The sequence below is a fragment of the Streptomyces agglomeratus genome (genome assembly GCF_001746415.1).
In the GTDB taxonomy this organism is placed as follows: domain Bacteria; phylum Actinomycetota; class Actinomycetes; order Streptomycetales; family Streptomycetaceae; genus Streptomyces; species Streptomyces agglomeratus.
In genome coordinates this window covers 2,543,781-2,601,451 of the sequence record NZ_MEHJ01000001.1, presented here as the reverse complement: position 1 = coordinate 2,601,451, position 57,671 = coordinate 2,543,781, and the positions used below count along the sequence as shown (strand labels likewise).

The 57,671-nt window shown below is 70.6% G+C and carries 48 protein-coding genes (2 of these 48 cut by a window edge); 38 read left to right on the top strand and 10 right to left on the bottom strand.

Annotation, left to right across the window (positions count from 1 at the left end):
* On the top strand, positions 1-476 hold the 3' portion of the coding sequence (locus tag AS594_RS10880; RefSeq protein WP_069926822.1) for an enhanced serine sensitivity protein SseB C-terminal domain-containing protein. It extends 325 nt beyond the left edge of the window; the window shows 476 of its 801 coding nt (coding positions 326-801); the start codon falls outside the window, past its left edge; the stop codon is at positions 474-476.
* Positions 477-665: 189 nt separating this feature from the next.
* Here AS594_RS10880 and AS594_RS10875 read toward each other — a convergent pair whose 3' ends face one another.
* Entirely contained in the window at positions 666-1,154 is a 489-nt protein-coding gene (locus AS594_RS10875; protein WP_069933080.1) for a hypothetical protein, read from the bottom strand.
* An 842-nt stretch (positions 1,155-1,996) separates the two neighbouring features.
* Between AS594_RS10875 and AS594_RS10870 the strand changes: the two genes are divergently transcribed.
* The 7 genes from AS594_RS10870 to AS594_RS10840 all read left to right on the top strand — a co-directional run bounded on the left by AS594_RS10870 (position 1,997) and on the right by AS594_RS10840 (position 9,788).
* On the top strand, positions 1,997-2,995 hold the full coding sequence (locus AS594_RS10870) for an ABC transporter permease (protein ID WP_069926820.1): 999 nt from the start codon (positions 1,997-1,999) through the stop codon (positions 2,993-2,995).
* Positions 2,996-3,049: 54 nt separating this feature from the next.
* Entirely contained in the window at positions 3,050-4,801 is a 1,752-nt protein-coding gene (locus AS594_RS10865) for an ABC transporter substrate-binding protein (protein WP_176741046.1), read from the top strand.
* A gap of 72 nt (positions 4,802-4,873) precedes the next feature.
* Positions 4,874-5,881 (top strand): ABC transporter permease, encoded by a 1,008-nt coding sequence (locus AS594_RS10860; protein ID WP_069933082.1) that lies wholly within the window; start codon positions 4,874-4,876, stop codon positions 5,879-5,881.
* Positions 5,878-6,978: an ABC transporter ATP-binding protein gene (locus AS594_RS10855; protein WP_069933083.1), complete on the top strand. Its 1,101-nt coding sequence runs from the start codon at positions 5,878-5,880 to the stop codon at positions 6,976-6,978. Before AS594_RS10860 ends, AS594_RS10855 begins: the two co-directional genes overlap by 4 nt.
* Complete coding sequence (locus tag AS594_RS10850) at positions 6,975-8,186, top strand: ABC transporter ATP-binding protein (RefSeq protein ID WP_069933084.1); 1,212 nt, start codon at positions 6,975-6,977, stop codon at positions 8,184-8,186. The genes AS594_RS10855 and AS594_RS10850 overlap by 4 nt, the downstream gene beginning before the upstream one ends.
* Positions 8,187-8,204: 18 nt before the next feature.
* Positions 8,205-8,879 (top strand): trimeric intracellular cation channel family protein, encoded by a 675-nt coding sequence (locus AS594_RS10845; protein WP_069933085.1) that lies wholly within the window; start codon positions 8,205-8,207, stop codon positions 8,877-8,879.
* 72 nt (positions 8,880-8,951) lie between these two features.
* Entirely contained in the window at positions 8,952-9,788 is an 837-nt protein-coding gene (locus AS594_RS10840) for a thioesterase family protein (RefSeq protein WP_069933086.1), read from the top strand.
* A 34-nt stretch (positions 9,789-9,822) separates the two neighbouring features.
* On the opposite strand, the gene AS594_RS10835 is transcribed toward AS594_RS10840, so the two are convergent.
* Positions 9,823-10,449 (bottom strand): TetR family transcriptional regulator, encoded by a 627-nt coding sequence (locus tag AS594_RS10835; protein ID WP_069933087.1) that lies wholly within the window; start codon positions 10,447-10,449, stop codon positions 9,823-9,825.
* Between the two features lie 97 nt (positions 10,450-10,546).
* Between AS594_RS10835 and AS594_RS44630 the strand changes: the two genes are divergently transcribed.
* From AS594_RS44630 to AS594_RS10825, 3 genes are all read left to right on the top strand, one after another.
* The gene (locus AS594_RS44630) at positions 10,547-10,711 is read left to right on the top strand and encodes a hypothetical protein (protein WP_167368014.1); all 165 of its coding nucleotides are present in this window, start codon (positions 10,547-10,549) and stop codon (positions 10,709-10,711) included.
* A gap of 7 nt (positions 10,712-10,718) precedes the next feature.
* Positions 10,719-10,991, top strand: coding sequence for a DUF4190 domain-containing protein (locus tag AS594_RS10830; RefSeq protein WP_069926812.1), 273 nt, complete (start codon positions 10,719-10,721; stop codon positions 10,989-10,991).
* Between the two features lie 65 nt (positions 10,992-11,056).
* Positions 11,057-12,226: a cysteine desulfurase family protein gene (locus tag AS594_RS10825; protein WP_069926811.1), complete on the top strand. Its 1,170-nt coding sequence runs from the start codon at positions 11,057-11,059 to the stop codon at positions 12,224-12,226.
* Between the two features lie 9 nt (positions 12,227-12,235).
* Here AS594_RS10825 and AS594_RS10820 read toward each other — a convergent pair whose 3' ends face one another.
* On the bottom strand, positions 12,236-12,904 hold the full coding sequence (locus tag AS594_RS10820; RefSeq protein ID WP_069926810.1) for an N-acetylmuramoyl-L-alanine amidase: 669 nt from the start codon (positions 12,902-12,904) through the stop codon (positions 12,236-12,238).
* Between the two features lie 54 nt (positions 12,905-12,958).
* Between AS594_RS10820 and mnmA the strand changes: the two genes are divergently transcribed.
* Positions 12,959-14,083: a tRNA 2-thiouridine(34) synthase MnmA gene (gene mnmA, locus AS594_RS10815; protein WP_069933088.1), complete on the top strand. Its 1,125-nt coding sequence runs from the start codon at positions 12,959-12,961 to the stop codon at positions 14,081-14,083.
* A gap of 130 nt (positions 14,084-14,213) precedes the next feature.
* Here mnmA and AS594_RS10810 read toward each other — a convergent pair whose 3' ends face one another.
* Positions 14,214-14,546 carry a DUF427 domain-containing protein gene (locus tag AS594_RS10810; RefSeq protein ID WP_069933089.1) on the bottom strand — a complete coding sequence of 111 codons (333 nt, stop codon included), beginning with the start codon at positions 14,544-14,546 and terminating at the stop codon, positions 14,214-14,216.
* A gap of 79 nt (positions 14,547-14,625) precedes the next feature.
* On the opposite strand from AS594_RS10810, the gene AS594_RS10805 reads away from it, so the two are divergent.
* The 14 genes from AS594_RS10805 to AS594_RS10740 all read left to right on the top strand — a co-directional run bounded on the left by AS594_RS10805 (position 14,626) and on the right by AS594_RS10740 (position 34,332).
* Positions 14,626-15,165: an LOG family protein gene (locus AS594_RS10805; protein ID WP_069930429.1), complete on the top strand. Its 540-nt coding sequence runs from the start codon at positions 14,626-14,628 to the stop codon at positions 15,163-15,165.
* Between the two features lie 16 nt (positions 15,166-15,181).
* Entirely contained in the window at positions 15,182-15,871 is a 690-nt protein-coding gene (locus AS594_RS10800; protein WP_069933090.1) for an SDR family oxidoreductase, read from the top strand.
* Complete coding sequence (locus tag AS594_RS10795) at positions 15,868-16,875, top strand: methionine synthase (protein ID WP_069933091.1); 1,008 nt, start codon at positions 15,868-15,870, stop codon at positions 16,873-16,875. Before AS594_RS10800 ends, AS594_RS10795 begins: the two co-directional genes overlap by 4 nt.
* A 27-nt stretch (positions 16,876-16,902) precedes the next feature.
* Positions 16,903-19,089: an NAD-dependent DNA ligase LigA gene (gene ligA, locus AS594_RS10790; RefSeq protein WP_069933092.1), complete on the top strand. Its 2,187-nt coding sequence runs from the start codon at positions 16,903-16,905 to the stop codon at positions 19,087-19,089.
* Positions 19,090-19,328: 239 nt separating this feature from the next.
* Positions 19,329-21,518: a putative bifunctional diguanylate cyclase/phosphodiesterase gene (locus AS594_RS10785; RefSeq protein WP_420877895.1), complete on the top strand. Its 2,190-nt coding sequence runs from the start codon at positions 19,329-19,331 to the stop codon at positions 21,516-21,518.
* Between the two features lie 119 nt (positions 21,519-21,637).
* Complete coding sequence (gatC, locus tag AS594_RS10780; RefSeq protein ID WP_015036350.1) at positions 21,638-21,934, top strand: Asp-tRNA(Asn)/Glu-tRNA(Gln) amidotransferase subunit GatC; 297 nt, start codon at positions 21,638-21,640, stop codon at positions 21,932-21,934.
* A gap of 5 nt (positions 21,935-21,939) precedes the next feature.
* Positions 21,940-23,439, top strand: a complete 1,500-nt coding sequence (gatA, locus tag AS594_RS10775; protein WP_069933093.1) for an Asp-tRNA(Asn)/Glu-tRNA(Gln) amidotransferase subunit GatA — start codon at positions 21,940-21,942, stop codon at positions 23,437-23,439.
* A gap of 5 nt (positions 23,440-23,444) precedes the next feature.
* A complete protein-coding gene (locus tag AS594_RS10770) occupies positions 23,445-23,678 on the top strand; it encodes a hypothetical protein (protein WP_069926802.1) in 234 nt (77 codons plus the stop codon).
* Between the two features lie 16 nt (positions 23,679-23,694).
* A complete protein-coding gene (gene gatB, locus AS594_RS10765) occupies positions 23,695-25,206 on the top strand; it encodes an Asp-tRNA(Asn)/Glu-tRNA(Gln) amidotransferase subunit GatB (protein WP_069926801.1) in 1,512 nt (503 codons plus the stop codon).
* A gap of 270 nt (positions 25,207-25,476) precedes the next feature.
* Complete coding sequence (locus AS594_RS10760; protein WP_420877894.1) at positions 25,477-27,549, top strand: phosphocholine-specific phospholipase C; 2,073 nt, start codon at positions 25,477-25,479, stop codon at positions 27,547-27,549.
* Positions 27,550-27,730: 181 nt separating this feature from the next.
* Positions 27,731-29,950, top strand: coding sequence for an MMPL family transporter (locus tag AS594_RS10755; protein ID WP_069926799.1), 2,220 nt, complete (start codon positions 27,731-27,733; stop codon positions 29,948-29,950).
* Positions 29,951-30,059: 109 nt separating this feature from the next.
* On the top strand, positions 30,060-30,731 hold the full coding sequence (locus AS594_RS10750; RefSeq protein WP_069933095.1) for a hypothetical protein: 672 nt from the start codon (positions 30,060-30,062) through the stop codon (positions 30,729-30,731).
* Positions 30,732-30,891: 160 nt separating this feature from the next.
* Positions 30,892-31,131 carry a hypothetical protein gene (locus AS594_RS10745; protein WP_338120155.1) on the top strand — a complete coding sequence of 80 codons (240 nt, stop codon included), beginning with the start codon at positions 30,892-30,894 and terminating at the stop codon, positions 31,129-31,131.
* 87 nt (positions 31,132-31,218) lie between these two features.
* Positions 31,219-34,332 (top strand): helix-turn-helix transcriptional regulator, encoded by a 3,114-nt coding sequence (locus AS594_RS10740; protein WP_069935081.1) that lies wholly within the window; start codon positions 31,219-31,221, stop codon positions 34,330-34,332.
* A 193-nt stretch (positions 34,333-34,525) separates the two neighbouring features.
* Here the strand turns inward: AS594_RS10740 and AS594_RS10735 are convergent, their stop codons facing one another.
* Positions 34,526-35,704: a PQQ-dependent sugar dehydrogenase gene (locus tag AS594_RS10735; protein WP_069933097.1), complete on the bottom strand. Its 1,179-nt coding sequence runs from the start codon at positions 35,702-35,704 to the stop codon at positions 34,526-34,528.
* Between the two features lie 140 nt (positions 35,705-35,844).
* Complete coding sequence (locus AS594_RS10730) at positions 35,845-36,837, bottom strand: aldo/keto reductase (protein WP_069926794.1); 993 nt, start codon at positions 36,835-36,837, stop codon at positions 35,845-35,847.
* 75 nt (positions 36,838-36,912) lie between these two features.
* Here AS594_RS10730 and AS594_RS10725 point away from each other — a divergent pair, with 75 nt between their 5' ends.
* The 6 genes from AS594_RS10725 (at position 36,913) to serA (ending at position 46,742) form a co-directional block, all read left to right on the top strand.
* On the top strand, positions 36,913-37,851 hold the full coding sequence (locus tag AS594_RS10725) for a 2-hydroxyacid dehydrogenase (protein ID WP_069933098.1): 939 nt from the start codon (positions 36,913-36,915) through the stop codon (positions 37,849-37,851).
* Between the two features lie 337 nt (positions 37,852-38,188).
* Entirely contained in the window at positions 38,189-41,155 is a 2,967-nt protein-coding gene (locus AS594_RS10720; protein ID WP_069933099.1) for a putative bifunctional diguanylate cyclase/phosphodiesterase, read from the top strand.
* Between the two features lie 208 nt (positions 41,156-41,363).
* Entirely contained in the window at positions 41,364-43,223 is a 1,860-nt protein-coding gene (locus tag AS594_RS10715; protein ID WP_069926791.1) for an acetolactate synthase large subunit, read from the top strand.
* Positions 43,224-43,249: 26 nt separating this feature from the next.
* Entirely contained in the window at positions 43,250-43,777 is a 528-nt protein-coding gene (gene ilvN / locus AS594_RS10710; RefSeq protein ID WP_069933100.1) for an acetolactate synthase small subunit, read from the top strand.
* A 132-nt stretch (positions 43,778-43,909) separates the two neighbouring features.
* Positions 43,910-44,911: a ketol-acid reductoisomerase gene (ilvC, locus tag AS594_RS10705; RefSeq protein WP_069926789.1), complete on the top strand. Its 1,002-nt coding sequence runs from the start codon at positions 43,910-43,912 to the stop codon at positions 44,909-44,911.
* A 238-nt stretch (positions 44,912-45,149) separates the two neighbouring features.
* A complete protein-coding gene (serA, locus tag AS594_RS10700) occupies positions 45,150-46,742 on the top strand; it encodes a phosphoglycerate dehydrogenase (protein ID WP_069926788.1) in 1,593 nt (530 codons plus the stop codon).
* Between the two features lie 304 nt (positions 46,743-47,046).
* Here serA and AS594_RS10695 read toward each other — a convergent pair whose 3' ends face one another.
* Both AS594_RS10695 and AS594_RS10690 read right to left on the bottom strand, forming a co-directional pair.
* Entirely contained in the window at positions 47,047-47,640 is a 594-nt protein-coding gene (locus tag AS594_RS10695; protein WP_069933101.1) for a peptidase inhibitor family I36 protein, read from the bottom strand.
* 172 nt (positions 47,641-47,812) lie between these two features.
* Positions 47,813-48,967, bottom strand: coding sequence for a PucR family transcriptional regulator (locus tag AS594_RS10690; protein WP_167368013.1), 1,155 nt, complete (start codon positions 48,965-48,967; stop codon positions 47,813-47,815).
* A 166-nt stretch (positions 48,968-49,133) separates the two neighbouring features.
* Between AS594_RS10690 and AS594_RS10685 the strand changes: the two genes are divergently transcribed.
* Complete coding sequence (locus AS594_RS10685; RefSeq protein ID WP_069933102.1) at positions 49,134-50,060, top strand: proline dehydrogenase family protein; 927 nt, start codon at positions 49,134-49,136, stop codon at positions 50,058-50,060.
* Positions 50,061-50,117: 57 nt separating this feature from the next.
* Positions 50,118-51,749, top strand: coding sequence for an L-glutamate gamma-semialdehyde dehydrogenase (gene pruA, locus AS594_RS10680; protein WP_069933103.1), 1,632 nt, complete (start codon positions 50,118-50,120; stop codon positions 51,747-51,749).
* 99 nt (positions 51,750-51,848) lie between these two features.
* Here pruA and AS594_RS10675 read toward each other — a convergent pair whose 3' ends face one another.
* The gene (locus tag AS594_RS10675; RefSeq protein WP_069933104.1) at positions 51,849-52,688 is read right to left on the bottom strand and encodes a DUF1206 domain-containing protein; all 840 of its coding nucleotides are present in this window, start codon (positions 52,686-52,688) and stop codon (positions 51,849-51,851) included.
* Between the two features lie 164 nt (positions 52,689-52,852).
* On the opposite strand from AS594_RS10675, the gene AS594_RS10670 reads away from it, so the two are divergent.
* Complete coding sequence (locus tag AS594_RS10670) at positions 52,853-53,911, top strand: S1 family peptidase (protein ID WP_069933105.1); 1,059 nt, start codon at positions 52,853-52,855, stop codon at positions 53,909-53,911.
* A 55-nt stretch (positions 53,912-53,966) separates the two neighbouring features.
* Positions 53,967-54,500, top strand: coding sequence for a GNAT family N-acetyltransferase (locus AS594_RS10665; RefSeq protein ID WP_069933944.1), 534 nt, complete (start codon positions 53,967-53,969; stop codon positions 54,498-54,500).
* A gap of 88 nt (positions 54,501-54,588) precedes the next feature.
* Here the strand turns inward: AS594_RS10665 and AS594_RS10660 are convergent, their stop codons facing one another.
* Positions 54,589-55,815 carry a phospholipase D-like domain-containing protein gene (locus tag AS594_RS10660; protein WP_069933106.1) on the bottom strand — a complete coding sequence of 409 codons (1,227 nt, stop codon included), beginning with the start codon at positions 55,813-55,815 and terminating at the stop codon, positions 54,589-54,591.
* A 296-nt stretch (positions 55,816-56,111) separates the two neighbouring features.
* Between AS594_RS10660 and AS594_RS10655 the strand changes: the two genes are divergently transcribed.
* Together AS594_RS10655 and AS594_RS47230 are read left to right on the top strand one after the other, a co-directional pair.
* A complete protein-coding gene (locus AS594_RS10655) occupies positions 56,112-57,332 on the top strand; it encodes a GDSL-type esterase/lipase family protein (RefSeq protein ID WP_338120154.1) in 1,221 nt (406 codons plus the stop codon).
* Positions 57,333-57,583: 251 nt separating this feature from the next.
* On the top strand, positions 57,584-57,671 hold the 5' portion of the coding sequence (locus AS594_RS47230) for a hypothetical protein (RefSeq protein ID WP_256096938.1). Its footprint extends 38 nt past the window's final position; the window shows 88 of its 126 coding nt (coding positions 1-88); it begins with the start codon at positions 57,584-57,586; its stop codon lies beyond the right edge, outside the window.

Sequence of the window (57,671 nt, the reverse complement as noted above, 5' to 3'; positions counted from 1 at the left end):
ACCCGCACGCCCCCGGTGGCGGCGTCGGAATCCCCTGGCTGGACCTGCGGCGGATCGCTACCGGACTCGACCGGATGCCGGCCGGACCGCTGCGGCTGTCCGAACCCGCGATCGAGATCCCGCAGTTCTACGCCCTGCTCACGCAGAACGCCCACCGCACGTCCGCGGTCCGCGCGCTGCGCCGCGCCTGGGTGCAGCCGGCGCTGGGAGCGCCGTATCTGGCCATCGGGCTCGACCTGTACGACACGAGCCAGCAGTCCGTCGACGCCGTGCGCGCGATGATGCAGCAGTCGATCGGTGTGGTCCCCGAGGGGCTGCCCGTGTCCACCGTCGCGATGTCGGACGAGTACGACCCCGTCTCCATGTGGCTGCGCGCCAACGCCCGCCCGTTCTACGACCGCGAGGCGCACGCGCCGCCCGCTCCCTCGTCCACCGGACAGGGCGGCTATGGCTACCCGGCCCCGCGCGCCTACTGAAAGCCGGCGCGTCCGGTCGACCGGTCGGCGAACCGCGCTTGAAGGCCGTTTCGCACGCGTGCCGACGAATGCTGTGCAAAAGCCGAGCCCGACGGGATGATGGCCGTTTGCATTCCGTCGGGCTCAGCTCGGTAAAGGCCCTCATTTCAGTAAGGGCCCTCTTGCTTCAGTGCTCCCCCCGCTCAAACACTAGGGCTTGGGCCGGCACCCGTCGCTGCTCCGCGTCTGGCACTCCGCGAAATGCAGGTGGGACGTGATGGCCTTGAGCCTTCCCACGGTGCCTATGCGGTCCTGCCGGCAGTTCCCCAGTTCACGCCACTTGTCGATCGAGAACTTCCGGTACTCGACCATCGGCTGGGTGTATCCGCGCTTACGGGAGTCCACCGACATCCGGTTGGTCACGGTGACGCCCCTGCTCACCTTCTTGGTCACGTCGTACGAGGTCTTGGCCTCCACCTGGCCGATCCCCCAGGAGACGCTGCCCCCCAGCTCGGCGGCCCACGTGGTCTCGCGGGCCTGAGTGGTCTCGATGGCGTAGGTGAGCGTGGACTTGTGCGAACTGCTGTTGTACTTGCTGACGATGGGGCCCCTCGGCTTGTACGAGGCGCTTCCGTACTTCGTCACCTTGTAATAGGTGAACGGCTGGCACTGCGGCGGCGGCGCGGACTCGCTCGCCACGGCGCTGGGAATCGCGGAAACACTTCCCGCGAGGAGCGCTGTCGCTGCCGCTATTGAATAGAGCCCACGCTTGCTTGTTGCTTTCAACTTCTTCCCCGTTTTCTGTTGTCGACGCAGCGGAACTGCGCTGGCGTGGACTGAAGTTAGTGAGCGGCCGAAGGCTGAACAAGCCTTTCGCTGAAGCTGGGGAGACGGACCCTCAAGCGAACCTCAGATACGTCATGCGGGCTAATTGGGGAAGGCCGGCGTTTGGGCGATTGAGTCCCTATGTCGGAGGGATGAAACGGCTTCCGGGGGCGAAACGGGACTCCGCGCGGCATGCATGTGACCTGCCTCACACCACATCCCTCCTTGTCGTTCAATTGACCGCAGGGGCAAGCCAGTTGCTCAGTCGGCCACGGCTCACACCTGCTGACGCGCGGTCAGGCCGACCGCCGATGCCACCCGGGGCTCCGGCCTGCCCGGTGCCCGTAGTGATCGGCCGGGGACAATGTGCCCGGTTCGGTCAATTCCTGTTCATATAGCGCGCGTTGAATTCACGTGCGATCCGGGCATTGCGGTCACTCCCGCTTCGCTGAGGCGATCACCGCGTCCGGATAACGGAAGGCGCCTGGTCACATCACGGTTGCGCATCCATTCACCGACAGGTCTGGCGGGTGATCGCCACAGCGTTGAAGACTCCCGGCAAGCAAGAGGCTTCGGACGTGTGTGCAGCCGAGATCAAGCGACAACACGTCGTGCGTCAGCACCACCTGAATCACCCGGAAAGCCGACCACCGTCGACCCGGGGAGGGTCGCAAAGCACCGTCGGCAAACGCCGGCACGGGCAAGCACGAGGGATGATGACCGCACCCATTGAGACCACTGGATCGCAGACCGACGCTCAGCCCGAGGCTGTCCTGGTGGGCGTCAAGTCCCAGCAGATCGAGGGCCGTTCGCTCGGGCAGATCGCCTGGACGCGCTTCAAGCGCGACAAGGTGGCCGTCGGCGGCGGCATCGTCGTGGTGCTGCTCGTCCTGGCCGCCGCCCTCTCCAGACCGCTCCAGGCGCTGCTCGGGCTCGACCCGAACCAGTTCCACCAGGACCTCATCGACCCGAACACGACCCTGCCCAAGGGTGATTTCGGCGGGATGAGCTGGGACCACCCGCTGGGTGTGGAACCGAAATTCGGGCGGGACATCCTGGCCCGCATCCTGGAGGGCTCCTGGGTCTCCCTCGTCGTGGCCTTCGGCGCGACGCTGCTCTCCAACGCGATCGGCACCATCCTCGGTGTGGTCGCCGGGTACTACGGGGGACGGGTCGACACGGTCATCAGCCGCATGATGGACACGTTCCTCGCCTTCCCCCTGCTTCTCTTCGCGATCGCCATCTCCGCCACGCTGCAAGGCGGGGCCTTCGGCCTCGAAGGTCTCCCGCTGCACATCCTCGTCCTGATCTTCGTCATCGGATTCTTCAACTGGCCCTACATGGGACGGATCGTCCGCGGTCAGGCACTGGCGCTACGTGAGCGGGAGTTCGTGGACGCGGCGCGCGGGATGGGGGCCCGCGGGCCGTACATCCTCTTCAAGGAACTGCTGCCGAACCTTGTCGCGCCGATCATCGTCTACTCGACGCTGCTCATCCCGACCAACATCATCTTCGAGGCGTCGCTCAGCTTCCTCGGTGTCGGGATCCAGCCGCCCCAGGCTTCCTGGGGCGGAATGCTCGACCAGGCCAAGGACTTCTTCGAGGTCGACCCCCAGTACATGGTCGTGCCCGGCCTTGCCATCTTCGTCACCGTGCTGGCGTTCAACCTGCTCGGTGACGGCCTCCGGGACGCGCTCGACCCGCGCAGTCGCTGACGTCTGCCGGCTGTGTCCCAACAAGTTTCCGACAACGAAGGGGTATCGACCATCATGCGAAGGTCAGCAGTGGCCGCAATCGCGGTCATCAGCAGTGCGAGCCTCCTGCTCGCCGGCTGCAGTAAGGCCGAGGACAAGAACGGCGGCGACGCCAAGAGCGCCGGCGCCAATGCCGCCACCAAGAAGATGGTCAACGCCTCCGACAAGAAGGGCGGAACGGTCACCTATGCCATGGCCGACGCCCCGGAGTCGTTCGACCCCGGCAACACGTACTACGCCTTCATCTACAACTTCAGCCGGCTGTACGCCCGACCGCTGATGACGTTCAAGCCCGCTCCGGGCGAGGCGGGCAACGAGCTCGTCCCCGACCTGGCCGCGAGCAAGGGCGTGCCGACCGACGGTGGCAAGACGTGGACGTACAAGATCCGCGAGGGTGTGAAGTACGACGACGGCACCGTCGTGACCTCGAAGGACGTCAAGTACGCCGTCGAGCGGTCCAACTTCGCGCGTGACGTGCTGTCGCTCGGCCCGAACTACTTCCAGCAGATGCTGGCGGACCCGGACAAGTACAAGGGCCCGTACAAGGACAAGGGCGACAAGGGTCTCGCGTCCATCCAGACCCCGGACGACACCACCATCGTCTTCAAGCTGAAGAAGGCGTTCGCGGACTTCGACTACCTGGTCAGCGCCCCGCAGACCGCTCCGGTGCCGAAGGCCAAGGACAAGGGCGTGGACTACACGAAGTCCATCCTGTCCTCGGGCTCGTACAAGTTCGAGACCTATCAGGAGGGCAAGCAGGTCACCCTGGTCAGGAACCCGAACTGGGACGCCAAGACCGACCCGCTGCGCAAGCAGTACCCGGACAAGATCGTCCTGAACCTGAAGGTCAACCAGGCGACCATCGACAAGGACCTGCTCTCGGGTGCCACGCACGTCGACCTGGCCGGCCGGGGTGTCGACACCCAGACCCAGGCCCAGCTGATGAGCGACCCGAAGAAGAAGGCGAACACCGACAACACCGCCGGTGGCCGTCTCGTCTACACGGCGATCAACACGAAGGTCGCCCCGTTCAACAACGTCGAGTGCCGCAAGGCCGTGCAGTACGCCGTCGACAAGGTCTCCGTGCAGACCGCGATGGGCGGCTCGATCCGTGGTGACATCGCCAGCACCGTGATGCCGACGGACATCAAGGGCTACGTGAAGGACGACATGTACGCCACCCCCGGTGGCAAGGGTGACGCCGCGAAGGCCAAGGAGCACCTGAAGGCCTGTGGCCAGGAGAAGGGCTTCAAGACCGTCATCTCCGCCCGCAGCGACCGCCAGAGTGAGGTCGACTCGGCCACCGCGATCGTCGAGGCCCTCAAGAAGGTCGGCATCGAGGCGAGCATCAAGCAGTACCCCTCCAGCAAGTACTTCTCGGACTACGCGGGCGTCCCGAAGTTCACGAAGAAGGAGGGTATCGGCCTCATGATGATGCAGTGGGGCTCCGACTGGCCCACGGGCTACGGCTTCCTCCAGCAGATCGCGCACGGCGAGGCCATCGGCCAGTCCGGTAACACGAACCTCTCCGAGCTGAACGACCCGGCGATCAACAAGCTCCTCGACGACGCCATCGCGAACACCGACGAGGCGGCCCGCAACGCGGCCTACACCGAGGTGGACAAGAAGCTCATGGAGCAGGCCGTCATCGTCCCCCTGTCCTACTTCAAGGTCCTGCTGTACCGCTCGCCCAACGCCACCAACCTGGTGTCCACGGCTGCCTTCAGCGGTCAGTACGACTACCTCAACATCGGTACCACGAAGTAGTAGCCCCGGAAGGCAGGTGAAGGCATTGGTGCCCGCGGGCTTCGCCGCCCGCGGGCACCAGCGCCGGTCCCCGTGATCTCGTACATCCTCCGCCGGACAATCGCGGCAGTGATCCTGCTGCTGGTTGTCACCGCGGTCACCTTCGGCATCTTCTTCCTGCTGCCGAGGCTGGCCGGCCAGAGCGTCGATCAGCTGGCCCAGCAGTACATCGGAAAGAACCCCACGCCCGAGGACATCGCGGCTGTCAAGCGGAACCTCGGCCTGGATCAGCCCGTCTACACCCAATACTGGGAGTTCATCAAGGGGATCCTGGTAGGCGCCGACTACGACCTCGGCCCGACCACCGTTCACTGCAACGCGCCCTGCTTCGGCTACTCCTTCAAGGACCACCTCGAAGTCTGGCCCCAGCTCATGGACCGGCTGCCGGTCACCATCTCGCTGGCCAGCGGCGCGGCCGTGATCTGGCTGCTCTCGGGTGTCACCGCGGGCGTGATCTCCGCGCTCAGGCCGGGTTCCGTCTTCGACCGGGCCGCGATGGGCGTCTCGCTCGCCGGCGTCTCGCTTCCCATGTTCTTCACCGGCCAGCTGGCGCTGCTGCTCTTCAGCTACAAGCTGGAGATCTTCGGCAGAACCTACGTGCCACTGACCGAGAATCCCGCGCAGTGGGCCAACACCATGTTCCTGCCCTGGTGTTCGCTCGCCCTGCTCTACTCCGCGATCTACGCCCGGCTCACCCGGTCCGGCATGCTGGAGACGATGAACGAGGACTTCATCCGCACCGCGCGCGCCAAGGGCCTGCGTGAGCGGAAGGTCGTCGTCCGCCACGGCCTGCGCGCCGCGCTCACCCCGATCATCACCGTCTTCGGCATGGACCTCGGTCTGCTGCTCGGCGGTGCGCTGATCACCGAGTCGGTGTTCTCGCTGCACGGAATCGGCGAATACGCGGTCCAGGGCATCACAGCCAACGACCTGCCGCCCATCCTCGGCGTGACACTGGTCGCCGCCTTCTTCGTCGTGATCTGCAATCTCCTGGTGGACCTGCTGTACGCCGCCGTCGACCCGCGCGTGAGGCTCTCGTGACCGAACTGTCCAAGACCGGTGCCGCCGTGGGCGAGCCGGTGACGTCCGGGGAGCCGACCACCCCGGAGGCGTTCCTGGAGGTGCGCGACCTCAAGGTGCACTTCCCGACCGACGACGGCCTGGTCAAGTCCGTCGACGGGCTCACCTTCCAGCTGGAGAAGGGCAAGACCCTCGGCATCGTCGGCGAGTCCGGCTCGGGCAAGTCCGTCACGTCACTCGCCGTGATGGGCCTGCACCGTCAGGGCGCGCGCGGCAAGAACGTCAGGATGTCCGGCGAGATCTGGCTCGGCGGCAAGGAACTCGTCGGCGCCGAACCGGACGAGGTGCGCCGGATGCGCGGCCGCGAGATGGCCATGATCTTCCAGGATCCGCTGTCGGCCATGCACCCGTACTACACGGTCGGCAGCCAGATCGTGGAGGCATACCGCGTCCACAACGACGTGAACAAGAAGATCGCCCGCAATCGCGCGATCGAGCTGCTCGACCGGGTCGGCATCCCCGAGCCCGACAAGCGGGTGGACAGCTACCCGCACGAGTTCTCCGGCGGTATGCGCCAGCGCGCGATGATCGCGATGGCGCTGGTCAACAACCCCGAACTGCTCATCGCGGACGAGCCGACCACCGCCCTGGACGTCACGGTCCAGGCGCAGATCCTGGACCTGATCCGGGACCTCCAGAAGGAGTTCGGCTCCGCGGTCATCATCATCACCCACGACCTCGGCGTGGTCGCGGAGATCGCCGACGACATCCTCGTGATGTACGGCGGCCGTTGCGTCGAGCGCGGTCCGGTCGAGGACATCTTCTACGCCCCCCAGCACCCGTACACCTGGGGCCTGCTGGGCTCGATGCCGCGCATCGACCGCGACCAGACCGAACGCCTCATCCCGGTCAAGGGCTCGCCGCCCAGCCTCATCAACGTCCCCTCCGGGTGCGCCTTCAACCCGCGCTGCCCGTACGCGGACGTACCGAAGGGCGGGATCACCCGCACCGACCGCCCCCAGCTGCGCGAGGTCGGCAGCCGGCACTACTCCGCCTGCCACATGTCGCACGAGGACCGCACGCGGATCTGGACCGAAGAGATTGCGCCGAAGCTGTGAGCGAAACGAAGAAGACGGCCGGGGCCGACGCCGTCGAGGTGCCCGAGCAGGCCACCGCATCTCCCGAACCGCTGCTCAAGGTTCAGGGGCTGGTCAAGCACTTCCCCATCAAAAAGGGGATCTTGCAGCGCCAGGTCGGAGCCGTGAAGGCGGTCGACGGCATCGACTTCGATGTACGCCGCGGTGAGACCCTCGGTGTCGTCGGCGAGTCGGGGTGCGGCAAGTCGACCATGGGCCGGCTGATCACGCGGCTCCTCGAACCGACCTCGGGCAAGATCGAGTTCGACGGTCACGACATCACGCACCTCGGCACCGGCGGCATGCGGCCGCTGCGCCGCGACGTGCAGATGATCTTCCAGGACCCCTACGGCTCGCTGAACCCGCGCCACACGGTCGGATCGATCGTCAGCACGCCGTTCCGGCTCCAGGGCGTCGAGCCCGAGGGCGGCATCAAGAAGGAGGTCCAGCACCTCCTGGAGCTGGTGGGCCTGAGCCCCGAGCACTACAACCGCTATCCGCACGAGTTCTCCGGCGGCCAGCGCCAGCGCATCGGCATCGCCCGCGCGCTCGCGCTCAAGCCCAAGCTGGTCGTGGCGGACGAGCCGGTCTCCGCGCTGGACGTCTCGATCCAGGCGCAGGTCGTCAACCTGCTCGACGACCTCCAGGACGAGCTCGGTCTGACGTACGTGATCATCGCGCACGACCTCTCGGTCATCCGGCACGTCTCGGACCGCATCGCCGTGATGTACCTCGGCAAGATCGTGGAGCTGGCGGACCGCAAGTCCCTGTACGAGGCGCCGATGCACCCGTACACGAAGGCGCTCCTGTCCGCCGTCCCGGTGCCCGACCCCCGGCGGCGCGGTGCCAAGAGCGAGCGCATCCTGCTCAAGGGCGACGTGCCCTCGCCGATCTCGCCGCCTTCGGGCTGCCGCTTCCACACGCGGTGCTGGAAGGCGACGGACATCTGCACGACGCGGGAGCCGGCGCTGACCGCTCTGAAGACCGGCCACCAGGTGGCCTGCCACCACCCGGAGAACGGGCCCGACCAGGCGCCGGAGTCCACGGCCGTCCTGGAGACGGCCCGCGAGGCGATCGCGATCGTCGACGTCACACCGCCGGCCGCCGCGAAGGCGGCGGTGGCCGGGGACGGGCCCGACACCGGGGCCGCGACCCCGCCGGCGGGTGCGGAGGGCACCGGCAAGGAATAGAACCGGCACAATTGCCCGGTGTTCCAGGAACTCTTCACGCCCTCCGTCCAGCATTCGCTCGACCTCGTCGGGATCTTCGTCTTCGCGATCTCCGGCGCCCTGCTCGCCGTGCGCAAGAACTTCGACGTCTTCGGCATCGCGGTGCTCGCAGAGGTCACCGCGCTGGGCGGAGGGCTGTTCCGCGACCTCATCATCGGCGCCGTGCCGCCGGCCGCCTTCACCGATCTCGGGTACTTCACCACCCCGCTGATCGCGGCGGCCCTCGTCTTCTTCCTGCACCCCGAGGTCGAGCGCATCCAGGGCGCGGTCAACGCCTTCGACGCGGCCGGGCTCGGGCTGTTCTGCGTCACCGGCACCACCAAGGCGTACGACTACGGGCTCGGCCTGACCGCTTCGGCGGCCCTCGGCCTCGCCACCGCGGTCGGCGGCGGCGTGCTGCGCGACGTCCTCGCCAACGAGGTGCCCTCGCTGCTGCGCTGGGACCGCGACCTGTACGCCGTGCCCGCGATCGTCGGCGCCGCGATGGTCGCGCTGTGCCTGCGCTTCGACGCCCTGAACGCGCTGACCAGCGGCATCGCCGTCGTCACGGCCTTCACGCTGCGGCTGCTCGCGATGCACTTCCACTGGCGCGCGCCGCGCGCCTGGCACCGGAGCTCGGCGAAGGCGGAGGAGAAGTCCGAGGCCGCCGCGTGAGCCCGGCCTCCTCCCCAACCGAGACCTTTTCTTAGCTACCGCTTAGTAACGTAGCGGTGTACGGTGCATGCCATGGCACAGGCATCCATCGGGGACAGCGAGTTCGACCGCGACACCGCCCTCACGGCGCGCGCACCGGGCGTCTACGACGCGGAGCTCTCCGCGGGCTGGACGATCATCCAGGCCGTCAACGGCGGCTACCTCCTCGCCCTGCTCGGCCGGGCCCTCGGCGATGCCCTGCCGCACCCCGACCCGTTCACGATCTCGGCGCACTACCTGACGCCGTCCGTGCCCGGCAAGGCGGTGGTGCGTACCGAGACCGTACGCACCGGACGCACCCTCTCCACCGGCCAGGCGTCCCTCTACCAGTACGCCGAGGACGGCACCGAGGTCGAGCGGATCCGGGTCCTCGCCTCCTACGGCGACCTCGACGCCCTGCCCGACGACGTCCGCACCACCGCCAAGCCGCCGGCCATGCCGCCGTACGAGCACTGCCTCGGCGCCGACGCCGGGCCCGCCGTCATCCCCGGCAGCTCGGCCATCACGGAGCGGCTCGACATCCGGCTCGACCCCGCCACCGTCGGCTGGGCAATCGGCGCGCCCTCCGGCAAGGGGGAGATGCGCGGCTGGTTCGGCCTGGCCGACGGCCGGGACGCCGACCCGCTCTCGCTGCTGCTGACGGTCGACGCGCTGCCGCCGACCTCATTCGAGCTGGGCCTCAAGGGCTGGACGCCGACCGTCGAACTCACCACCCACATACGCTGCCGTCCCGCCCCGGGGCCGCTGCGCGTCTCGATCACCACCCGCAACCTGGCGGGCGGCTTCCTGGAGGAGGACGCCGAGGTCTGGGACAGCGCGGACCGGCTCGTCGCCCAGTCCCGGCAGCTCGCGCGGGCGCCGCGCCTCTGAGTCCCGCCGCCGGGCCCGCGAGGGCCCGTGCGGGTCAGTCCAGCCAGTGCCGGCGGCCGAGACCGACCAGGCGCAGCTGGCGGCGCGCCAGGGCGGCGGCCGCCTCGACGTGCTCCTCGCCGTGCGGCCACGCCTCCAGGAACGCGGACGCGGTCATCACCATGTGGTCGACGTACACGTGCGCGAGCATCCGCCGGTCGTCCTCGCTCCAGCCCGACATGTCGGGCTGGGTGGCGAGCCAGTCCGCCACCTCGTCGGCGAACAGGCCCAGTTGCTCACCTGTCGCGGCGCGCACCCGCTCGACGCCGCCGTGCCGTTCGCGGGTGACGAAGCGGACGTGGGCGGGGTACGCGCGGACATGACGCGCGATGAGCCCGACCGTACGGTCGATGCGCTCCGCGCTGCCGCCGGTCGTCGCGAGGGTCGAGCGGATCATCGTGTGCAGACTGCCGAGCGCCTCGTCCACGAGCGCGACGCCGAGATCGGCCGTGTCCCGGAAGTGCCGGTAGAAGGCGGTCGGGGCGACTCCGGCCGCGCGCGTGACCTCGCGCAGACCCAGGCTGCTCAGGCTCTGGTGTTCGAGCAGGCCCAGGGCCGCCTCCATGAGTGCCTGGCGGGTCTTCTGCTTCTGGGCCTGGCGGACGCCGACGGTGTGACTCATGACATCCAGTAAACAACTGTTCTCCGATTGCGGGGAACCCGCGGGGGCACACTAGACTGAGAAGTCAGTGAACAGTCGTACTCTCAGGAGGGGTTCAGTGTTCTTCCTCGTAGCGGCTCTGTTGTTGCTGGGGGTGCTGATGGGCACCGTGGCCCATGTGCCGGCCCAGGTCTCCCTCGTCGCCGCCGCGCTCATCGGCGTCTGGCTGCTCGTCTTCGCTGCCCGTGAACGTCATTCGCGACGGTCCACCCGAAGGAGCTGAACGCGCCATGGAGTTCACCGCATCCGCCCGTCGGCTCACCGGCACGCGGGACGCCGACGGCATGGCCGTCGCCTCGTTCGTCCTCGGCCTTCTCGGGCTCCTCGTGCTCAACATCTTCCTCGGCCCCATCGCAATCGTGCTGGCCTCCCTTGCCCTTTGGCGTGGCACCGAACGCCGGGGCAGGGCACTGCTCGGCCTCGGCCTCGGCGTGGCCGACCTGGTGGTCCTCGCCGTCCTGGCCTCCGCCGACAACACCGTCTCCTGGACCTTCGGCGGCTGACCGGACGCGGCGGGCCAAGGGCGGGACGGGGGAGCGTCCGGCGGACTCGTAGAATCGAGTGCACCATGGCTTACCTCGACCACGCCGCGACCACCCCGATGCTTCCGGAAGCGGTCGGGGCAATGACCGACCAGCTCGCCGTCACCGGCAACGCGTCGTCCCTGCACGCCGCCGGCCGTAGGGCCAGGCGCACCGTCGAGGAGGCCCGTGAGACACTCGCGGAGTCACTCGGCGCCCGTCCGAGCGAGGTGGTGTTCACCGCCGGCGGCACCGAGGCCGACAACCTCGCCGTCAAGGGCCTGTACTGGGCCAGGCGCGACGCCGACCCGCGCAGAACCCGCGTCCTGGCCAGCCCCGTCGAGCACCACGCGGTGCTGGACGCCGTCCACTGGCTGGGCGAGCACGAGGGCGCGACCGTCGAGTACCTGCCGGTCGACGCCTACGGCAGGGTGCACCCGGCGGCGCTGCGCGAAGCCATCGGGCGCGACCCCTCGGATGTCGCCCTTGCCACCGTGATGTGGGCCAACAACGAGATCGGCACCGTCATGCCGGTCCGCGAACTGGCGGACGCGGCAGCCGAGTTCGGCGTGCCGCTGCACGCCGACGCGGTGCAGGCGTACGGTCAGCTCGACGTGGACTTCGCGGCCTCCGGACTCGCCGCGATGACCGTCTCCGGGCACAAGATCGGCGGCCCGTACGGCATCGGCGCGCTGCTGCTCGGCCGCGAGTACACGCCCGTTCCCGTGCTGCACGGCGGCGGTCAGGAGCGGCACGTGCGCTCCGGCACCCTCGACGCCCCGGCCATCGCCGCCTTCGCGGTGGCGGGCCGGATCGCCGCCGAGCGGCGCGAGTGGTTCGCGCGCGAGATCGGCGGCCTGCGCGACGACCTGGTCGCGGCCGTACGCACGGCCGTCCCCACGGCGATCCTCGGCGGCGACCCCTCCCCGGGCGGCCGGCTGCCGGCCAACGCCCACTTCACCTTCCCGGGCTGCGAGGGCGACTCGCTGCTCCTGCTGCTCGACGCGCAGGGCATCGAATGCTCCACCGGGTCCGCCTGCACGGCGGGTGTCGCCCAGCCGAGCCACGTGCTGCTGGCCACCGGGACCGACCCCGACCTCGCGCGCGGCACGCTGCGCTTCTCGCTGGGGCACACCTCGACCGCCGAGGACGTGGCGGCGGTGGCCGGGGCGATCGGTCCGGCGGTGGAGCGGGCGCGTACGGCCGGACTCGTCTGACGCCGCCGGTCAGGTCCTGACCGGCGGCCCGCCCGCCAGCTCCTGTCGTACGAGCCGGAGGTAGCGGGCCCAGTCCCAGTGCGGGCCCGGGTCCGTGTGGTCGGTGCCCGGGACCTCGACGTGGCCGATGATGTGCTCCCGGTCGGCGGGAATCCCGTACCGGCGGCAGATCCCGGCGGCCAGACGGGCCGACGAGCGGTACATGACGTCCGTGAAGTCCTCGGGACGGTCGACGAAGCCCTCGTGCTCGATGCCCACGCTGCGTTCGTTGTACGAGCGGTTCCCCGCGTGATAGGCGACGTCCAGCTCCCGGGCCATCTGCGTGATGTGGCCGTCCTTCGCGCGCACTATGTAGTGCGCGGCGGCCGCGTGCAGCGGGTTCTTGAAGACGCGCACGGCCGAGGCGAAGCTGCCCTGCGTCACGTGGATCACGATCCGGTCGATCGTGTAGTCGGCGGGACGGTCGGCGGTCCGCAGGTTCGCCGCCGACGCCGCCACCCACCGGGCGCCCTTGTGATCCACCTCTCCCTCCGTGCGCTGCTTGTCGATACCCGGCACGAGCCACCACATCCGGGCCAGCTCCTCGCCGTACACAGCGGCCGTACCGCCCACCAGGGCCGCGCCACCCCCGATGAACAGCGCGCGTCTGCTCACCCTTGCCGCCTTCTTCTGCTCCATGAGCCCTTTAACGCTTTCGGCCCTGTCGGTGGTTCCGTCTACCCTGGTGGAGCTATGACTGAGACCCCGCGCCGCCTCCGTGTCCTCGCCGCCATGTCCGGCGGGGTCGACTCCGCCGTTGCCGCTGCCCGAGCCGCCGAGGCCGGGCACGACGTGACCGGCGTACACCTCGCCCTGTCCGCCAACCCGCAGTCGTTCCGCACGGGCGCCCGCGGCTGCTGCACGATCGAGGACTCGCGCGACGCGCGCCGGGCGGCCGACGTCATCGGCATCCCCTTCTACGTCTGGGACCTCGCCGAGCGCTTCCGCGAGGACGTCGTCGAGGACTTCGTCGCGGAGTACGAGGCCGGACGGACCCCGAACCCCTGCCTGCGCTGCAACGAGAAGATCAAGTTCGCCGCGCTGCTCGACAAGGCGCTGGCCCTCGGCTTCGACGCGGTGGCCACCGGCCACTACGCGACGGTCGTGCTCCGCGAGGACGGCTCGCGCGAACTGCACCGCGCCTCCGACATGGCCAAGGACCAGTCGTACGTCCTCGGCGTCCTCGACGAGCGGCAGCTCGCGCACGCGATGTTCCCGCTCGGCGACACGCTCACCACGAAGGAAGAGATCCGCGCCGAGGCCGAGCGCCGCGGCCTCGCGGTCGCCAAGAAGCCCGACAGCCACGACATCTGCTTCATCGCGGACGGCGACACCCAGGGCTTCCTGGCCGACCGTCTCGGCGGCAAGGCGGAGGGCGACATCCTCGACGAGTCGGGTACGAAGATCGGCAGCCACGAGGGCGCCTTCGGCTTCACCATCGGCCAGCGCAAGGGCCTGCGCATCGGCCACCCGGCCCCCGACGGCAAGCCGCGCTACGTCCTGGACATCTCCCCGGTGAACAACACGGTGACGGTGGGCCCGGTCGAGGCCCTCGACGTCACCTCCCTGACGGCGATCAAGCCCCGCTGGTGCGGAACGGCCCCGACGGGCAGCGGCACGTACACCGCCCAGCTGCGCGCGCACGGCGGCGAGACGCCGGTGACGGCGGAGCTGGTCGACGGCGAGCTGCGCGTCACCTTCGACGAGCCGGTGCGCGGCGTCGCGCCCGGCCAGGCGATCGTGCTGTACGACGGCACGCGCGTCGTCGGCTCGGCGACGATCGCGACGACGACGCGGGCGGCCGCGGCCACCGTCTGAGCCACCGGGGCCAGTGCGTGATCTCCGCGTTCGAGGAGCGGAGTCGCGGACGGCGTCCCGGTCGACGACGCGCTCCAACGGCTCGGTCCACGACGCGAAGCCCCGGAACGTCGCTCCCGGCGGAAAGGATTCACCCCGCCGCGACGACCTCCGTGTCGTAGAAGCAGAAGTGGCCCTTCACGGCGGCCACTTCCGGCTTCGGGTCGAGATAGGCCCACACCAGATCGGCGGCCTCCGGCACCGACCAGTACGACGCGTACCCCTTGAAAGGACAGTGCGTACGCCGGTCCGACGGAGTCAGCAGGTCGGTCCTGACGTCCTCGGGCGGCAGGTAGTAGCGCACCGGCAGGCCGGTCTCGCGCAGGAGCAGCGGGCGGCGGCTCTCCGCCAGTACCACTCCGCCGTGCGTGACGCGCACGTGCTCGGTGCCCTGCTCGACGGTGATGCGGTGTCCTGCGGTCACGGGCGACCCTCTCTCGGTCCGGGTAAGACGGGCGTTTCCCACTCCAGCGTCCGCGCGGCGTAGGTTCTTCCCCATGGCACTGAACATCTGCGTCTTCCTCTCCGCCGCCGACCTCGACGAGCGCTACACGCGCCCCGCCCGCGAATTCGGCGAACTGATCGGCAAGGGCGGCCACACGCTGGTGTGGGGAGGGTCGGAGGCCGGGCTGATGAAGGTCGTCGCCGACGGCGTGCAGGAGGCCGGCGGGCGGCTCGTCGGCGTATCGGTGGAGTTCCTGCACACCGTGGCGCGGGAGAACGCCGACGAGATGGTGATCGCCAAGGACCTCGCCGAACGCAAGGCGCTGCTGCTCGCCAGGTCCGACGCGATCGTCGTCATGGTCGGCGGCACCGGCACGCTGGACGAGGCCACCGAGATACTGGAGCTGAAGAAGCACGGCCTGCACGACAAGCCGGTGGTGCTGCTCAACACGGCGGGCTTCTACGACGGCCTCAAGCTCCAGTTCCAGCGGATGGAAGCGGAGGGCTTCCTGCCGGTCCCCCTCGCCGACCTGGTGTTCTTCGCGGAGGACGGCGTCGCGGCACTCGCCTACCTTGAGGAGTCGACCGGCGTGCAGTGATGCGAGCATGGGCCCTATGGCTACACATGTGATCACCGGAGCCGGCTCGGGCATCGGCGCGGCCGTCGCCCGCCGCCTGCACGAGCGCGGCGACGACATCGTCCTGATGGCCCGCGACGCGGGCCGCGCCAAGCAGCTCGCGGGAGCGTTCCCCGGCGCCCGTACGCTCGTCGGCGACCTCGCCAACCCCGACCGGCTCTCCTGGGCGTTCTCGCACCAGCCGATGCCGGAGCGGGTGGACTCGCTGCTGCACATCGCGGGCGTCGTCGACCTCGGCCGCGTCGGCGACCTCGGCACCAAGACCTGGCACAGCCAGCTCAACGTGAACCTGATCGCCCCGGCCGAGCTGACCCGGCTGTTCCTGCCCCAACTCCGCCACGACAAGGGCCACGTGGTCTTCGTCAACTCCGGCGCGGGCCTGACCGCGCACGCCGAGTGGGGCCCGTACGCCGCCAGCAAGCACGGCCTGAAGGCACTGGCCGACGCGCTGCGCCAGGAGGAGCACGGCAACGGCGTACGCGTCACGTCCGTCTATCCGGGGCGTACCGCAAGCGCCATGCAGGAGAAGGTGCACCACCAGGAGGGCAAGGAGTACGACCCGTCGCGCTGGATCGACCCGGAGTCGGTCGCGACGACGATCCTCATGTCCCTCGACCTCCCGCGCGACGCCGAGGTCAACGACCTCACCGTGCGGCCGGGCCGATGAGCGCGCACGAGGGCGGGTACGTGTGGGGCCCGGCGACCGGCGTCGGTTCCATGCCGGGCGGGGACGCCCGCGAGACCGCCAGGACCGTCACCGGATCGTTCGAGGACTTCCCGTACCTCGCGGAGCTGCCCGCGCGCGGCCCCGGCGCCGACATGATCGGCCGGACCGCCGGGATGCTCGTCGAGATGTACGTCCACCTCGAACCCAGCGGCTGGCGCTTCAGCGACCGGCCGGGGCGCGACACCCGGCGGGCCCGCTCCTGGCTGGGCGAGGACCTGGACGCGCTGGAGGAGTTCACCCAGGGGTACACCGGCCCGCTGAAGGTGCAGGCCGTCGGGCCGTGGACGCTGGCCGCCTCGCTGGAACTGCGCGGCGGCGAGGCGGCGGTCGGCGACCCGGGCGCGGCCCGCGACCTCGCCGGCTCGCTGGCGGAGGGCCTGCGCGCGCATCTCGCGGAGGTGCGGCGGCGGGTGCCCGGCGCGCAGGTGGTGCTCCAGCTCGACGAGCCGTCGCTGACGGCCGTACTGCGCGGACACGTCAGGACCGCGAGCGGCTACCGGACGTACCGGGCGGTGGACCGCCAGGTCGTCGAGGGCGCGCTGCGGGACGTGATGGGCGTGAACGACGGGCCGGTGGTCGTGCACTCCTGCGCACCCGACGTGCCGTTCGCCCTGCTGCGCCGGGCCGGTGCCGCGGGCGTCTCGTTCGACTTCTCGCTGCTCACCGAGCGTGACGAGGAGTCGATCGGTGAGGCCGTGGAGGGCGGTACGCAGCTGTTCGCCGGAATCGTGCCGGGCACCGACACGGCATTGTCCGACCCGGCCGGTAGCGTCATGGGTGTCAGGACGCTGTGGCGCAGGCTGGGGCTGAATCCGGGGACTCTGGCGGAGTCCCTGGTGATCACTCCGTCGTGCGGGCTCGCGGGGGCTTCCCCCGCGTACGCGCGCGCCGCGCTCGCGCACTGCGCCAGGGCCGCGAGATCGCTCGCGGACAACCCTGAGTAACGGGAATCGGAAACGGGAGGCAGGACGGTGGCTGGCGAACAGCAGGCGGCGGCGGTGCCGGCGGAGGCACGGGAGCGGCACGCACAGCTCGCTGAGCAGATCGAGGAGCACCGCTTCCGGTACTACGTGAAGGACCAGCCGGTCATCAGCGACGCGGAGTTCGACAAGCTGCTGCGGACGCTGGAGGGTCTGGAGGACGAGTATCCCGAGCTGCGTACGCCCGACTCGCCCACCCAGAAGGTCGCGGGGGCGTACGAGACGGACTTCACGGCGGTCCAGCACCGCGAGCGCATGCTGTCCCTCGACAACGCCTTCGACGACGAGGAGCTGTCGGCCTGGGGCGAGCGCGTCGCGGGTGAGCTGGGCACGGTGCCGTACCACCTGCTCTGCGAGCTGAAGGTGGACGGCCTCGCGGTCAATCTGACGTACGAGAAGGGCCGGCTGACGCGGGCCGCGACCCGGGGCGACGGCCGCACGGGCGAGGACATCACGCCCAACGTCCGTACGATCGCGGGCATTCCGGACCGGCTGAAGGGCGACCGGATCCCGGACCTGGTCGAGATCCGCGGCGAGGTGTACTTCCCGATGGAGAAGTTCCAGGAGCTGAACGCCCGTCTGGTCGCCGCCGAGGACAAGCCGTTCGCCAACCCGCGCAACGCGGCGGCCGGTTCGCTGCGGCAGAAGGACCCCAAGGTCACCGCGAGCCGCCCGCTGCACATGGTGGTGCACGGCATCGGCGCCCGGGAGGGCTTCGACATCGACCGCCTGTCGCAGGCGTACGAGCTGCTGCGCGAATGGGGCCTGCCGGTCGCGCGGCACAACAGGGTGGTCGAAGACCTCGCGGGCGTACGGGAGTTCATCGCGTACTTCGGCGAGAACCGGCACTCTGTGGAGCACGAGATCGACGGCGTCGTCGTCAAGCTCGACGAGATCCGGCTCCAGGGCCGGCTCGGCTCGACCTCGCGGGCGCCGCGCTGGGCCATCGCCTGGAAGTACGCGCCGGAGGAGGTCAACACCAAGCTCGTCAACATCCGGGTCGGCGTGGGGCGCACGGGGCGCGTGACGCCGTACGCCCAGGTGGAGCCGGTGACGGTCGCCGGTTCCGAGGTGGAGTTCGCCACCCTGCACAACCAGGAAGTGGTGAAGGCCAAGGGCGTACGCATCGGGGACACCGTGGTGCTGCGCAAGGCGGGCGACGTCATCCCCGAGATCCTCGGGCCGGTCGTGGACCTGCGGGACGGCAGCGAGCGGGAGTTCGTGATGCCGTCCGAGTGCCCCGAGTGCGGTACGCCGCTGCGCCCGATGAAGGAGGCCGACATCGACCTCCGCTGCCCCAACGCCCGTTCCTGCCCGGCCCAGTTGCGGGAGCGGCTGTTCTACCTGGCGGGCCGCAAGTCGCTGGACATCGAGAACTTCGGGTACGTCGCGGCGGCCGCGCTCACCAGGCCGCTGGAGCCGGCCGAGCCTCCGCTGCGCGACGAGGGCGACCTCTTCGACCTCCGGGTCGAACAGCTGCTGCCCATCAAGTCGTATGTCCTGGACCAGGATTCGGGTCTTCCCAAGCGCGACCCGAAGACCGGCGAGGAGAAGATCGTCACCTTCTTCGCCAACCAGGAGGGCGAGCCGAAGAAGAACACCCTCGCCATGCTGGAGAACATCGCGGCCGCGAAGCAGCGCCCGCTCGCGCGCGTCATCACCGGGCTCTCCATCCGGCACGTGGGGCCGGTCGCGGCGGAGGCGCTGGCCCGCGAATTCCGGTCGATCGACCGGATCGAACACGCCACGGAGGGGGAACTGGCCGCGGTGGAGGGCGTCGGACCGATCATCGCCGCCTCGCTCAAACAGTGGTTCGAGGAGGACTGGCACCGGGAGATCCTGCGCAAGTGGCGGGCGGCCGGGGTCCGGATGGAGGAGGAGGGCGCCGGAGAGGAGCAGGGGCCGCGTCCGCTGGAGGGCCTCACCGTCGTGGTGACCGGGACTCTCCAGAACTACACCCGGGATGGCGCAAAAGAGGCGCTCCAAAACCTTGGCGCGAAAGTGACCGGATCTGTTTCGAAGAAGACCGGTTTTGTCGTGGTGGGCGACAGCCCCGGCTCCAAGTACGACAAAGCCATGCAGTTGAAGGTGCCAGTGCTGAACGAAGAGGGATTTGCCGTCCTTTTGGCGGAGGGTCCGGACGCGGCGCGTGAAGCGGCTGTGCCGACCGAGGAGTAGGTGCGCCGCGGGGCGGGGAAAGGGCCGGTGAGAGGGGTAAGTCCCCAGCAGGGATCACCCGTTCGGCGCATAGCAGACGGACGCGGGTGGCTGGGTCGCATTCGGGCAACAGCGGTGGACCGCTGCCCCGGAGAGCCTTCTGCGGCCTACTGTTGAGATGTGCGCCTGCCGTGCACGGCTGCAATGGGGTGTCCCCTGCTCATAAGGAGCCCGGGGAAGGGATTTCAGTCGTGGACGGCATGACAACGGGGCCACCGCTTGGCAGGGGCACCGCCGGCTGTGAGAGGGACGGAATGAAACCGACCGAGAGTGCCGACCCGGCCTCACGGCTGCGGCGGTGGGCGGGCACCCCCAGGGCGCTGCCCGCCGCCATCGTGACACTGGCCGCCCTTGTCCTGGCCACCGGCATCTTCGGCGCCGTGACCGGGGACCGCGCCCTGTTCCCCGACGGCACGGTCGGCTGGTCCCTCGCGGTCCTCACCGGAGTCATCGTCGGCCACCTGGTCGCACTCGGCCGCGACCGGTGGTGGGGCGGCACGGGATCGGGCGCCGCGCTCACCCTGGCCGTCCTGCTGCTGTTCGGCTGGGTGCCCGCCGGTCTGGTCAGCCTGGCCGTCGTGGTCCTGGTCGGCGTGGCCCGCCGGCACCGCTGGAAACAGGGGCTGCTGCACGGCGCCGTCGACATACTCGGGATCGGCATCGCCGCGCTGGTGCTGGCCGTGTTCGGCGACGTACCGACCGTCGAGAAGCCCTGGAATCCGCTGGAGTGGGGGCTGGAGACGGTCCCGGAGGTCGTGCTGGCCGCCACCGCGTACCTCGCCCTCACCCGGCTGCTGCTCTGGTACGCGCTGGCGCCGCGCCGGGGACGGCTGCCGTCCGTCGCCAGGACGGCCCTGTACCGGCAGGGACTCGTCGCGGTCGCGCTGCTCGGCATCGCACCGCTGATCTGCGTGGTCGCGGTGGCGCTGCCCGTCCTGCTGCCGCTGTTCGCCGTACCGCTGATAGCGCTGGACTCCACGCTGTGGATCGCCAGGGCCCGGGCCGAGGAGCAGCTGCGGGACCCGCTGACCGGGCTGCCGAACCGGCACTGGCTGCTCCAGCGGGCCCGCCCCGTCCTCGAAGAGGCCGAGAGCGTGGGGACGAGGTCCGCCCTCGTACTGATAGACCTCGACCGCTTCAGGGCGGTCAACGACACGCTCGGGCACCTCGCGGGCGACCGGCTGCTGCTCCAGATAGCCGACCGGCTGCGCCTGGCGCTGCCGCGCGGGGCGGAGGCCGCGCGGCTGGGCGGGGACGAGTTCGCGGTGCTGCTGCCGACGGCGGACTCGACGACCAGCGCGCAGCGCGTCGCGAGGCATCTGGTGGCCGCACTCTCCTCGCCCCTCGATCTGGACGGCCTGACGCTCGTTCTGGAGGCCAGCGCGGGCGTCGCGGTCTTCCCCGACCACGCGCTGGACGCGGAAGGGCTGCTGCGGCGCGCGGACGTGGCGATGTACCAGGCCAAGCGCGACCGTACCGGCGTGGAGGTCTACGAGTCCAAGCGCGACAGCAACACCCCGGACCGGCTCGGCCTGCTGGGCGACCTGCGGCGCGCGCTGGACGCGGGCGAGGTCGAGCTGCACTACCAGCCGAAGGTCGGGTTCGACGGCCACGTGGCGGGGCTCGAAGCGCTGGTCCGGTGGGTGCACCCGGAGCGCGGGCGGGTTCCCCCGGACGAGTTCATCGCCATCGCGGAGTCGTCGGGGCTGATGCCCCATCTGACGGAGTACGTACTGGAGACCGCGCTCGCGCAGGTCGCGCGCTGGCGGGCGCAGGGGCTGAACACCCCGGTGGCGGTGAACGTGTCACCGCGCGACGTGCACACGCCGGGCTTCGCGGGCGCGGTGGCCGCGCGGCTGGCCAGGCACGGTGTCCCCGCGGGGTCCCTGCAACTCGAAATAACGGAGCACGTGCTGCTGGAGGACCCGCAGCGGGCGGCGGACACGCTGGCCGGGCTGACCGGGCACGGCGTGAAGATGTCCCTGGACGACTTCGGCACGGGTTACTCGTCCCTCGTCCATCTGCGCCGGCTGCCGGTCAGCGAGCTCAAGATCGACCGGTCGTTCGTGGCGCGGCTGGCCGTCGACAACGAGGACGCCGAGATCGTCCGCTGCACCGTCGACCTCGCCCACTCGCTCGGCCTGCTGGTGGTGGCCGAGGGCGTAGAGGACGACGAGACGTGGGAGCGCCTGCGGGACCTGGGCTGCGACGCGGTCCAGGGCTGGCTGGTGGCGGCCGCCATGCCCCCGGACGAGGCGACGGCGTGGCTCCTGGCCCGGGGCGAGCGGGGCTGGCACCGCCAGGTCGACCTGGACCGGGTGGCCGCGGCGGCGGCCCTGGAGGAGGCGCAGCGCCAGTCCCCGTCGCCGTCCGGCCAGCCGGTGAAGTAGCGCCGAAGAGCAGCCGAAGAGCATAGGAAGCAGCCCGCGGGGAATCCGTTTCGTGGCCAGGGGGCCCGGCCCCATAGGATTGGGCCAAAATCCACACACTCACCCCTGAGGATCGCTGCATGCCTGGCATCACGCGCGAGGAGGTCGCCCACCTCGCACGGCTGGCGCGTCTGGAGCTGAAGGGCGAAGAGCTCGATCACTTCGCCGGTCAGCTCGACGACATCATCGGCGCGGTCGCCCGCGTCTCCGAGGTCGCCGACCAAGACGTACCGCCGACCTCCCACCCGCTGCCGCTGACGAACGTCATGCGCGCGGACGAGGTCCGTCCGTCGCTCACCCCGGAGCAGGCCCTCTCCGGCGCCCCCGCCCAGGAGCAGCAGCGTTTCAAGGTGCCGCAGATCCTGGGGGAGGACTAAACACCATGACCGACACGCACATCATCAAGCTCACCGCCGCCGAGACCGCCGCGAAGATCGCTTCGGGCGAGCTCACGGCCGTCGAGGTCACCGAGGCCCACCTGGCCCGGATCGACGCCGTCGACGAGAAGGTGCACGCCTTCCTGTACGTCGACCGTGAGGGTGCGCTGGCCCAGGCTCGCGCCGTGGACGCGAAGCGGGCGAACGGCGAGAAGCTCGGCCCGCTGGCCGGCGTCCCGCTCGCGCTGAAGGACATCTTCACCACCGAGGGCATCCCGACCACCGTCGGTTCGAAGATCCTCGAAGGCTGGATCCCGCCGTACGACGCGACGCTGACCAAGAAGCTCAAGGCGGCCGACGTCGTCATCCTCGGCAAGACCAACATGGACGAGTTCGCCATGGGGTCCTCCACCGAGAACAGCGCGTACGGCCCCACCGGCAACCCCTGGGACCTGACGAAGATCCCCGGCGGCTCCGGAGGCGGCTCCTCCGCCGCCCTCGCGTCGTTCGAGGCGCCGCTCGCGATCGGCACGGACACCGGCGGCTCCATCCGCCAGCCCGCCGCCGTCACCGGCACCGTCGGCGTCAAGCCGACGTACGGCGGCGTCTCCCGCTACGGCATGGTCGCCTTCTCGTCCTCCCTCGACCAGGGCGGCCCCTGCGCCCGTACGGTCCTGGACGCCGCGCTCCTGCACGAGGTCATCGCCGGCCACGACCCGCTCGACTCGACCTCCATCGACGCCCCGGTCCCGCCGGTCGTCGAGGCCGCCCGCAACGGCTCGGTCGCCGGCATGCGCGTCGGCGTCGTCAAGCAGTTCCGCGGCGAGGGCTACCAGGCCGGTGTCCTCCAGCGCTTCGACGAGTCCGTCGAGCTGATGCGCGGACTGGGCGCCGAGATCGTCGAGCTGGACTGCCCGTCCTTCGACCTGGCGCTGTCCGCGTACTACCTCATCGCCCCGTCGGAGTGCTCCTCCAACCTGGCCCGCTTCGACGCCATGCGCTACGGCCTGCGGGTCGGCGACGACGGCACGAAGTCCGCCGAGGAGGTCACCGCCCTCACCCGTGAGGCCGGCTTCGGCGACGAGGTCAAGCGCCGCATCATCCTCGGTACGTACGCGCTCAGTTCCGGCTACTACGACGCGTACTACGGCTCGGCGCAGAAGGTCCGTACGCTCATCACGCAGGACTTCGAGAAGGCGTTCGAGAAGGTCGACGTGATCGTCTCGCCGACGACGCCCACCACCGCCTTCCCGATCGGCGAGCGCGCCGACGACCCGATGGCGATGTACCTCGCGGACCTGTGCACGATCCCGACCAACCTGGCCGGCAACGCCGCCATGTCGCTGCCCTGCGGCCTGGCGCCCGAGGACGGCATGCCGGTCGGTCTCCAGATCATCGCCCCCGCCATGAAGGACGACCGTCTTTACAAGGTCGGCGCCGCCGTAGAGGCAGCCTTCGTGGAAAAGTGGGGCCACCCGCTGCTTGAGGAGGCACCGTCGCTGTGAGCCCCATGCCCATCAAGGCCAAGGGATTCAAGAATTCCAAGGCCGGTACGTACCTGTCGATCGGCTCCACCGCCTTCGGCGCGATCAGCGTCGTCAAGCAGGCCCGTATGGCCCGCAAGGACAACGACACGCTGCGTCTCGTCGACGCCGCTGTCTCCGCCGCCGCCATCGTCACCGGCCTCGCTCTGCTCTACCGCGAGCTGAAGAAGCTCGGCGACGACGACGTCCTGCTGGGCTGAGAGGGAAAGTTTCACCGTGACCGTCACTGAACTGGTGTCGTACGAGGACGCGCTCGCGTCCTACGACCCCGTCATGGGCCTGGAGGTCCATGTCGAGCTTGGCACAAAGACGAAGATGTTCTGCGGCTGCTCCACGGAGCTGAAGCAGGACGCCAACAGCCAGACCTGCCCCACCTGCCTGGGGCTGCCCGGCTCGCTCCCGGTCGTCAACGCGATCGGCGTCGAGTCGGCCGTCAAGATCGGCCTCGCGCTCAACTGCGAGATCGCCGAGTGGTGCCGCTTCGCCCGGAAGAACTACTTCTATCCGGACATGCCGAAGAACTTCCAGACCTCCCAGTACGACGAGCCGATCGCCTTCAACGGCTATCTGGACGTCCAGCTGGAGGACGGCGAGATCTTCCGCGTGCAGATCGAGCGCGCCCACATGGAGGAGGACACCGGCAAGTCGCTGCACGTCGGCGGCGCCACCGGCCGTATCCACGGCGCGTCCCACTCCCTGCTGGACTACAACCGCGCAGGCATCCCGCTCATCGAGATCGTCACCAAGCCGATCGAGGGCGCGGGCACGCGCGCTCCCGAGGTCGCGAAGGCGTACGTCGCCGAACTGCGCGAGCTCATCAAGGCGCTCGGCGTCTCCGAGGCGCGCATGGAGCAGGGCCAGATGCGCTGCGACGTGAACCTCTCGCTGCGGCCGCACGGCCGTGAGGAGTTCGGTACGCGCTCCGAGACGAAGAACGTCAACTCGCTGCGCTCGGTCGAGCGCGCCGCCCGCTACGAGATCCAGCGGCACGCCGCGGTGCTCTCGTCCGGCGGCACGATCGTGCAGGAGACCCGGCACTTCCACGAGGAGGACGGCTCCACCACGGCCGGCCGCATCAAGGACAACGCCGAGGACTACCGGTACTTCCCGGAGCCCGACCTGGTGCCCGTGGCCCCCGCGCGCGAGTGGGTCGAGGAGCTCCGCAAGGGGCTGCCCGAGCTGCCGCGGGTGCGCCGCAACCGCCTCCGCGAGGAGTGGGGTGTCACCGAGCACGACATGCAGTCGATCCTGAACGCCGGTGCGATCGACCCGATCGTCGCCACGATCGAGGCGGGCGCGGACGCCGCTTCGGCGCGCAAGTGGTGGATGGGTGAGCTGGCCCGCAACGCCAACGAGTCCGGCCGCGACCTCGCGTCGCTGCCGATCACGCCCGAGCAGGTCGCCCGCGTCACCGCCCTGGTGAAGGAGGGCTCGCTCAACGACAAGCTGGCCCGCCAGGTCATCGAGGGCGTCCTCGCGGGCGAGGGCGGCCCGGACGACGTCGTCGAGAAGCGCGGCCTGAAGGTCGTCTCCGACGAGGGCGCGCTGTCCACGGCCGTCGACGAGGCCATCGCCGCCAACGCCGGCATCGCGGACAAGATCCGCAGTGGCAAGGTCGCCGCGGCCGGCGCGCTGGTCGGCGCGGTCATGAAGGCCACGCGCGGCCAGGCCGACGCGGCGCGTGTGCGCGAGCTGATCCTGGAGAAGCTGGGCGTGAGCGAGGGCTGACGCCCGTACGCCCGATACGCCCGAGGGGCGGCGCACCGGAACCTTCCGGGGCGCCGCCCCTCCGGCGTGCGGGGGCCGCTCGCGCGTGGCCGGATGACGCTTGGACTTCTGGCGCCTTGTCTTGGACGTTCACGCCGGAGTCGTCACCGGGTCTTCTCGTCGCCACCCGGCCTCACTACCGTCCCAGGCGTACCACTCAATGGATCGCAAGTGGACCATTGGCTGTCGACTGGGAGGTCGAGCGTGTCACCGGAGATTTCGCGCAGAAGGATGCTCGCGCTGGGCGGAGGCGCCCTCGGCGCCGCCGCGGCCGGATCGCTGCTGCCGCCCTCGTTGCAGGCGGCGATCGCCGCCGAACCGCCCTCGGGCGGGCTCGCGGCGGTCAGGCACGTCGTCGTCCTCATGCAGGAGAACCGATCCTTCGACCACTACTTCGGCACCCTGCGCGGTGTACGCGGCTTCGGTGACCGCAACGCCGTGGAGCTGCCGTCCGGCAAGCCGGTCTTCGAGCAGCCCGGCCCGCTGCGCTCCGTCCTGCCCTTCCCGGTACGGGGCGCGGCCGAGGCGCAGCAGAAGGACCTCCAGTACATCGGCGACCTCGACCACTCGTGGGGCGGCGGCGCCAGGGCGTGGAACCAGGGCTGGATGGACGGCTGGGTTTCGGCCAAGACCGCCGCCACCATGGCGTACTACGACCGCCGCGACCTGCCGCTGCACTACGAGCTCGCGGACACCTTCACCATCTGCGACGCCTACCACTCCTCGATCCATACGTCGACGAGCCCGAACCGCAACCACCTGTGGAGCGGCTGGACCGGCCACGAGGCCGACGGCAGCCGCGCCGTCACCAACGCCGCGTACGCCGAGGGCACCCACCCCGGCTACCCGTGGCCGACGTACGCCGAGCGGCTGGAGAAGGCGGGCCGGTCCTGGAAGACGTACCAGGAGTGGGAGAACTTCACCGACAACAACATCGAGTTCTTCACCGCCTTCAAGACGATCGCCCGCAAGGCGCTCGCGAAGGCACCCGGCGGCTTCACGTACATGGAGGCGTTCTACGCCAAGGTGCGGGAGACGGCCGACGCCGCCGAGCGCGAGCGGCTGCTCGCCGCGCTGGAGGAGGGCGTGGCCACGCTGACGGCCGCCGAGCGCTCCCTCTTCGAGCGCGGGCTGAGGCGTGTGGAGACCGGTGGGCTCGCCGACGACTTCCGGGCCGACGTGGCGGCCGGGAAGCTGCCCGAGGTGTCGTACCTGGTGCCCTCGGCGGTCGACTCCGAGCACCCCGGCTCGTCGTCCCCGATCGCCAGTGCCTCGCTCGTCTACAAGGTGCTCGACGCGCTCGGCTCACACCCGGACGTCTGGCGGCACACCGTCGTACTGATCAACTACGACGAGAACGACGGCTTCTTCGATCACGTGCCGCCGCCCGTGCCGCCCGCCGACAACACCGACGAGCGGTACCAGGGGCGGCCGACAGGGCTGGGCATCAGGGTCCCGATGCTGGTGGTCTCGCCGTGGACGGTCGGCGGGTACGTGTGCTCCGAGGTCTTCGACCACACCTCCGTGATCCGGTTCCTGGAGCGGTGGACGGGCATCGAGGAGCCCAACATCACCCCCTGGCGGCGCGCGGTCGCGGGCGACCTGACCTCCGCGTTCGACTTCAGGCGCGGGCGCCGGCGGCCTCCCGTCGAGCAGCCGGGCGCGATACCGCCCTTCACGGGGCGCTGGCGGCCCGTCCCGCCGCTGGAGCAGCACATGCCCGTACAGGAGGAGGGGACACGGCCCGCGCGCCCGCTGCCGTACCAGCCGGACGCCCACGGCAGGGTGGAGGGCGGCGTCTTCCGGGTCCAGCTGAGCAATACGGGCCGCGCGAGCGCGCACTTCGCCCTCTACCCCTACGCGGGTGAGTTCGCCCTTCCGCAGCACCGGGATGTAAGGGGCAGGGCGCAATGGGCCGTACCCCTTACGCGTGACGCCTACCGCTTCACGATCACCGGTCCGAACGGCTTCCGCCGCGAGTTCGCCGGTACGAAGACGGGTGTCGCCGAGGTCTCGTCGTACCTCGACGTACGCGACCGTGACCTGCACCTCACCCTGGTCAACCGGGGGAAGGAGCCGCTGACCTTCGCCGTACGCACCCTCGCGTACGCCGACGAGGCCGACCTCGACGAGGGGCGGCCGCGCGAGATCACCGTGAGACCCGGCCGCAGCCGCACGGTGGTGCACTCCGCCGCGGACGCGCACGGGTGGTACGACTTGGCGATCACCGTTACGGGTGACGGCGCTTTCCGTAGGCGCCTCATGGGGCACATTGAGAACGGGCGCGCGAGCGTCTCAGGCTGACAGGCCGGGCAGTACGCGGGAGCCCGGGAGCTGCGCCCCCGGCTCCCGCGACTCCTGTGACGATGCGCACGAAAGGGACAAAGGATCACGTTTAGCTGTCAAAGTTGCTGAGCGTAGGTCCTGAGTTCTTTGCGGGTTTGTTCCCGGTAAAGATCCACGAACCACCCAGGGAGCAAGTCCGTTGGCAGCTATCGCCCGGTGGTGCGTCAAGCACCGTCTCGCCTCAGTCCTCCTCTGGCTCCTCGCGCTCGGCGCGGTGGCCGGAGCCGCCGGAGTCGCCGGTTCGGCGTACTCCAACGACTACGAGGTCCCCGGTACCGAGTCGGGGCGCGCGACCGCCCTCCTCGACGCCGGATTCGACGGCCGGGGAGGCGACAGCAACACGATCGTCTGGCACACGGCGGGCCGCACCACCGTCCAGGCCGCCGGGGTCGAGCAGTCCATGACGCGCACGCTCGAAGCCGTCGAGGACCTCCCGGGCGTGGTGGGCGTCGTCAGCCCGTACGACCGCGAGGGCGCCGCGCAGATCAGCAAGGACGGGCACACCGCCTACGCCACCGTCACCTTCGACGCGCAGTCCGACGACGTCCTCCAGCCGCAGGCCGAGGCCCTCGTGAAGACCGCCAAGAGCGCGGAGAGCGACCAGCTCCAGGTGGAGCTCGGCGGCAGCGCCGTGGCGCTCACGGAAGCCCCCACGTCCCACCTCAGCGAACTCGTGGGAGTCGTGGTCGCGGCCGTCGTGCTCTTCGTCGCCTTCGGCTCGCTCGCGGCCAGCCTGCTGCCCATCGCGACCGCCCTGGTCAGCGTAGGCACGGCGTACGCGGGCACCGTGCTGCTCGGCCACGTCATGACGGTCGCCGACTTCGCGCCGATGCTCGGCATGCTGGTCGGGCTCGGCGTGGGCATCGACTACGCCCTGTTCATCGTCACCCGCCACCGCAAGGGCCTGCGCAGCGGTCTGTCCGTCGCCGAGTCGGCGGCGAACGCGGTCACCACCACCGGCCGCGCGGTCGTGTTCGCGGGCGCCACGGTCTGCATCGCCCTGCTGGGCATGCTGATACTGCGCCTGTCCTTCCTCAACGGTGTCGCGATCGCCGCGTCGCTGACCGTCGTCCTCACCGTCGCCGCGTCGGTGACCCTGCTGCCCGCCCTGCTCTCCCTCATCGGCATGCGGGCGCTCAGCCGACGCGAGCGCAGGCAGCTCGCCGAGCACGGACCGCAGCCGGAGCTGCCCACCGGGTTCGCCGCCCGCTGGTCCGCCTTCGTCGAGCGCCACCCCAAGCTGCTCGGAGCCGTCGCCGCCGTCGTCATGGTGGTCCTCGCCCTGCCCACCCTCGGGCTGCACCTGGGCACGTCCGACCAGGGCAACAACCCGGCGTCCTCCACGACCCGCTCGGCGTACGACCTGGTCGCCGACGGCTTCGGCCCCGGCACCAACGGCCCGCTGACTCTCGTCGCCGAGGTCCACGGCGCCGACGACCGGGCCGCCATGGACGCCCTCGCCGGCACCGTGCGCGGCGCCGACGGTGTCGCCGCCGTCGGCCCGGTGGCGTACAGCGCGGACGGCGACACGGCCGCGCTCACCGTCGTACCGCAGTCGTCGCCGCAGTCGCAGGACACCAGCGACCTCGTCGACCGCCTGCGCGAGGACGTGCTGCCGCAGGCCGAGCAGGGGACGACGCTGGAGGTGTACGTCGGCGGGATCACCGCGGGTTACGACGACTTCGCCGAGGTCATCGTCGACAAGCTGCCGCTCTTCGTGGGCGTCGTGATCGCGCTGGGCTGCGTCCTGCTGCTGCTCGCCTTCCGCAGCGTCGGCATCCCGCTCAAGGCCGCGCTGATGAACGTGCTCGCCGTCGCCTCTTCCTTCGGCGTCGTCGTGGCCGTCTTCCAGTGGGGCTGGGGCAGCGAGCTGCTGGGGCTCGGCAGCGCGGGACCGATCGAACCGTTCCTGCCGGTGATCATGGTCTCGGTGCTCTTCGGACTCTCGATGGACTACCAGGTCTTCCTGGTCAGCCGGATGTACGAGGAGTGGCTGGAGACCGGCGACAACCGGCGGGCGGTGCGGGTCGGCCTGGCCGAGACCAGCCGCGTGATCAATTCCGCGGCAGTGATCATGATCTCGGTCTTCCTGGCGTTCGTCCTCAGCGGCGACCGGGTGATCGCGATGTTCGGCATCGCCCTCGCGGCGGCCGTGGCCCTGGACGCGTTCGTCCTCCGTACGCTCCTGGTGCCCGCCCTGATGCACATGCTGGGCGGCGCGAACTGGTGGCTGCCGCGCAGCCTCGACCGGTGGCTGCCGCGGATCAGCATCGAACCCGCCGAAACGCTCACGGCGCACGACAGGATCGAGGCCCAGCGCACGGGCGGGTCGAAGGAGTCCCAGCAGCTCGTGCCATGACGTGGAGGCCGGTGCCGGTGCCGGTGTCGGCACCGGCACGGCACCGGCCGCCACGGTGGCGGGGGGCGCGTTAAGGAAGCTCTCAGAAAGCGCACCTAGCGTGCGGCGTATGACAGCCACAGCCCGTACCCGGTCCGACGAGACAGCCGACGAGACGGCCGCCGCCGCAGGCGCGCCCGACAAGGGCGACGAGGTCGCCGCAGCAGACATCAGGAAGACCGACGGCCAGGACGGCGCCGGCGCGGGCCACGACCGCGCCGAGGGCCACGACGGCGACACGGGCCCCGACGCGGCCGGCTTCACGGGAGCGGACGCGGACGAGGACGGCGACGCGGATCTCCTGGACGAGGCACCGCACGCCAGGTCCTCCGGCGTCGGCACCGGCGCCGCCGCCGTGGTCTCCACCGTGCTCGGCTTCGTCGCCCTCAGCGGGACCTGGATCAGCGATGTCGCCGCCGAGCGCGAGCGCGTCGTCGGCCAGCTGGGCATGTCGCAGACCGCGGGCCCGGCCGAACAGATCACCACGATGTACGGCGACCCCTGGCACATGACCGCTTTGGTCAACGGCGGCTTCGCCCTGCTCGCGCTCGTCGTCGCCGCCGTGGTGCTGGCCCTCCCGGCCTCCGGCACGTCCGGTACGAGCGGCCGGCCCGGCTGGGTCCGCTCCTTCGCCTGGGCGGGCCTCGCCCTCGGCGTCGTGGGGCTGTTCGTCTCCGCCGGGATGTACTTCGACCTCTTCGCCTCGATGCCCGCCGCGCCCGCCGCCGGAACGGGCCAGTAAGGCGGCCGCACCGGCAACGCGGCCGCACCGCAGGCCGGTAAGGCAGCCGCACCCGGGGCCTTAGGGACGTACGCACCTGTTCGCGTACGCCCCTAAGGCCCTTCGTGCTGCCAAGATGCGGCACTCTCCCGATGTGCCGGTGGCCCCTGGGGAACGAGAGTTGAGGCAACGCGGGACCGACCCGCCGAACACCCCGACCTCACCGGAGAACACCATGTACGAGCACGAGATCCAGCAGCAGCACGCGGCGGAACTGATGCGCGTCGCCGCCGCCGAGCGCCTCGCACGCCAGGCCGTCAAGGCCCGTCGCGCCGCCCGCAGGACCGCCCGCGCGTCCGGGCAGAACGCATCCGAGGGGCCGGTGAGTTCGCTGCGCAACCGCTTCGCACGGGCCGCGTGACGGCGACTCCCCACGGGTACGGGACGCGAGATGACGGTCGTGGCCGCTCCGGGGAAAACGAGTCCCGCGCTGTCGGACCCCTGTGCGATGCTCAGCGATGTGGAAACCAGGTCTGTCAGCCCGGTGTTCGTCGGCCGCGCCGGCGAACTCGCCCAGCTCACCGATGCGCTCGCCCGCGCCACCGCGGGCGAGCCGCAGGCGTTGCTCGTGGGCGGTGAGGCGGGCGTCGGCAAGACCCGCCTCGTCGAGGAGTTCTTCGCCGCCGCCTGCGAGGCCGGCGCCGTCGTCGTGGTGGGCGGCTGCGTCGAAATCGGCGCCGACGGACTGCCGTTCGCGCCCTTCTCCACCGCTCTGCGCGCCCTGCGGCGCAGGCTTCCCGACGAGGTGGCCGCCGCCGCCGAGGGCCAGGAGGGCGAACTGGCCCGGCTGCTGCCCGAGCTCGGCGAGACCACCCGCGACCAGCACAACGAAGACGGCATGACGCGCCTGTTCGAGCTGACCGTCCGCCTCCTGGAGCGCATCACCGCGGAGCGTACGGTGGTCCTCGCCCTGGAGGACCTGCACTGGGCCGACACGTCCACCCGCCACCTCCTCGCGTACCTCTTCCGCACCCTGCGGCGCGGCCGCCTCGTCGTGATCGGCACCTACCGCGCGGACGACATCCACCGGCGCCACCCGCTGCGCCCCCTCCTGGCCGAACTGGACCGGCTGCGCACGGTCCAGCGCATCGAGCTGTCCCGGTTCAACCGCTCCGAAGTGCACTGCCAGCTGACCGGAATTCTCGCCGCCGAACCGGACGCGGCCCTGGCCGAAGAGGTGTTCCGGCGCTCCGACGGCAACGCGTTCTTCGTCGAGGAACTGGCCTCCTGCATGGGGACCGGCTGTACCACCGGACTGAGCGACTCCCTGCGCGACGTCCTGCTCGTACGGGTCGAAGCGCTGCCCGACGACGCACAGAAGGTCGCCAGGATCGTCGCCGAGGGCGGCTCCACCGTCGAGTACCGGCTGCTGCTCGCCGTCGCGCGGCTCCCCGAGGACGACCTGATCGAGGCGCTGCGGGCCGCCGTGGGCGCCAACCTGCTGCTCGCGACACCGGACGGCGACGGGTACCGGTTCCGGCACTCCCTGGTCCGCGAGGCGCTCAGCGACGACCTGCTCCCCGGCGAGCGCTCCCGCCTCAACCGCCGCTACGCCGAAGCCCTGGAGGCCGACCACTCGCTCGTACGGTCGGACGAGTACGCCACACGGCTCGCCAGCTACTGGTACGCCGCGCACGACGCGGCCAAGGCACTCCCCGCCGTACTGAAAGCATCCGTCGAGGCGCGCGGGCGCCACGCGTACGCCGACCAACTGAGCCTCCTGGAACGCGCGATGGAGCTGTGGGACGACGCCCCGGCCGACGTCCGCGCGGTGCTGCGGCCCCTGGACTACGCCGAGGTCTACCCGCCCTGCGGCTGCGACCCAGCGACCACTCCGCTGCGTTACCTGGACCTCATGGCGGAAGCCACCGTCGCCGGCCGGTTCGGCGGTGAGCGCGAACGCGCCCTCAAGATCGCCAAGAAGGCGCTGAGACTCCTCGACGGAGAAGGCGACGCCCTGCGCGAAGCCTGGTTCTGGGTGCAGCGCTGCAAGCTGATATCGAGCCTGGGGCGGGGCGACGGCTGGGCGGAACTGGCCCGCGCGCGCGACCTCGTGCGGGGCCTTCCGCCGTCGGCGGTCCACGCCGAGGTGCTGGCCTACGTCGCGGGCTGGGGCATGCTGCACGAGCCGGGCCCGGACAGCCTGGTGGCCGCGCAGCAGGCCGTGGAGTACTCCCGCATGGTCGGAGCCCGGGACACCGAACTGTCGGCGCTGACCACCCTGGGGGGCCTGACCGTCGACTCGGGCGACGTCGAGGGCGGCCTCGCCACCCTGTACGCCGTCAGGGAGCAGGCGGTCGCCCAGGGCATGGCCAGCGTGGCGGGCCGGATCCACGTCAATCTGCCGTCCGCACTGGAGTCCGTGGGGCGTTCCCGCGAGGCGGTGGCCATCGCCGAGGAGGGCCTCGCCTTCTCCAGGATGTACGGCCTCGCCGACGTCGAAGCCTGGGTCCGGGGCAATCTCGCCGAGTCGCTGATGTCCCTCGGGCGCTGGAGCGAGGCCGTCGAGCACGCCGTCGGCATCGAGCGGGCCTCCGCCCCCAGTGCCAAGCCGCGCGGCGCCGCCGCCTGGATCCAGGCCGACGTGGCGCGCGCCCGTGGTGAACTGAGCACGGCGGACGAACGGCTGGCCGCCGCCCGCGCCTACTTCGGCAGCCACGACCCGATGCCCCAGCACGACCTTCCGATGCACCGCGTCGAGCTCACCCTCGCCGCCGCCCGGGGCCGCATCGAGGACGTCCGCGCCGGATTCGCCCGGGCCTCCGAGGCCGGTTTCCCGCTCGGGACGCACCGCTACGCCTGGGCGCTGCTCGCCGAAGCCGCCGTCGCCGAAGCCGACGCACGCGGCCTCCCGGCCGCCGAGGCGGGCCGCGCCGGGGCCCTGGAGCTGATCAGGGCCCGGGCGCAGCGGCTGGCCACCCCGGTGCCGCTCTGGCACGCGTACGAACGCTGGGTGAAAGCCGAACTGCGCCGCGCCGAGGGCGTCGCCGTCCCCGAGGACTGGTCCGGCGTCGTCAGTGCCTTCGAGGAGCTGGAGCGCCCGTACGACCTGGCCCGCGCCCGGCTGCGCTGGGCGGAGGCGCTGCTCGCCGCCGCCCCCGCAGGCGCCGGCACCGAGGCTGCCGCCCCGCCGCGCACCGGGGCGCCCGGCGCGCGTGCGCTGTACGCCGATGAGCGCGAGCGGGCCGTCGAGCTGCTCCGGCTGGTCCGGGCCGCGGCGCAGCACCTGGGCGCCCGCCCCCTCGACGAGAGCGTCACGCAGCTCGCCCAGCGTGCCCGCCTGTCGCTGACGCACACGCCGGACGCCCCGGTGATCATCGCCAGTCCGGCCGCGTCGCTGGGGCTGACACCGCGCGAGCAGGACGTACTGCGCCTGGTCGCGGCCGGCCGCAGCAACCGGCAGATAGCCGAGGAGCTCTACATCTCGCCCAAGACGGCGAGCGTCCACGTCTCCAACATCCTGGCCAAGCTGGGTGTCTCGGGCCGGGGCGAGGCCGCCGCCGTCGCGCACCGGCTGCGCCTGTTCACCGACTCGCAGGACCAGCCGCTCGCGGCCGGATGACGGCCTTCCCCGGGGGAGTCTGCCGCCCCCGGGCCGTTGCCCCCGTGCCGACGGGGGACGAGTCCACCGCCGGGGCTCCACGTGCGCGCGTTCGCGGCCCGGCGCCGACAGCCGCTCGATCATGCCGAACGCGGGCGCGCGGCCGTGCGCCTTCGCTCCACCGCGAGCACACGGCCCCTGAAGCGGCCCCTGACTACTTCACCTCCAGGTTCAGGATCCGGTCGTCGCCCGCCTGCGGGGTGCCCCGGGTGTCCGTCTCGCTGGTGACCAGCCAGAGCTTGTCGCCGCCGGCCGCCACCACCGTGCGCAGCCGGCCGTGCTCCTCCACCAGGAACGACTCGGGGTCCGCCACCGGCTTCGTGCCGTCCAGCGGGATGCGCCACAGCCGCTCGCCGCGCAGCCCCGCCATCCAGATGGAGCCCGAGGCGTACGCGATGCCGCTCGGCGATGCCTCGGACGTCTTCCACTGCGCGACCGGGTCGGTGAAGCCCTCCTCGCCGCCCTTGCCCTCGACGTCGGGCCAGCCGTAGTTCTGGCCGGGACGGATCAGGTTGAGCTCGTCCCAGGTGTTCTGGCCGAACTCGGCCGCCCACAGCCGCTTCTCGCTGTCCCAGGCCAGACCCTGCACATTGCGGTGCCCGTACGAGTAGACGACCGAGTCCGCCTCCGGATTGCCGTGCACCGGCTCGCCGTCCGGCGTCATCCGGAGGATCTTGCCGCCCAGCGACTTCTTGTCCTGCGCCAGCCCGGTGTCGCCCGTCTCGCCCGTACCGGCGTAGAGCATCCTGTCCGGGCCGAAGGCGATCCGGCCGCCGTTGTGGACCGTGCCCTTGGGAATGCCCCGCAAGATGGTGTCGGGTGCGCCGAGTTGCTGCCCGGCCGGCTTCTTCTCGTCGTACAGCATGCGGGCGATGCGGTTGTCGGACTCCGTGGTGAAGTACGCGTAGACCATGTGGTCCGAGGCGAAGGAGGCTGGGACCGCCAGCCCCATGAGGCCGCCCTCGCCGGCCGGCGCGACCCCCGCGACGGTGCCGACCTCCGTCTTCTTGCCGGTCTCACCGTCGACACGGGTGATCGTCCCCTCGTCGCGCGAGGACACCAGCAGATCGCCGTCGGGCAGGGCGGCGAGGCCCCAGGGCGACTTGAGGCCCTCGGTGAGCGTGCCCGCCACCTCGACCGACCCCTTGGCGGGCGGCGGCTCCGCACGCGCCCCCGAGCCGGGCCCGGACGCGTCGCCCGACGGCGACGCACTCGGGCTGCCCGTGGCCGTCGGGGCCGGCGCGTTCCCGTCCGCGCCGGAACACCCCGCGGTGAGCAGGAGAACGGCGGCAGCCAACACAGCTGTCACAGCAGGACGTTGCACGGTGGGCATCCCTTCGACGGCCGGCGGTCGTCGCCGGCGGCACTCACTCTTCATACACCGCTCGCGCCTCCGGGGTTCCGCTCCGGATCAGCCCGGCGGGCGGGGACCGGCGCGGGAGCCGCCCGCGGGGCCGGTCGCCGGTCCCCGCGTCAGTCCCACGAGCCCCGGGCCGGCGGAAGCCCCGCGATCTCCGCCAGGTCCCGGGCCGTCAGCCGCAGCCCGGCCGCTCCCGCGTTCTCCACCGCCCACCGCTCGCGCTTGGCACCCGGCACCGGCACCACCTGGGGACCGCGCCCCAGCACCCACGCCAGCGCCACCTGCGCCGGCGTCGCACCGTGGCGCCCGGCGACCCGGCGCAGCCCCGCCACCACCGGCTGGTTCGCCGCCATCATCTCCGCCGTGAACCGCGGATGCCGGGCCCGTACGTCGTCCGGCTCGAAACCCTGACCCGGCTTGAGCGTGCCCGTCAGGAAGCCGTTCCCCAGCGGCATGGCGGCCAGAAATCCGACCCCCCGCGCCTCGCACCACGGCAGCAGCGCCGTCAGCGCCTCCGGAGACCACACCGAGAGCTCGGCCTGCACCGCGCTCACCGGGAAGACCTGCTGCACCCGCTCCAGCTGGCGAATCGTTCCGTCATGCATCCGTGCCCCGGGCCGCCGCGCCGCACGCGCCCCCACCGCGCACATCCCGAGTGCCCGCACCTTCCCCGCCCGCACCAGGTCCGCCATCGCGCCCCAGGTCTCCTCGACCGGCACCTCCGGATCGGGCCGGTGCAGCTGGTAGAGGTCGATCACATCGGTCTGGAGCCGCCGCAGCGAAGCGTCACACGCCCGCCGTACGTACCCCGGACGCCCATTGGCGACGATGTGCTGATCACCGACCAGCAGCCCGCACTTGGTCGAGACGAACGCGTCGGCGCGCCGCTCCTTGAGCACCCGCCCCAGCAGCAGCTCGTTGGTGAAGGGCCCGTACATGTCGGCGGTGTCGAGCAGGCTGGATCCCGCGTCGAGCGCCGCGTGAACGGTACGCACCGACCGGTCCCCCCGCTGCTGCGAGCCGGTGTACGCCCAGCTCATCGGCATGCATCCGAGTCCGATCGCGCCCACTTCGAGCGCTGCCGCACCGATTGTCCTGCGCTCCAACTCCCCGTACCCCTCCCTCTGCCGCTCCCCAAACTAACCTCTGCGCCCAGCCGCCCTTCGCATAGCCTCGGGGCCATGACTTCAGACGTATGGCTGCCTCTCCCCGCCGCCGAGATAGAGGGCCTCCCCGAGGGCTTCACCTACCGCTTCTGGGACGGTGGCCAGGACTTTCCCGCCGATCCTGCCGACTGCGTCTTTTATGTCGTCCCGTACATGAAGGGCCCCGAGATCGCGGTCCGCCCGCTTGCCGCGATGACGTCCGTACGCGCCGTGCAGACGCTCTCCGCCGGTATCGATCACGTCGAGCCCGGCCTGGGGGACCTGCACCCCGGAGTGCGCCTGTGCAACGCCCGGGGCGTCCACGAGGCCAGCACCGCCGAACTCACCCTCGCGCTGGTCCTCGCCTCGCTGCGCGGCATCCCCGGCTTCGTACGCGGACAGGACCAGGAGGAATGGCGGGCCGGCTTCTACCCCGCGCTCGCCGACAAGTCCGTTCTCATCGTCGGGTACGGATCGATCGGTTCGGCCATCGAGGACCGGCTCACGCCCTTCGAGTGCGCGCGGGTGGCGCGCGTCGCGCGCTCTGCCCGTACAACGGAGCGCGGGCCGGTGCATCCACTGGCCGAACTGCCCGGACTGCTGCCCTCCGCCGATGTCGTCATCCTCTCCACGCCGCTGACCGGGGCGACCCAGGGCCTGGTGAACGCCGACTTCCTGGCGCGGATGAAGGACGGGGCGCTGCTGGTGAACGTCTCGCGCGGCCCGGTCGTCGACACCAAGGCCCTCCTCGCCGAGCTGGAGTCGGGCCGGCTGCGTGCCGCCCTCGACGTCACCGACCCCGAGCCGCTTCCCGCAGGCCACCCCCTGTGGCACGCGCCCGGTCTGCTGATCAGTCCCCATGTGGGGGGCAGCACTTCGGCGTTCATGCCCCGCGCCAAGCGCCTGATCGCTGGACAGCTCGCCCGGTTCGCCGCCGGCGAACCGCTGGACAACATCGTCCTCACCACCGCCTGAGAGGTCGCACCCGGGCGCGAATGGACACACTCCGAAGCCACTCGAATGCGCGGCGTGCCGACAACGCCGCAGGTGGTCACGGAGAGTAGAGGGAGTATGTCCCTGAGTGACTGGATTGGTGTATCGTCCGGACCAAGGGGCTGCGCCGCGCATTATCACGGCGCTGGGGAGCGACCGGACTGTGAGGGGGGCGACGGGCGATGCACGGCGAATGGACCAAGGATCCGGCGCGGCGAGGCCACCGGCGACCACTCGCGCGCCCTCCGGCGGGCGCGCGGGCTCCGCGACCGCTCCCCGTCCGCCCGGCGCCCGGAGCGCCCCGCCCCAGGGCGGTCCGGTGAGTGCCCCCGGGGCGCTCCTCGCCCGGCAGCAGGTGCCGGGCAGTGGAGGGAGCCTGCTCTCGCAGCTCGCTCTCGCGCTGATCTGCGGCGGCTATGCCGTCGGCTCGGCCCTCGGCTGGGGCTCCGCACAACTGGCGCTGATCATGGGCGATTTCGGTCTCGCCGCCGCTGCCCTGATCGCCGCCGTCTCCTGCTTCCTCTACGCCCGCGCGCGCGAGAGCCGGTTCCGGCCCGCCTGGCTGCTCTTCGCGGTCTCCTCCGCGATGGCCGCCTGCGGGAACGCAGTCTGGGGCTGGTACGAGGTGGTGCTGGACAGCGAGGTTCCCTCGCCGTCCTTCGCGGACTTCTTCTTCCTCTGCTTCGGGCCACCCGCCATCGTGGGCCTGCTGGTCCTCGCCAAGCGGCCGGTCACCCGCGCCGGCTGGGTCTGCCTCGCGCTCGACTCCTGGCTGATCGGCGGCTCGCTGCTCACGCTCTCCTGGAGCCTGGCTCTCGCGCACACCACGCACTTCCAGGCCGAGAGCACGGCCCACGCCGCGCTCTCCCTCGCGTATCCGCTGCTCGACATCGCGCTGGTCAGCATGGTGCTCGCGCTGCACTTCCGGCGCTCGAACGCCAACCGCACGGCGATCAACACCGCGATCGCCGCCCTCGCCATGACCGTGCTGTGCGACGCGCTGTTCACCTCGCCCCTGCTGCGCGAGAACTACCGCTCGGGCCAGCTCCTCGACGCGGGCTGGTTCGCCGGCTCGCTGCTCCTCGCGTACGCGCCGTGGGGCGCGCGCCGCGCCGGGCAGTGGGGGGAGGGTGCTCCGTACAACCGGGGCGGCCGTAATCCGGTCAACCGCAATCAGGGCGGCCGCAACTCCGCCGGCCGCAGCCCAGTCGGCCGCAGCCCCGTCAGCCGCAGCCCGGGCAGCCGTCCGATCGGCGGTTCACTGGCCGCCCTCACGCCGTACCTCGCCGCCGCCGTCTGCACCCTCGGCATCCTCTACAACGTGACCGAAGGCCGCCGCGTGGACCGGGTCGTGGTCCTCACCGGCTGCACGGTCGTGCTCGCCCTGGTCGTACGCCAGGGCATCATGCTCCTCGACAACATCTCCCTCACCCAGGAACTGGCGCAGAAGGAGAACCACTTCCGCTCCCTGGTGCAGGGATCGAGCGACGTCATCATGATCGCGGCCCCCACCGGCATATTGCGGTACGTCAGCCCGGCCGCCTCCGGCGTCTACGGACGCGACGCCGAGGAGCTCATCGGATCCGAGCTGGCCTCGCTGATCCATGCCGAGGATCTCGGGCGAGTCGTCCACGAAGTACGCCGCTTTCTGGCCGCGCCTCCCGCGGAGGAGCCGACCACCCGCATCGAGTGCCGCTTCAAGTCGGGAACGGGGGAGTGGCTGAACGTCGAGTCCACCGTCAACCGGCACCAGGGCGGCCTGATCTTCAACTGCCGGGACGTGACCGAACGGGTCCGCCTCCAGGCACAGCTCCAGCACAACGCCGAACACGACCCGCTCACCGACCTGCCCAACCGCGCGCTGTTCACCGCCCGCGTCCGCCAGGCACTGAGCGGCCGCCGCGTCGGCGACCCCGGCACGGCCGTGCTCTACATCGACCTCGACGGCTTCAAGGCGGTCAACGACACCATCGGCCACCAGGCCGGCGACGAGCTGCTGATCCAGGCGGCCCGCCGTCTCCAGGACTCCGTTCGCGCGGGCGACACCGCCGCGCGGCTCGGCGGTGACGAATTCGCCGCCCTCATCGTCGGTGAGGGCTCCCGCGACCAGGCCGCCCGCGAGTGCCAGGTCCACGAGATCGCCGACCGGCTGCGCCTCACGCTCTCCCAGCCGTACCGGATCGACGGCAACGAGGTACGCGTCGCCGCCTCCATCGGAGTCGCCTTCGCCGAGCCCGGTATCAGCCCCACCGACCTCATGCGCAACGCCGACCTCGCGATGTACCGGGCGAAGGCGGGCGGCAAGGACCGGGTCGAGCTGTACGCGCCGCAGATGCAGGCCGAGGTGGTCCGCAGGACCGAACTGGCCACCCGGCTGCGTACGGCGCTCCACGAAGGCGAGTTCGCGCTGCTCCACCAGCCCGTGGTGAACCTGACCAGCGGCCGGGTGACCTCCGTCGCCGCCCAGGCCCGCTGGCGCTCCACCCAGGGCATCCTCTTCACGCCCGCCGAGTTCCTGCGGGTCGCCGACACGGCCGACTCCCAGGAGGGCGCCCGCACCGCCGAGCTCGGCCGCTGGCTCCTCGAAGAGGCCGTCGAACAGGCCGCGGAGCGCAACCGGGCGGGCCACGAGGTCCCGGTGACGGTCCGGCTCTCGGCCCGCAGGCTGGTGGACAAGTCGCTCCCGCTCGGTTCCGTGGAGGGCCTCCTCACCCGGCACGGGCTCCCCTCGGGATCGCTGATCATCGAGCTGGCCGACAGTGACCCCCGGATCTCGTTCGAGGAGCTGGAGCGGCGTCTGGTGGCCCTGCGCAGGCTCGGCGTCCGGATCGCGCTGGACGGCTTCGGCAGCGGTTACGCCGCCATCAACGCGCTGCGCCGGCTCCCCATCGACGTACTGAAACTGGACCGGGGGCTGGTCGAGGGTGTCGTCGAATCGGCCCGGCTGCACAAGATCACCAGCGGGCTGCTGCGGATCGCCTGCGATCTCGGGATGCAGTCCGTGGCGGATGGCGTGGACGTGCCGGAGCAGGTCGTCGCCCTGCGCGCCATGGGGTGCACGCACGGGCAGGGCATGGCCTTCTCGGGACCGCTCGACGAGTACCGGCTGCGGCGGGCGCTGGTCCGTGGCGAGTACCCCGTGCCGGGCGGCACCGCGGCCCTGTCCGTCCTGGCGGGCGGATCGGGCGGATCGCTTCCCGTACGGCATGTGGGCGCGAACGGAAGTGAAACGATCACACGTCCTCCATTGCGCTCAAATAGTGAGACGCCCGTCCCACCTACTTGACAGGCACCGGGCGCCGGAGGGAGGGTCAGTGCCATGCGCACCCGAATTCTCGTACTTGGAAAGCGCGTCGGCTGAAGCAGAGCACGCACATGCAGCTCTGCGGACCGCACCGGCGCGCTCCCCTCGCTTGCCTCACGGCACGGGGGGTTTTTTGTTGCACTGGCACTTCCCAAACCCTCGTAAAATGACCCTCAGCTTCGAGAAGAGAATGCCGATGACCGAGCAGGCCTCCGGGGCCCACCATCCGCAGCCGCGGCCCCGCAACGGCGGACACCACGCCACCACTGTCGAGCACGTGACGGGCGCGCAGTCGCTCATCCGCTCGCTCGAGGAAGTGGGGGCCGACACGGTATTCGGCATTCCCGGCGGCGCCATCCTGCCGGCGTACGACCCGCTGATGGACTCCACGAAGGTCCGCCACGTGCTGGTCCGCCACGAGCAGGGAGCCGGTCACGCGGCGACCGGTTACGCGCAGGCCACCGGCAAGGTCGGCGTGTGCATGGCCACTTCGGGGCCCGGTGCCACGAACCTGGTCACGCCGATCGCCGACGCCCACATGGACTCCGTCCCCATGGTCGCGATCACCGGCCAGGTCGCCTCCAAGGCGATCGGCACGGACGCCTTCCAGGAGGCGGACATCGTCGGCATCACCATGCCGATCACCAAGCACAACTTCCTGGTCACCAAGGCCGAGGACATCCCGCGCACCATCGCCGAGGCGTTCCACATCGCCTCCACCGGACGTCCGGGCCCGGTCCTGGTCGACATCGCCAAGGACGCCCTCCAGGCGAAGACCACGTTCAGCTGGCCGCCGAGCCACGACCTGCCCGGCTACCGCCCGGTCACCAAGCCGCACGCCAAGCAGATCCGCGAGGCCGCCAAGCTGATCGTCCAGGCGAAGCGCCCCGTCCTGTACGTCGGCGGCGGCGTCATGAAGGCGAACGCGACCGCCGAGCTGAAGGTCCTGGCCGAGCTCACCGGCGCCCCCGTCACCACCACCCTGATGGCGCTGGGCTCCTTCCCCGACAGCCACCCGCTGCACGTGGGGATGCCGGGCATGCACGGTGCGGTCACCGCCGTCACCGCGCTCCAGCGGGCCGACCTGATCGTCGCCCTCGGAGCCCGCTTCGACGACCGCGTCACCGGCAAGCTGGACAGCTTCGCCCCGTACGCCAAGATCGTCCACGCCGACATCGACCCGGCCGAGATCGGCAAGAACCGCGCCGCGGACGTGCCGATCGTCGGTGACGCCCGCGAGGTCATCGCCGACCTCGTCCAGGCCGTCCAGGCCGAGCACACCGAGGGCAACACCGGCGACTACGCCGCCTGGTGGAACGACCTCAACCGCTGGCGCGACACCTACCCGCTCGGCTACGACCTGCCGGAGAACGGGCAGCTCTCCCCGCAGCAGGTCATCCAGCGCATCGGCCAGCTCGCCCCCGAGGGCACCATCTACGCCGCGGGCGTCGGCCAGCACCAGATGTGGGCCTCGCACTTCATCCAGTACGAGCAGCCCGCCACCTGGCTGAACTCCGGCGGCGCGGGGACGATGGGGTACGCCGTCCCGGCCGCCATGGGCGCCAAGGCCGGCATGCCGGACCGTACGGTCTGGGCCATCGACGGCGACGGCTGCTTCCAGATGACCAACCAGGAACTCACCACCTGCGCGCTCAACAACATCCCGATCAAGGTCGCCATCATCAACAACGGCGCGCTCGGGATGGTCCGCCAGTGGCAGACGCTCTTCTACAACCAGCGCTACTCCAACACCGTGCTGCACAGCGGCCCGGACGCAGACGGCAGGCAGCCGAGCGCCGGCACCCGGATCCCGGACTTCGTCAAGCTGTCCGAGGCCATGGGCTGCCACGCGATCCGCTGCGAGGACCCGGCCGATCTCGACAAGGTCATCGCCGAGGCCAATGCCATCAACGACCGGCCGGTCGTGGTCGACTTCATCGTGCACGAGGACGCCATGGTCTGGCCGATGGTGGCCGCCGGTACCTCGAACGACGAGGTCATGGCCGCCCGCGGGGTGCGCCCCGACTTCGGCGACAACGAAGACGACTGAGCAGACGAGAGAGAGACTTCAAGCCCATGTCCAAGCACACCCTCTCCGTCCTGGTCGAGAACAAGCCGGGCGTCCTCGCGCGGATCACGGCCCTGTTCTCCCGCCGCGGATTCAACATCGACTCCCTCGCGGTGGGCACCACCGAGCACCCCGAGATCTCACGCATCACGATCGTGGTCAACGTGATCGAGGCCCTGCCGCTCGAACAGGTGACGAAGCAGCTCAACAAGCTCGTCAACGTACTGAAGATCGTCGAACTCGAGCCGGGCGCCGCGATCCAGCGTGAGCTCGTCCTCGTGAAGGTGCGCGCCGACAACGAGACGCGCTCGCAGATCGTCGAAATCGTCCAGCTGTTCCGCGCCAAGACGGTCGACGTCTCCCCGGAGGCCGTGACCATCGAGGCGACGGGCGGCGCCGACAAGCTCGAAGCGATGCTCAAGATGCTGGAGCAGTTCGGCATCAAGGAGCTCGTGCAGTCCGGCACGATCGCCATAGGGCGCGGCTCCCGGTCGATCACCGACCGCAGCCTGCGGGCCCTCGACCGCTCGGCCTGACCCCCCGGTCCCGCCGTTCGCGGGCAAGCCGGCCAGCGCCGGTTCGCCTGTTCGCATGGCGAGACCCGTAATCCTTCATTCCGCACCCCGCCGTACGGTGGGACGCACAACCAGCACACAAGGAGAATCCCAGTGGCCGAGCTGTTCTACGACGACGATGCCGACCTGTCCATCATCCAGGGCCGCAAGGTCGCGGTGATCGGTTACGGCAGCCAGGGCCACGCCCACGCGCTGTCGCTCCGTGACTCGGGTGTCGACGTCCGTGTCGGTCTGCACGAGGGCTCCAAGTCCAAGGCGAAGGCCGAGGAGCAGGGCCTGCGCGTGGTCACTCCGGCGCAGGCCGCCGAAGAGGCCGACGTCATCATGATCCTGATCCCGGACCCGATCCAGGCCCAGGTCTACGAGGAGTCCGTCAAGGACAACCTCAAGGACGGCGACGCGCTGTTCTTCGCCCACGGCTTCAACGTCCGCTTCGGCTTCATCAAGGCCCCGGCCGGTGTCGACGTCGCGCTCGTCGCCCCCAAGGGCCCGGGCCACCTGGTCCGCCGTCAGTACGAGGAAGGCCGCGGCGTTCCGGCGATCGCCGCCGTGGAGCAGGACGCCACCGGCAGTGCCTTCGCGCTGGCCCTCTCGTACGCCAAGGCCATCGGCGGCACCCGCGCGGGCGTCATCAAGACGACCTTCACCGAGGAGACCGAGACCGACCTGTTCGGTGAGCAGGCCGTGCTCTGCGGCGGCGCCTCGGCGCTCGTGAAGGCGGGCTTCGAGACCCTGGTCGAGGCCGGCTACCAGCCCGAGATCGCGTACTTCGAGTGCCTCCACGAGCTGAAGCTGATCGTGGACCTGATGTACGAGGGCGGCCTGGAGAAGATGCGCTGGTCGGTCTCCGAGACCGCCGAGTGGGGCGACTACATCACCGGCCCGCGCGTCATCACGGACCAGACCAAGGCCGAGATGAAGAAGGTCCTCGCCGAGATCCAGGACGGCACGTTCGCCAAGAACTGGATGGACGAGTACCACGGCGGTCTGAAGAAGTACAACGAGTACAAGACGCAGGACTCCGAGCACCTGCTGGAGACCACCGGCAAGGAGCTGCGCAAGCTCATGAGCTGGGTGGACAACGAGGAGGCGTAAGCCTCCGGGCGGGGGGCCGCGGCGCATCGCCGCGGCCCTTCGCGCACAACTGGACAGAACGTCCAGCCACGGACGGGTGATCCTTCCGTCGAGGCGGAAGACCACGTACCCCGCGCCACTAGACTGCTTCTTACATAACGCGTCAGGCCCACAGCGTCGTGCGTCTTCCACGCGGCTAGCCCCTCCACCGCCTGCGGCCGTCGGGACGGCCGTCCGCAAAGGACCAGTGAGGACTCACGTGAGCTCGAAACCTGTCGTACTCATCGCTGAAGAGCTGTCGCCCGCCACAGTCGACGCCCTGGGCCCGGACTTCGACATCCGGCACTGCAACGGCGCCGACCGGGGAGAGCTCCTGCCGGCCATCGCCGACGTGGACGCGATTCTCGTCCGCTCCGCCACCAAGGTCGACGCCGAGGCCATCGCCGCGGCGAAGAAGCTGCGCGTCGTCGCCCGTGCCGGTGTCGGCCTCGACAACGTGGACGTCTCCGCCGCCACCAAGGCCGGCGTCATGGTCGTCAACGCGCCGACGTCCAACATCGTCACCGCCGCCGAGCTCGCCTGCGGCCTGCTCGTCGCCACCGCGCGCAACATCCCGCAGGCCAACACCGCCCTGAAGAACGGCGAGTGGAAGCGCTCGAAGTACACGGGTGTCGAGCTCAGCGAGAAGACCCTGGGCGTCGTCGGCCTCGGCCGCATCGGTGTCCTGGTCGCGCAGCGCATGTCGGCCTTCGGCATGAAGATCGTCGCGTACGACCCCTACGTACAGCCCGCGCGCGCCGCGCAGATGGGCGTCAAGCTGCTCTCGCTCGACGAGCTGCTGGAGGTCGCCGACTTCATCACGGTGCACCTGCCCAAGACGCCCGAGACGCTCGGCCTGATCGGTGACGAGGCGCTGCACAAGGTCAAGCCGTCCGTACGCATCGTCAACGCCGCGCGCGGCGGGATCGTCGACGAGGCGGCGCTGTACTCCGCCCTCAAGGAGGGCCGGGTCGCCGGCGCGGGTCTCGACGTGTACGCGAAGGAGCCCTGCACCGACTCCCCGCTCTTCGAGCTGGACCAGGTCGTCTGCACGCCGCACCTCGGCGCCTCCACCGACGAGGCGCAGGAGAAGGCGGGCATCGCGGTCGCCAAGTCCGTGCGCCTCGCGCTCGCCGGTGAGCTCGTGCCGGACGCGGTCAACGTCCAGGGCGGTGTCATCGCCGAGGACGTGCGCCCCGGTCTGCCGCTCGCCGAGAAGCTCGGCCGGATGTTCACCGCGCTCGCGGGCGAGGTCGCGGTGCGCCTCGATGTCGAGGTGTACGGCGAGATCACGCAGTACGACGTCAAGGTGCTCGAACTGTCCGCGCTCAAGGGCGTCTTCGAGGACGTCGTCGACGAGACCGTGAGCTACGTCAACGCGCCGCTCTTCGCGCAGGAGCGCGGCGTCGAGGTCCGCCTCACGACCAGCTCGGAGTCCCCGGACCACAAGAACGTCGTCACCGTGCGCGGCACGCTCTCCGGCGGCGACGAGGTCTCGGTGTCCGGCACACTGTCCGGCCCGAAGCACCTCCAGAAGATCGTCGGGATCGGCGAGCACGACATCGACCTGACGCTGGCCGACCACATGGTCGTCCTGCGCTACCAGGACCGTCCCGGTGTCGTCGGCACGGTCGGCCGCATCCTCGGCGAGGGCGGCCTGAACATCGCGGGCATGCAGGTGTCGCGCGCCGACCAGGGCGGCGAGGCGCTGGCCGTCCTGTCCGTGGACGACACGGTTCCGCCGACGGTTCTCACCGAGATCGCCGAGGAGATCGGCGCGTCCTCGGCCCGCTTCGTGAACCTGGCCGACTGACGCCGGCTGTCACTGCCTGACGCAGGCCGACGCCCGACCGAAACCGGCTGTAGCCGGCCGACGTCGGCTGACGCGGCCGGCGTCGGCTGACGTGGCCGGCGTGGCTCGTCACCGTGCCCGGGACGCTCGGATGCTCCGTACGAAAGCTGTACGAGGCGTCCGCGTCCCGGGCACGGTGCTTTCCGGTGCGGCCGGCTTCGCGCGTCCCCGCCAGGGGGGCGGAAGAGGGGCAGCGCGAGACCACCGGACCGGTGCCCGGCGTCAGCCGCCGGCGCTCGTGCCGGTCAGCCCCGGCCGTGGGGCGTCAGCACACCCACAGGCCGTCCGCCTTGTCGTTGTTGGCGCTGCCGACGTTGGAACTGGACGACGGGGCGGTGGACGTCCAGAGCAGGGCCCACGAGCTGCCGGTCCAGTTGTAGACATGGGTCTGCGTGCCACGCGTCTGGTTGTTGTGCCAGGAGGTCGTCTTGTCGTTGAATCCCCAGTTGGCGAGATTCTCGAAGTTGCAGTCCGACCAGGTCAGCCGCCGCCCGTCGAAGTTGGCGTGCTCGTAGAGGCACGTCCAGGCGTAGTTGCAGTTCGGCGTTCCGAGCGCGCCGAGGGGCTCGTTGACGGCCCGGGCCCGCTTCTCACCCGGTAACGGGAACGTCATGACGGCCTTGCCGCCACGCCAGGAGATCTCGTTCACGCCGGTCTGCTCGCCGCCCGGCGTGGTGGCGAGCTGCTGGTCGATCTGCTTCTGGAGCCCGGCGGCCTCGCTCCTGCTCAGCCCGGCCTGCTTCACCTCGGAGGCGATCTTCGCTTCGAGCGTGGTCGACGCCGAGGTGGGGCCGGCCAGGCCCAGCACCGCCATGGCCCCCGCTGTGGCGGTGACGGCGAGTTTCGTTCTCGTGCGCATAGCAGCGTTTCCCTTCGTCCACGTCCTCCGGGGTGTCCGGAGCGACGCACACGCTAGGACAGGCGGCCGGTGCGTGCGGAGCCAGGAACGAGCCAACTGCTGACCGGGCCGACACCCGCGCCCGGGCACCGGGTCCCGCCACAGGACCCGGACGGTCGCCCGCCCGGTCCCGTCACAGGCGGGCGGCCTTCAGCGACATGTGCAGCAGCAGCCGGTCCTCGCCGTCGTGGAGATCGAGGCCGGTGAGCTGTTCCACCCGGGACAGCCGGTAGTAGAGCGTCTGGCGATGGATGTTCAGGGCGCTCGCGGTCCGGCCGGCCTGGCCCGCGCAGTCGAGGAACGCCTCCGCGGTGCGGGCGAGTTCGGCGTGCGCGGGTTCGAGCAGCGGGCGTACGGCGGGGTCCACGGGATGGCCGGGCCCACTGTCGGGGAGCGCTGCCAGCAGGCGGTACGGGCCGATCCCCGACCACTCCGCCACCGGGCCGAGGTGGGGCCGGGCCAGCGCCGCCCGGGCGGCGGCCGAGGCTTCGCGCCAGGCACCCGGCAGCTCGTCCAGTGACCGTACGGGGTCGCCGATGCCGACGACCGGGCCCGCCGGGGCGAGCAGGTTGGCGGCCGCCTGGTGGGCGGGGGAGAGGTCGGCGGCCGTACGGATCCTGAGCAGTGCGGCGAGGCGCGGGCCGGCCGGACCGGGCACCGGAAGCAGGCACAGGGCGGCGGCGCCGGGGACCGTACGTACACCCGGCACGGGGTCCGTCCACGGCGCGGCGCACAGCAGCGCGTACGCTCCCGAGTCGCCCAGCGTCCCGCCCAGCGCGGCCAGCGCGGCGGCCCGGCTGTCGGCGGATTCCGAGGTGAGCAGGGTCAGCAGATGCGGGCCGAGGTCGGCGCGGGCGCGCGCCTCGTCCGCGAGGAGCTCACCGATCCGGGCGCAGACCGCCATCGCGGAGGCGGGCACGGGCCCGGGCGGACCGTCGTCCCCGGCGAGGAGCCATACGTAACCGTGGACGACGCCCCGGTGCCGTACGGGAAGGCAGAGCCGGCCGCGCAGGACGCCCGCGGCCGGGTCGGCGGGGATGTGGACCGGGGCTTCGGCCGTCGCGATGCCGAACTTCTCGAACCAGGCGCGGACCTCGGCCGTGGAGCGGCGGGTGAGGATCGAGCGGGTACGGACCGGGTCCAGGGTCGTTTCGTCGAAACCGCTGCCGCTGTCGTGCGCGCCGAAGGCGATCAGCCGGAAATCGCGGTCCTCCAGCGTCGCGGGAGCGCCGAGCAGTGCCGAGATCTCGTCGACCAGTTCCTGGTAATCGCCTTTCACGCTTCCCATTCTCGCATTCCTTCAGACACCTGTATGAGATACGGGACACGAACGCGTGACAGGTGTCGATGGCTCGCGGATCGAGCGATCCTTAGATTTCACGGTGGTTATCCGTGCCGTACCGAAAATTTCCTGGTCACGGCCCCCCTTCGAGCCTTTTCCGTGGAGGTGCCCCGTGCTGGGTCCCGTGATCCTCGCCGCTTCGCGCAGCGACAAGATGCGCCGCTTCGTGTCGGCCGCCCCGGGCACCAAACAGGTCGTCGGCCGGTTCATCGCCGGTGAGACCGTCGAGCAGGTCGTCCCGATCGTCCAGGACGCCGCCGACAAGGGCCTGGAAGTGACCCTGGACGTCGTGGGCGAGGACATCACCAGCCGCGAGCAGGCATTCGCCGCCCGGGACGCGTACCTGGAGCTGATCGAGCACCTCAAGGGGCTGGGCCTGGGCGAGCGGGCCGAGATGTCCGTCAAGCTCTCGATGTTCGGCCAGGCGCTGGAGGGCGGCCACGAGCTGGCGCTCGCCAACGTCCGCCCGGTCGTCGAGGCGGCGGCCGAAATCGGCACCACGGTCACGCTCGACGCCGAGGACCACACCACGCTCGACTCGATGTTCGCCATCCACGAGGAGCTGCGGAAGGACTTTCCGCAGACCGGCTGCGTGATCCAGGCGTACCTGTTCCGCACCGAGGACGACGCGCGGCGGCTGGCGAAGGCCGGCAGCCGCGTCCGTATCGTCAAGGGCGCCTACAAGGAGCCCGCCACTGTCGCGTTCCAGGACAAGGCCGAGATCGACAAGGCGTACGTCCGGATCCTGAAGATCCTCATGGCGGGCGACGGCTACCCCATGATCGGATCGCACGACCCGCGGCTGATTGCCGTCAGCCAGGAGCTCGCGCGGCGTGCCGGGCGCAAACTGGATGAGTACGAATTTCAGATGCTCTACGGGATCCGCAGCGAAGAGCACGTGCGGCTCGCGGCGGAGGGCCACCGGATGCGTGTGTACACCGCGTACGGCACCGACTGGTACGGCTACTTCATGCGACGCCTCGCGGAGAAGCCGGCCAACCTGCTGTTCTTCGTCCGCTCGATGATCACCAAGAACTGACCCAGGCTGACCCTAGGGCCGAGCCCTTCCACCCCTCACGAAGGAGTCAAGGAACTCATGGACGCTGTGACCCAGGTCCCCGCCCCGGTCAACGAGCCGGTGCGCACCTACGCCCCGGGCTCGCCGGAGCGCGCACGCCTCGAAGCCAAGCTGAAGGAGCTTGCCGAGAACCCCGTCGACCTCCCGATGACGATCAACGGTGAGAGGCGGATGGGTGGCGGCGAGCGTTTCGACGTCGTGCAGCCGCACAACCACAAGGCCGTCCTCGGCACCGCCGCGCACGCCACGCAGGACGACGCGCGGGACGCCATCGACGCCGCGCTCGCCGCCGCCCCGGCGTGGCGCGCGATGTCCTTCGACGACCGCGCCGCGATCATCCTGCGCGCCGCCGAGCTGCTGTCGGGCCCGTGGCGCGAGACGCTGGCCGCCTCGACCATGCTGGGCCAGTCGAAGACCGTCCAGCAGGCCGAGATCGACACCCCGTGCGAGCTCGTCGACTTCTGGCGCTTCAACGTCAAGTACGCCCGTGACCTGCTCGCCGAGCAGCCCCCGGCGAACTCTCCGGGCGTGTGGAACCGGCTGGACCACCGTCCGCTGGAAGGTTTCGTCTACGCGATCACGCCCTTCAACTTCACGGCCATCGCGGGCAACCTGCCGACCGCGCCCGCCCTGATGGGCAACGTCGTGGTCTGGAAGCCGTCCCCGACGCAGACGCACGCCGCCGTGCTGCTGATGCAGCTGCTGGAGGAGGCCGGGCTGCCCAAGGGCGTCATCAACCTGGTCACCGGTGACGGCATCGAGGTCTCCGAGGTCGCCCTCAACCACCGCGACCTGGCCGGCATCCACTTCACCGGCTCGACCAAGACCTTCCAGTACCTGTGGAAGACGGTCGGCAACAACATCGAGAAGTACCGCACGTACCCGCGTCTCGTCGGCGAGACGGGCGGCAAGGACTTCGTCGTCGCGCACCCGAGCGCCGACCGCGCCGTCCTGAAGACCGCGCTGACCCGTGGCTCGTTCGAGTTCCAGGGCCAGAAGTGCTCCGCGTCCTCGCGTGCGTACGTCCCGGCCTCGATCTGGGACGACGGCTTCAAGGAGGAGTTCGCGGCCGAGGTCGACGCCATCACCATGGGCGACGTCACCGACCTGTCGAACTTCATCGGCGCCGTCATCGACGAGCGTTCGTTCGCCAAGAACAAGGCCGCGATCGACCGCGCGGCCGCCGACCCGACCTGCACGATCGTCGCGGGCGGCACGTACGACGACTCGGTCGGCTACTTCGTCCGCCCGACGGTCATCGCCTGCACGGACCCGGCGAACGAGGTCTTCACGACCGAGTACTTCGGCCCGATCCTGGCGGTCCACGTCTACGAGGACGCGAAGTACGACGCCATGCTGGAGCAGATGGAGTCGGCGTCCGACTACGCGCTGACCGGCGCCGTCATCTCCGGTGACCGCGCGGCGGCGGCGTACACGATGGACAAGCTCCGCTACGCGGCGGGCAACTTCTACATCAACGACAAGTCGACCGGCGCCGTGGTCGGCCAGCAGCCCTTCGGCGGCGGCCGCGCCTCCGGCACGAACGACAAGGCCGGCGCGCCCCAGAACCTCCAGCGCTGGACCCTGACCCGGGCCATCAAGGAGACCCTGGTCCCGCCGACCGACTACACCTACCCGCACCAGGGCTGACCGCCCCCGGCGCGCCGCCCCGGCCGCGCGCCCCGCGAGACACCGCCCCCGTCCCGGCCCCCACGCCGGACGGGGGCGGTTTCGTGCGCCGCCCGCAGGTCAGATCTTGCGCCAGCGGGCCATCGCGAACGAGAAGAGGCCGAACATGGCCAGGCCGACGGCTATCAGGACCAGCAGCCACGGGCCGGCCGGCGTGTCGGAGAACGAGCGGAGGGTGTCGTCGATGCCCTTCGCCTTGTCCGGTTCGTAGTTGGCCGCGGCCTTGACCGCGAAGCCGCCGAGGACGGTGAAGACGGCGCCCCGCGCGACACCGCCGGCCACGCCGGTGACATCGACGGCCTGGCGGGTACGGCCGTGCAGCGCGCTCATCTTGAGGTGTTTGTGGTACTTGCGCAGGGCGGCTCGGCTCGCGATCCACAGGCCGGTGACCGCGATGGCCAGGCCGCCGATTCCCACGATCCACTGGCCGCCGGGGAGTTCCATGGCCCGGGCCGTCACGTCCTCCGACTGCTTGTCGCTCGATCCGCTGCCGCTGCCCGCCGTGCCCGCCGCGAACGACAGCACGCTGTACGCCACGAAGCCGTAGAAGAGAAAACGCGCCAGGGAGAACAGGCGCTTGCGGGGCTTGTGGCCGTCGGGTCCGGCCGCGCCGAAGCAGGCTTCCGAGAGCCGCCACAGCGCCATGCCCACCAAGGCGATGCCCAGGGCCCAGAGCAGGAACGAGCCGAGCGGCTGCTCGGCCACCTCCTTGAGGGCGCCCCCGCGGTCCGCCTCCTGGCCGCCGTCGCCGAACGCGATGCGCAGTGCCAGTACGCCGACCAGCAGGTAGAGCACCCCGCGTGCCACGAACCCCCAGCGCGCGGCCGCCTCCATGGCCGAGCTGTTTGAAGCCTGCCGTGCCCTGAGCTTGCCTCTTCTGCCGAGTGCCGCTGTGCCCATGTCTCGCCTCCTTCGTCGGAGACCGTGTGCCCCGAAGCGGGCGCCGGAACCGGTGCGGGCATGTGACGTGGCGTCGACGCGCCCTTGTGGTTTGGCAATGGGCATGTCAAATTCCTCAGCGGTGTCCCCGTTCCCCACGGAGACCTGACCGAGGAGATCCCCCCATGAGACGCATCCTCCGTGCGCGCACAGCCCTTACCGCCCTCATAGCCGCCGGCACGCTGGGCTTCGGCGCCACCCCGGCCGGCGCCGGTACCGCCGCCGAAGCCGCCGCCACGGGCCCGTCGACGTACGCCCTCGACTCCGAACTCTCCCGGCGGCTCGGCGACGACACCGCCGGCAGCTACATCGACCGCCGTACCGGCGCCCTCACCGTCACCGTCACCAGTGACCGCGCCGCCGAGCAGGTACGCGCGTCGGGAGCCGTCGCGAAGCGTGTCGAGCGCAGTGCGGCGCGGCTGGAGGCGGCCATGGCGGCGCTGGAGTCCCGGGCGAAGATCACGGGTACGTCGTGGGGCATCGACCCGACGACCAATCAGGTCAGCGTCGAGGCCGACCGGTCCGTCTCCGCGCGGGAGCTGGCCCGGCTGAGGAAGGTCGCGGACGCGCAGGACGGTGCGGTGCGGATCTCGCGCGTACCGGGGACGTTCAAGCGGGAGGTGGCCGGCGGCGACGCGATCTACGGCGGCGGGTATCGCTGCTCGGCCGCCTTCAACGTCTCCAAGGGCACCACGCGTTACTTCGTGACGGCGGGCCACTGCACCAACGACGTCGCCAACTGGTCGGCCACGTCCGGCGGTCCGGTGATCGGCGTCCGTGAGGGAACCAGCTTCCCGACCAACGACTACGGCATCGTCCGCTACACCAACGGCTCGGCGCCATCGGGCAACGTCAACCTCTACAACGGCGGCTTCCAGGACATCGCGTCCGCCGCGAACGCCGTCGTGGGCCAGGCCATCAAGAAGAGCGGCTCCACCACCAAGGTGACCAGCGGCACCGTCACCGCCGTGAACGTCACCGTCAACTACGGCGACGGACCCGTGTACGGCATGGTCCGCACCACCGCCTGCTCGGCCGGCGGTGACAGCGGCGGGGCGCACTTCGCGGGCAGCGTCGCGCTCGGCATCCACTCGGGCAGCTCCGGCTGTACGGGAACCAACGGTTCCGCCATCCACCAGCCGGTGAAGGAAGCCCTGTCGGCGTACGGCGTGAACGTGTACTGAGCACCTGTCGGGCCGTCACCCCGCCGCCGGGGTGGCGGCCTGCGAGAGTGCGGACATGAACGCGCTGCGTACAGCCCACACGGCCGACCTCGATCCCGCCGAGCTGCACGAGATCCACGCTCTCCTCGAAGCCGCCTTCGAAGGCGACTTCGACGAGGACGACTGGGACCACACCATCGGCGGCATACACGCCTGGCTCCGGGACGAGCGCGGTGTCGCCGCCCATGGCAGCGTCGTCCAGCGCCGGGTCCAGCACGCCGGCCGGTCGCTGCGCGTCGGTTACGTCGAAGGTGTGGCCGTACGGGCGGACCGGCGGCGGGAGGGGCTCGGCGGCCTGGTGATGGAGGCGCTGGAGCGGGTGATCGACCGGGCATACGTCCTCGGGGCGCTCTCCGCGTCGGACGACGGGGCGGCGCTCTACGCGGGGCGCGGATGGGTGCGGTGGCCGGGCCGGATCGCGGCTCTGGGGCCTTCCGGCGTCGTACCGCTGCCCGACGAGGAGGGTACGACGTACCTGCGGCCGGTGGCCGGGCTTCCGGACGCGTCCGAGGCCCTGCTCTTCGACTGGCGCGACGGAGACGTGCTCTAGGCCGGGCGGCGTGTGCCGCGCGGGGCGACGTGCTCGAGGCCGGGGCCCCCGGCCGGAGCGGCGCGCTCCGGCCGGAACACGCTCCGGGTCAGAGGAACCGGCGGATCGGCAGGACCGCCACTTCACGGGCCCGCTGGACGATGGAGCGCTTCTTCCACCGGCCCGGCCGGATCTGTTCGCTCACCGTCACGTCCTGGTCGAAGTGCTCGTCCAGTGTGGCCGTGAAGTCCTGGTCCAGGACGGCGATCATGACCTCCTCGTCGTGGTCGAGCGAGCGCCGGTTGAAGTTCGTCGAGCCGACCAGCGCGGCCACATGGTCGACGGTGATCACCTTCGCGTGCATCATCGTCGGCTGGTACTGGAAGATCTTCACCCCGCAGGCGGTGAGGTCGTCGTAGAAGTGCTGGCCGGCCAGCCGGCAGACCCGCTTGTCGGTGTGCGGGCCCGGCAGCAGGATCTCGACCCGCACCCCGCGCCGCGCGGTGGCGCAGAGCAGCTCGACGAAGTAGGCGTCCGGCGAGAAGTACGCGGTGGCCAGCCGGAAGCGTTCCTCGGCCGACTCCAGCATCACCCGGATCAGGGTCTGCATGTCCTGCCAGCCGAAACTGGCCGAGCCGCGCACCACCTGCACCACCGCGTCGCCGTGCGGGCGCTGCTCGACGAACCGGTCCCGGTCGTCGAAGAGCTCGTCGTGGCACTCGGCCCAGTTCTGGGCGAACGCCGCGGCGATCCCGTCCACCGCCGGGCCCCGCACCTCCACGTGCGTGTCGCGCCACTCGTGTTCGTTGCGCGCGTCACCGCACCACTCCTCCGCGATCCCCACGCCACCCGTGAACGCGGTCTCCTCGTCGACGACGAGGACCTTGCGGTGGCAGCGGTGGTTCTGCTTGAGCGGCGACAGGTACAGCGGTTTACGGAACCAGGCCACATGCACTCCGGCCCGTTCCATCACCTCCAGCTGCTCTCTCTCGATCAGCCGGCTGCCGAACCCGTCCAGCAGCAGTCGCACCCGTACCCCGGCGCGGGCCCGGTCCGCCAGTGCCTGGGCGAACTCGCGGGCGATGTCGCCCTTCCAGTACACGAACGTCATCATGTCCACCGTGTGCTCGGCGGACCGGATGCCGGCCAGCATCGCGGCGAAGATCTCGTCCCCGTTGCGCAGGGGGACGACCGCGTTGCCCTCGGTCGCGGCGACGCCTATGAGCCGCTCCAGACGCCGCCGTATCCGCGCGACGCGGTCCTCCGCGGACGCGGGCGTCCGCGGCCCCGGTATGTGGGGAGGGGTCAGCTCGGGCGGTTCCTGCGTACTCGTCATGGTGTCACCGGGCCGGCACGGAGCAGAGGGAAACGGAGCCGCTGTGCCCGGTCCGGCGCGGGCCGGCGCAGCCAGTCGACTGTACCTGGGCGGTCCTGACCGGCCGAGGGGCCCCGGCGAATCGGCCGCCGGGAGGCCGGGCGCCGGTGAAAGTCGTATTCCAGACAGGCCGTGACGTAAAAGAAACCCGCACGTACCTAGCGGTAACAAAGGCCCGCGTGCCAGATTTCCGCATGCCACCGGCCGGCGGCCCCCCTCACCGATACGCCTTCGAGGCCAAGCGCAGGAGTTCCGCCGTGTCCGGATTCCGCTCCACGAATACGCTCAGACCCACCCGCAGCCCCGGGCCCCGCCGCACGCGCGGCCGTGCGCGCGGCAGGCGCCTCGTCGCCTCGGCGCTCGCGCTCCCCCTGGCCTTCGTCGCCCTGCTCACGACCGGGGCCGGCCCCTCGATGGCGAGCCCCACCTCGGGCCCGACCGCGATCGTCTCCATGGGCGACAGCTACATCTCGGGCGAGGCGGGCCGCTGGCAGGGCAACAGCCTCACCAACAGCGGCAGCCGCGACGGCTCCGACCGCGCGTGGACGGGCAGCGGCTACGATCCGGGCCGCGTGTACGGTCCGACGGCCGTGAACGGCTGCCACCGCTCCGACTCCGCCGAGGTGCGCAGCGCCACCGGCACCGCTCAGGCGCTGATCAACATCGCCTGCTCGGGTGCCACCACCAAGAACGTCTTCCGCGCCGCGAGCGGCGGTACGCCGTACAAGGGCGAAGCGCCGCAGGCCGACCAGCTCGCCGGTATCGCCGCGGCCAACAACGTGAAGGTGATCGCCCTGTCGGTCGGCGGCAACGACCTGGGCTTCGCCGACATCATCACCGCCTGCGCCGCCGACTACATGGTCTGGTACTCGTACTGCCACGACGACCAGCAGGTGGCGGTGGACGCGAAGATCGACGCGGCCATGGCGGGTGTGGGGAAGGCCGTCGACGAGATCCGCGCCGTGATGTCCGCCGGCGGGTACGCCGCCTCCGCCTACCGGATCGTGCTCCAGTCGTACCCCTCGCCCATCCCGAGGGCGGCCGAGAACCGCTACGCGGAGAGCGGCTGGACCCGGGTCAGTACCGGCGGCTGCCCGTTCTGGAACAAGGACTCCGACTGGGCCCGCGACTCGCTCGTCCCGCAGATCGCGGGCCGTCTCAAGGGTGTGGCCGCCGCCAAGGGCGTGGAGTTCCTGGATCTGCGCGACATGCTCCAGGGGCGCGAGGTGTGCGCCAAGCAGAGCAGGCTGGTGAACGCCACGCAGCCGCCGTCGGCCACCAGCAGTGAATGGGCGCGCTGGATCGACAGCGACTCCACCCAGGGCCCCGTCCAGGAGTCCATGCACCCCAACTACTACGGCCAGCTCGCCCAGGGCCGTTGCCTCGGCCTCGTGTACGCGGCCCCGGCGGGCGGCGCCCACACCTGCCGCAATACGGCGGGGGCGGACGCTTCGAGGATGTACCTGACGGCGTCCTGACCGCGCCCGGACCATGGTCATGACCACGCCTCCCGGAGGCGTGGTCATGATCGCGTCTCAGATAGTAGGAAGTCCGAGTAATTGTGGAGACAGACAGTCCGGTCTCCCTTAGCTTGGAAGAAGCCGAACGTCTCGCTCCATCAGCGAACGGCGGTCGTGAGCCCGTGCCCGATGCAGGTAACCCCTGCGGCGCCGGCTCCCCGCCCATTCCGGCGCCCTGAAATCATTCTGATCTCAAGGAGTCGATCATCATGGCCGAGACCGTCCGCCGCGTCCGCCGCGCCCCCCGTTCCAACGACACCGACCGCAAGCAGGCCGTCGCCGCCCTCCAGCGGGCGC

Coding starts and splice junctions, on each gene's coding strand:
- AS594_RS10870 (WP_069926820.1), top strand. CDS start 1,997: ATGACCGCACCCATTGAGACCACTGGATCGCAGACCGACGCTCAGCCC.
- AS594_RS10865 (WP_176741046.1), top strand. CDS start 3,050: ATGCGAAGGTCAGCAGTGGCCGCAATCGCGGTCATCAGCAGTGCGAGC.
- AS594_RS10840 (WP_069933086.1), top strand. CDS start 8,952: ATGGCACAGGCATCCATCGGGGACAGCGAGTTCGACCGCGACACCGCC.
- AS594_RS10835 (WP_069933087.1), bottom strand. CDS start 10,449: ATGAGTCACACCGTCGGCGTCCGCCAGGCCCAGAAGCAGAAGACCCGC.
- AS594_RS10830 (WP_069926812.1), top strand. CDS start 10,719: ATGGAGTTCACCGCATCCGCCCGTCGGCTCACCGGCACGCGGGACGCC.
- AS594_RS10825 (WP_069926811.1), top strand. CDS start 11,057: ATGGCTTACCTCGACCACGCCGCGACCACCCCGATGCTTCCGGAAGCG.
- AS594_RS10820 (WP_069926810.1), bottom strand. CDS start 12,904: ATGGAGCAGAAGAAGGCGGCAAGGGTGAGCAGACGCGCGCTGTTCATC.
- mnmA (WP_069933088.1), top strand. CDS start 12,959: ATGACTGAGACCCCGCGCCGCCTCCGTGTCCTCGCCGCCATGTCCGGC.
- AS594_RS10800 (WP_069933090.1), top strand. CDS start 15,182: ATGGCTACACATGTGATCACCGGAGCCGGCTCGGGCATCGGCGCGGCC.
- AS594_RS10795 (WP_069933091.1), top strand. CDS start 15,868: ATGAGCGCGCACGAGGGCGGGTACGTGTGGGGCCCGGCGACCGGCGTC.
- AS594_RS10785 (WP_420877895.1), top strand. CDS start 19,329: ATGACAACGGGGCCACCGCTTGGCAGGGGCACCGCCGGCTGTGAGAGG.
- gatC (WP_015036350.1), top strand. CDS start 21,638: ATGCCTGGCATCACGCGCGAGGAGGTCGCCCACCTCGCACGGCTGGCG.
- gatA (WP_069933093.1), top strand. CDS start 21,940: ATGACCGACACGCACATCATCAAGCTCACCGCCGCCGAGACCGCCGCG.
- AS594_RS10770 (WP_069926802.1), top strand. CDS start 23,445: ATGCCCATCAAGGCCAAGGGATTCAAGAATTCCAAGGCCGGTACGTAC.
- AS594_RS10760 (WP_420877894.1), top strand. CDS start 25,477: ATGCTCGCGCTGGGCGGAGGCGCCCTCGGCGCCGCCGCGGCCGGATCG.
- AS594_RS10750 (WP_069933095.1), top strand. CDS start 30,060: ATGACAGCCACAGCCCGTACCCGGTCCGACGAGACAGCCGACGAGACG.
- AS594_RS10740 (WP_069935081.1), top strand. CDS start 31,219: ATGCTCAGCGATGTGGAAACCAGGTCTGTCAGCCCGGTGTTCGTCGGC.
- AS594_RS10735 (WP_069933097.1), bottom strand. CDS start 35,704: ATGCCCACCGTGCAACGTCCTGCTGTGACAGCTGTGTTGGCTGCCGCC.
- AS594_RS10725 (WP_069933098.1), top strand. CDS start 36,913: ATGACTTCAGACGTATGGCTGCCTCTCCCCGCCGCCGAGATAGAGGGC.
- AS594_RS10715 (WP_069926791.1), top strand. CDS start 41,364: ATGCCGATGACCGAGCAGGCCTCCGGGGCCCACCATCCGCAGCCGCGG.
- ilvN (WP_069933100.1), top strand. CDS start 43,250: ATGTCCAAGCACACCCTCTCCGTCCTGGTCGAGAACAAGCCGGGCGTC.
- AS594_RS10695 (WP_069933101.1), bottom strand. CDS start 47,640: ATGCGCACGAGAACGAAACTCGCCGTCACCGCCACAGCGGGGGCCATG.
- AS594_RS10690 (WP_167368013.1), bottom strand. CDS start 48,967: ATGGGAAGCGTGAAAGGCGATTACCAGGAACTGGTCGACGAGATCTCG.
- pruA (WP_069933103.1), top strand. CDS start 50,118: ATGGACGCTGTGACCCAGGTCCCCGCCCCGGTCAACGAGCCGGTGCGC.
- AS594_RS10675 (WP_069933104.1), bottom strand. CDS start 52,688: ATGGGCACAGCGGCACTCGGCAGAAGAGGCAAGCTCAGGGCACGGCAG.
- AS594_RS10670 (WP_069933105.1), top strand. CDS start 52,853: ATGAGACGCATCCTCCGTGCGCGCACAGCCCTTACCGCCCTCATAGCC.
- AS594_RS10665 (WP_069933944.1), top strand. CDS start 53,967: ATGAACGCGCTGCGTACAGCCCACACGGCCGACCTCGATCCCGCCGAG.
- AS594_RS10660 (WP_069933106.1), bottom strand. CDS start 55,815: ATGACGAGTACGCAGGAACCGCCCGAGCTGACCCCTCCCCACATACCG.